Source organism: Lonsdalea quercina (assembly GCF_900107885.1).
GTDB classification, from domain to species: Bacteria; Pseudomonadota; Gammaproteobacteria; order Enterobacterales; family Enterobacteriaceae; genus Lonsdalea; species Lonsdalea quercina.
The window spans coordinates 1-57671 of record NZ_FNQS01000003.1 but is presented as its reverse complement, the minus strand read 5'-3'; the positions used below and the strand labels follow the sequence as shown (position 1 = coordinate 57671).

The following is a 57671-nucleotide window of genomic DNA, read 5'->3' as shown; positions in this document are numbered from 1 at the left end:
GCATTTTGTCCAGACCCTTTTCTCAACTTAACCCGCTAGAGTGTTCTCAGCAGGCATTAGAATGGATCATGAGCGATACCCTTAGTCAGGAAGATATGGAGACGCTAAATAAAGAAACTCTCGATTCTTTCCGCGATTACGTTAACCCGGGTTTTCTTGAGTATAGAAAATCAGTCACCTCAGACGGAGGTTACGGTGTTGTCGAATGGCGCTCCAACAGCGCCAACACTTTGCTCGACACGCAGGGGAACGAATATCTGGATTGTCTGGGTGGCTACGGTATTTTCAACGTCGGGCACCGTAACCCCACCGTACTGTCCGCAGTAGAAAAACAGCTATCAAAACAGCCGTTGCATAGTCAGGAATTGTTAGATCCGCTGCGCGGCATGCTGGCGAAAACGCTGGCCGCCATTACGCCCGGAAAATTGAAATACAGTTTTTTCAGCAATAGTGGTACGGAGTCTGTGGAGGCCGCCCTGAAGCTGGCAAAAGCCTATCAGGCTCCTCACGGTAAATTCAGCTTTATCGCTGCGAACGGGGCGTTCCACGGAAAATCGCTGGGATCGCTTTCGGCGACGGCAAAGCCGGTGTTCCGCAAACCGTTCATGCCGCTGGTGCCTGGTTTCCACCATGTTCCGTTCGGCGATATCGAAGCGATGAAACAGCAGGTCCAACAATGCCAGCAGGACGGCGAAGGCATTGCCGCGGTTATACTGGAACCTATCCAGGGCGAAGGCGGGGTGATTGTGCCGCCGGAAGAGTATCTACCGGCTGTCAGGGCGCTTTGTGATGAAATCGGGGCGTTATTGATATTGGATGAAGTGCAAACCGGGATGGGGCGTACAGGTAAAATGTTCGCTTGTCAGCACTATGGCGTACAGCCGGATATCCTGTGTTTGGCTAAGGCGCTCGGCGGCGGCGTGATGCCGATCGGCGCGACGGTCGCCACGGAAGACGTGTTCTCCGTCTTGTTTGAGAACCCGTTCCTGCACACTACGACGTTTGGCGGCAACCCGTTGGCCTGTTCGGCGGCGTTGGCGACCATCAATGTGCTGCTGCGAGACGATCTGCCGGGTCAGGCCGCCAAAGAGGGCAAGTTCCTGCTGGACGGGCTGCAAAAACTCGCGGTTAAATATCCAGACCTGATTCTGGCGGCGCGAGGAAAGGGGCTGCTGCTGGCCTTCGAGTTCCAGGAAAACGAAATTGGTTACGCCTTCGCCAGCGAATTGTTCCAGCGTCGCGTACTGGTCGCGGGGACGTTAAACAATGCGAAGTCGGTGCGCATTGAGCCGCCGTTGACGATCACGCATCAGCAATGCTGTCAGATTTTGGCGGAAGCGGAAAGCGCGCTGGAGAACGTGCGGGCGTCATGCGAAAAGGACGCTGAAACGAATTCCGCGAATAGGGAATTTGCCGTGTAATTTTCCATGTAGCACGGGTCGGCCTAGGGCTGTACCGTGACCCAAGCCAGCCTGGAAACAGGCTGGCTTTTTATATGGCAGGCCGCACTAATTTCATTGGCTTATCTATTTTACGCGTATCTTAATCAATTTTTTTAAACATGATTTTGAGACAGCCGCCACAAAAAATGGTTCTTTACACTTCTTACGCGCATTTCTTACCTCACACTTTTTTCATAAAAGTCACTTCATCATCAACATATTGATGGTTAAAGTTCGCCATTTGTAAGGATTTATTCATTTTTACATCAAGAAAATAACACTTGTGTCTTCTAATTGTTAATGATAATCGTTGTCATCCAAAATAATCACAGGAGGTGGTGACGGATGGCACAGCAGCACTTGGCGATTGACCGGCATGTTAATCAAAAAAATTCAGATTTCCTGACGCGCCAGTCGTGGATGGAATCCAACGTGCGCAGTTACCCCAGAAAGTTGCCGCTGGCCATCGCCAAAGCGCATGGCGCATGGGTGACGGACGTTGAGGGCAAAGACTACCTGGATTGTCTGGCCGGCGCGGGAACATTGGCGTTGGGCCACAATCATCCCGAGGTAGTCGCCAGTATTCAAAATTTCCTGCTCTCCGGTTTACCCATGCATACGCTTGATCTCACCACACCGCTCAAAGACGAATTCAGCCAAACGCTGTTGGCGCTGCTGCCCGGCGGCGCGGACAGCTATTGTCTGCAATTTTGCGGTCCCTCCGGGGCAGATGCCGTGGAAGCCGCGCTCAAACTGGCCAAAACCTTCACCGGACGCGGCGGCGTCATCAGCTTCTCGGGTGGCTATCACGGAATGACGCACGGCGCGCTGGCGGTCACGGGCAATACCGGCCCGAAAGATCCGCTACAGAACCTGATGCCCGGCGTGCAGTTCCTGCCTTTTCCCCACCTTTACCGCTGTCCCTTGGGGATCGGCGGGGAAGCGGGCGTCAAGGCTTTGAATCACTATCTCACTGATTTTATTGCCGACGTGGAGCGCGGAATGCCGTTGCCAGCCGCCGTAATTGTGGAAGCGGTACAGGGCGAAGGCGGCGTCAATCCTGCGCCGGACAGCTGGCTACGGACGCTCCGAGACGTGACTCGGCAGTACGGTATCGTCCTGATCGTGGATGAAGTCCAGGCTGGATTCGGGCGCACCGGCACCTTGTTCGCCTTTGAGCAGGCAGGTATCGAGCCAGACATCATCGTCATGTCCAAGGCCGTCGGCGGCGGTCTGCCCCTCGCGGTACTGGGGATCCGCCGAGCGTTCGACGCCTGGATGCCGGGCGCGCACAGCGGCACATTCCGCGGAAATCAGATGGCGATGGCGACCGGGAAAACCACGCTGGAGATCCTGATCCGCGAACGGCTTCCCGAGCAGGCCGCCGCGCGCGGTGTATGGCTGACGCAGGCGCTGACTTTTCTGAAGCAACGCTTCCCCTGCCTGGGGCAGGTCCGTGGCCGCGGTCTGATGTTAGGGATTGAAATCGTGGACGAACGCCTGCCGCCGTCCTCCGACGGCAGTTATCCCATCGATGCGCCGCTGGCGGCGGCGATCCAACATGGCTGCTTCCAACAAGGGCTGCTGCTGGAGCGGGGCGGCCGCCACGGCAATGTGGTACGGCTGCTGCCGCCTCTGACGATTTCACCGGCGGAGTGTGAAATCGCCGTTGCGCGCTTTGAGCGGGCGCTTGGCGAGGCGCTGGCGATCGCCCGCCCATAACGTTTTATACGCGGGCGGCGATGCAGGCCGACGCGACATTTCCGGCACCGTCCCCAGGTCGGGCCGTATTTCTGGGAAAACATCACGAGGTCAATTGAATGAAGGCTCGGGCATTTTATGCGTTAACGCCGTTATTGCTGTGGTCGCAGGCCAATGCGGCGGACAGCGTCGGCAACAATGACAACGAACTGGTGGTGACGGCCACGAGAACGGATACGGAAAAAAAGAACTCGCCGCAGGTCGTCACGATTATTTCGAAAGAACAGATTGAACAGCAGCGTCAGTTGACCTCCGACTCGTCGCAGATCATGAGTAATTTGTTGCCGACGATGGCGCCAAGTCGCCAGAAAATGAGCGGCAGCGGAGAAACCTTTCGCGGTCGTGCACCGCTGATTCTGGTAGATGGCATCCCCCAGTCCAACCCGTTGCGTCCCACGGGGCGTGAAATGCACACCATCGATTTTTCGATGGTCGACCGTATCGAAGTCATCCACGGCGCCAGCGCCAGCAACGGCATCGGCGCGACCGGCGGGGTCATCAATATTATCACCCGGCGCCCCGCGCCGGACTCCTTCAGCCAGCATTTCAGCGTGGAAGCCACGACGCCGACGTCGCAGCTGGAAGGCGACACCATGAACTACAAAACCACCTATGGTTTCAGTGGTCGTCAGGAGTATCTGGATTACCTGTTCTCGCTGAGCTACGAAGATCAGGGCCTGTTTCTGGACGGCGACGATCGGGCGGTGGGGGTCGACAACACGCAGGGCGACCTGATGGACTCTCGCGCCTACGACATTCTCGCCAAGGTCGGCTACTGGTTGGATAACGACCAGCGCGTGCAGCTCAGCTTCAACCGGTATCAGATCAAAGGCAAAATGAACTATCTGAGCGTGACCGGCGATCGCGACAGCGGCATAGCGACCACCTCGGAAAAAGGTCGTCCGGTCGGCGATGCGCCGCAGAACAGCGTCTGGACCACCTCCGCGACCTATGATAACTACAATCTGAGCGGCATGAAATTCAATGCGCTGGTCTATTACCAGAACTATGAATCCCTGTTTGGCGCGGACCGGTCAGCTTCCTTTCAGGATCCTGCGCTGGCTCCGCGCGGCCAGCTCTACGATCAGTCGCGCGTCGTCTCCAGCCGCTATGGCAGCAAACTGGCGCTGACCAAAGACGATCTCTGGGACGACTACCTCAAGGCCACGCTGGGCTTCGACACCCTGTTCGATCGGGGAAAACAAGACCTCTGGCTGACCCAACGCACCTATGCGCCGGAAATGCAGTACACCGATCTGTCGCCGTTCTTCCAGCTGGATATCCAGCCGATTGACTCGCTCAAGCTCACTGCCGGGGTGCGTTACGAATACGCCAAGTTGGATATCGACAGTTTCCGCACCGTCGCGGCCAACAACGGCGTCGATGTTGAAGGCGGCAAGCTGGACTTCGACAAAACGCTTTATAACGTCGGCGCCGTCTGGACCACGCCTTACACGCCGCTGAGCCTGTTCGCCAACTATTCACAAGGATTCGGTATCCCGGACGTCGGGCGTACGCTGCGCGGTATTCGCGCCGCTGGGCAGTCGGTGTCTCAGCTGCCGCTGGAGCCTATCGTCACCGACAACATCGAAGCCGGGTTTCGCGTCCAGCAAGATCCGTTCGACCTTGAGGTCAGCTACTACGAATCCTCCTCCAAACTGGGCGAACGCGTGGTGGACGTGAACGGCACCTACCAGAGCGAACGTCAGAAAACCCGCATTGACGGCATCGAAGCGACGCTGGGCTACAAGGTCAACGACGATCATCGCCTGAAAGTGGGCTATTCCCACATTCGCGGCCGTTACGACAGCGACGGCAACGGCAGTCTTGACGGAAAACTCGACGGTTTGAATGTGCCGCCGGATCGTCTGACCGCGAGCTGGGCCGCCACCTGGTCGCCGAAATGGACGTCCTTTATTCAGGCCAACTATGCGTTCGACCGCACGATGGACGACGCGGAGAAAGACTTCAACGGCTACCTGCTGGTCGATGCCGCGGTGGGCTATGCGCTGCCGCGCGGCAAGCTCAAGCTGGCCGTGGCCAACCTGTTTAACAAAGAGTACATCACCTACTACTCGCAAAGCGCGATTGTGAATTCCGATCGTTACTTTTCCGGGCGCGGGAGGACCCTCACTCTGGGGTACAGCGTCGATTTCTAACTCGCTTTTCAGGATGAAAAAACGCTCGCCACGGTAGCGGCACCCGGACGAACGCACCACTTATGGAGCAGAGATGAATAACCTCGATCACGCCGTCTTATCCAGAATGACGGGCGAAAAAGCGGCCGTACACGGACTGCTGAACTGCCTGATCAAAGAGTTCGCCATTCCGCAGGGCCACGTGCGCTATACCTGGCCCGATGATATGCGCGGCATCCCGCCCGGCGCCTACTTCGACGGCGCTGACTGGCGAGGGGTTCCCCTGACGATCCGGCTGCCGGAGGAACGGGAACTGTTCGTTATGGTTGACCGCCGGGATAGCCTCGGCAGTCAGTATTATCTCTCGGACGTTTACCTGAAAGTGCCGGGCGAATGTTGGTATTGCCCGGCGTTCGACCGCTTTGTCGCGGACTTGCTCACCGCCTGCGAAGCCTGGGCCGGCCACCGCAATCCCGAGCTTCAGGCCCAAATCGGGCAGAGCCAACGGCTGGTGCAAGCGATTGTGGCGCACAACGGTCGTCGCCCGGCGGCTTCGCCTCTCAGCCACTATCTGCTCAGTGAACAGGGCCTGTGGTTCGGCCATCCCAGCCACCCAGCGCCCAAGGCGCGCCTGTGGCCGAGCGCGTTGGGGCAAACGCCGTGGGCGCCCGAGTTTCAGGCCCGTGCGGCGCTGCACCAGTTCGAGGTGCCGAAGGACGGGTTGCACATCGGCGCTAACGGCCTTACGCCTGAGCAGGTGCTGGACGGATTCGCCGACCAGCGCCACGCGCGCGCCGACCGGGCCATCATTTGTATGCATCCGGTGCAGGCAAGGCTGTTTATGCAGGACCAACGGGTGCAGCAGCGGCTGCGCGACGGCGAAATCCGCGATCTGGGCGCCAGCAGCCGGGTCGCCAGTCCCACCGCCTCGATCCGCACCTGGTACCTTGACGATCACGACTATTTCATCAAAGGATCGCTGAACGTTCGCATCACCAATTGTGTCCGCAAAAATGCCTGGTATGAGCTGGAAAGCACGGTGCTGATTGACCGCCTGTTCGCCGATCTGCTGACGCGACAGCCAGACTCGCTGGGCGGTCTGGTGGCGGCCAGAGAGCCGGGCGTGCTGAGCTGGAGTCCCGCGACGGCCAGCGAAAGCGACCGGCACTGGTTCAGGGAGCAGACCGGCGCCATTCTGCGAGAAAATTTCTGCCGCCATACCGGCGCGAAAAACAGCCTGATGGCCGCTACGTTGTTCGCCCGTGGGACGGATCTGCGCCCGCTGCTCCCTCCCTTCCTGCACGCGCACTATGGACATCCGCTCGACGATCACAGCCTGCTGCGCTGGTTCGACGACTACCAGTCGCTGCTGTTGCGACCGGTGCTGGCGCTGTTCTTCAACCACGGCGTGGTGATGGAGCCGCACTTGCAAAATAGCGTCTTGGTGCACTGGCAGGGACGACCGCATCAGGTGTTGTTGCGGGACTTCGAGGGCGTGAAGTTAACCGACGAGTACGGCATGCGGGTGATTGGCGACGAGGTGCATCCCCGCGTTCGGGCCTCGCTGCGCTATTCGCGCCAGCAGGGCTGGAACCGTCTTCAGTACTGCCTGCTGGTGAATCATCTGTCGGAAGCGGTACTGGCGTTGAGCCACGAACGTCCTGCGCTGGCGCCGCAGATGTGGCGGCGGGTGCGTGAACAGCTGAAGGCGATCCTGAGCGAGCTTCAGGCGCCTGCGCCCGAGTTGGAAGCCTTGATTAAGGGCCATCCAATCGCTTGTAAAACCAATCTCAAGGTGCGGCTTTCTGCCGAGGCCGACCGGGCCGCGGGCTACGTGAACCTGCCCGCGCCGTGGCATGAGGAGGGGCGTCGTGACTGAGCTGCCGACCCACGTCGTCGCGGCGATCCGCCGCCTGCAACAACAGGAATCCGACCCGCTGGCGGCCTTCGTCTATGACCTGACCGCGCTATGTCGACACGTGAAGACCGTCACGGCCGCGCTGCCGCCCGGCGTCGAGCTTTATTACGCCATTAAGGCCAACAGTGAGAAGCCGATTCTGGACACCGTCGCGCCGTGGGTCGATGGGTTTGAGATCTCCTCGGGCGGCGAAATCGAGCGTGTAGCGGGTTGCACGACGCCGCGACCCTTCGTCTTTTCCGGTCCGGGCAAGCTCGATGCCGACTTCGATGCGGCGTTGCAGCGCCAGGTGGCGGCGGTGCACGTGGAGAGCCAGCACGAAATCCGCCGCCTGCAACGCTGCGCGCAGCGGCATGGGCGGACGCAACCGGTGTTCATCCGCATCAACCCCCAGCTGTCCGACGGGCTGACCACCAAGCTGGCAATGGCGGGGAAGCCGACGCCGTTCGGCATCGACGAGTCTGAACTGGCGGCGGCGGTCACGGCGGTTGACGATGCCAGCCATCTGCGGCTGCAAGGGTTCCACGTCCATGCCATGTCGCACCAGCTCCAGGCGGAGCGACACCACCAACTGCTGGACTTCTATCTCAGCCGCTGGCCGCGCTGGAAAGCGCTGTCGCGGCAGCCGGAGACGGTGACGCATCTGAACGTCGGCGGCGGTATCGGCGTGGACTACCTCAACGCGGAACAGTTTGACTGGCCGTCGCTGTGCCGTTTTCTGGCGCAGCGGTTGGCCGCGCTGGAGGATGCGCCGGTGGTGCGCTTCGAACCGGGGCGGTTCATCAGCGCCTACTGCGGCTACTACGTCGTCGAGGTGCTGGATGCGAAAGTCAGCCACGGCAAGGGATTCTTGGTCTGCCGCGGCGGCACGCACCAGTTTCGTCTGCCGGTCGCTCAGGGGCACGATCATCCGGTGATTCATCTAACGGAAGAGGAAAGGGCGCCGACGCGCTGGCAGACGTGGACGGTGGTTGGACAGCTGTGTACGCCCAAAGACGTTCTGAGCCGAGACCGTCGACTGGCCGATGTCCGCATCGGCGATCTTCTGGTGCTGCCGATGGCGGGGGCCTACGGCTACAACATCTCTCACGCCGACTTCCTGTGCCATCCGCGTCCGCCGCAGTGGTTTGTGTCCGCCCCCGAAGAGGGCGAGGAGCGTCATGAGCGCTAGCGCCCGCTCTCGTGCGCTGGTGGTGACCAACGTCTTGTTCGGCACGATCACGGTCAGCCTGAGCAACAGCGCGCTCAACCCGGCGTTGCCCGCTTTCATGAACGTGTTCGACGTCGGGCCGCTGCTGGCGACGTGGATCATCGCCGGGTTCATGGTCAGCATGACGATGACCATGCCGCTGACCGGCTATCTTGGTGCGCGCTGGGGACATAAAAGGCTCTATCTCATTGGCGTGACGCTGTTTATGGCGGGGTCGCTCGCCGGCGCGATGGCGACGTCAATGGTCGGGGTGATCGGCGCGCGCGTGACTCAGGGTATCGCCAGCGGCCTGATGATCCCGCTATCGCTGACGCTGATTTTTGCGGTGTTTCCGCGGGAGCAGCGAGGGAGCATCACGGGGATATGGAGCGCCGTGGTGATGCTGGCGCCAGCGGTGGGGCCGCTTTGCGGCGGACTGCTGCTGGAGGCGTTTAGCTGGCGCGCGTTGTTTGCCGTCAATCTGCCGTTCGGACTGTTGGCGCTGCTGATGGGGAGGCGTGTTTTACCCATGACACCTCTGAATACTAAGGCAGCGTTCGATGCCAAGGGCTACGCGCTGATCGCCGCCGGTATCGGTCTGTTGCTGCTGGCGACCAGCCGCCTGCATCCGATCTCCGCGCTGTCTGAACCGCTGAATATCACGCTGCTTACGCTGGCGGCGCTCAGCCTGACGCTGTTCACGCGCCGCGCCTGGGGGAAGGCCGAGCCGCTGCTGAATCTGCGCATGTTCCGGCTACGCGGCTATCGCCTGAGCGTGGCGATCACCGTGATTCAGTCCGTCGGCATGTTTGAGTGTTTAGTGCTGTTGCCGCTGCTGGTGCAGCTGGTGCTGGGCTACAGCGCGATCGACACCGGTCTGGCGCTGCTGTGCACCGCGCTGAGCGCCAGCCTGTTCGGGCGGATCGGCGGCGGTCTGCTGGATCGCCACGGGCCGTCGCGCGTGGTCGCGGCGGGTCTGTTGCTGACCGGTCTCGCGACCTGTGGGCTGGGCCTGCTGGGGCCGCAGAGTTCGCTCTGGGGGGTCTTCGTCCTGATGGTGCTGCGCGGCGCGGGGCTGGGCCTGTCTTATATGCCGGTGACTACCGCCGGATTGAACGTGCTGCCGGATGCGCTGGTAACGCAGGGCGCGGCGATGAACAACATCGCGCGCAGGCTGGCGGCCTCGCTGGCGATGGTGGTGGCCGCGCTCTACCTCGAATGGCGGATGACCGGCACCGGAGCGGCATTGGCGTCCTTGCGATCGTCGGCCATCGGCGAAACGTTTATGGCCACCGGCCTGTTGATTTTTCTGGCGCTGCCGTGCGCTCTGCGCTTCCCCCGCGCGGAGGCGTCGGCGGACGAGGCGGCGGCCTTGCTGGCCCCGCACAGGGCGCCGCGCTGAAGCGAAGGATTTTATTAACCGTCAACGGATAAAGGCAATACTCATGGAGACATCGTTACCCACCGGACAGCATGCGTACGCCGCCGACTGTCAATGGCTGTTGCAGATGGATAAGACGCGTTACCAGCAGGTGGTACAGCGCGTGGTCGGGCAACTGCTGCAAACGCTGTTGTATGAAGAGGTGCTGGCCTTTCGGCGGACGCCGCATGATGGCGGACAATCGCTGTTCGTGATTCAGGGCCGCGACGCGGAAAACCGGCCGGTGGAATATCGTTGCACCGGCCTGTTCAGCGACAGCTTCGACCTGATTCGACTGGACTACGCCAGCCTTCGCCGGTTCGACGGTGACGGTGGGGTCGCGATCCCGTCGCTGCATCAGCTGCTGTCCGAACTGCTGAGCGAGAGCGAAGATCCGGCCTGTCTGGCCCGCTTCGTCCAGGAGCTGGAACAGACGCAACTGAAAGATTTGCAGTCCCGCGCGCAGTCCTGCCCGCCCGTTGCGGAGCCGCATCGGCTGGATTTCGACGCGCTGGAGCGCCACTTCATGGACGCCCACAGCTACCACCCCTGCTACAAATCGCGCATCGGCTTCACGCTGAATGACAACGCGCAGTGGGGACCGGAATTCGCAGAACCGATTGCGCTGGTCTGGCTGGCGGTGGCAAAGGGGCTGGCGTCCGTCAATCATTCGTCGCGTCTGGATTTGGCTAGCTTTCTAAACGAAGAAGTTGGCGAGGCCTGCCGGCGAGTCTGGGCCGAGCGGCTGGAACAGCAGGGAAAACGGCTGGCGGATTACTGGCTGATTCCGGCGCATCCCTGGCAGTGGCGCAACGTGATCCTGCCAGCCTGTCATAGCGAGCTGGTCAGCGGCGAGTTAATTTGTCTGGGGACGACTCCAGACCGCTGGCAGGCACAGCAATCTATCCGCACGCTGGCGAATCGGTCGGTTAGCACTCGGCCTTACGTCAAGCTGTCGCTGAGTATCACCAACACCTCCAGCACCCGAATTCTGGCCCGCCACACGGTCATGAACGGGCCGATCATCACCGACTGGTTGCAGCAGCTGATCGAAAGCGATCAGACCGCGCGTGACTTGAAATTCGTCATCCTCGGAGAAATCGCCGGGGTAAGTCTGGATACCCGTCAGCACCCCGCCAGCCGCAGCGCGCAGACCTATGGCGTGCTCGGCGCGCTGTGGCGCGAAAGCATTCACTCTTATTTGCTGCCGGGGGAGCAGGCGATCCCATTCAATGGCTTAAGCCACGTCGAAAATCGCTATAGCGAAGGGGAGCCGGTTCCGTTTATCGACCCCTGGATACGGCAGTACGGGCTGGAGAACTGGACGCGGCAGATGCTGAACGTCACGGTTTTGCCGATCGTGCATATGCTGTTCGCCGAGGGGATCGGTATGGAGTCGCACGGTCAGAACATTGTGCTGATCGCCCGCGACGGCTGGCCGCAGCGCATCGCGCTCAAAGATTTTCACGACGGCGTACGCTACTCGCCGCAGCATCTGGCGCGGCCGGATCGCTGTCCGGAACTGGCGCCCTTGCCCCCCAGCCATGCCAAAATCAACCGCAATTCGTTCATTCTGACGGACGATGTCGACGCGGTGCGCGACTTCACCTGCGACGCCTTTTTCTTTATTTGTCTGGCGGAAATGGCGATCTTCCTGCGTCAGCACTATGGCCTGGAAGAGTCGCGCTTCTGGCGAATGGCCGCCGACGTCATTCTTGACTATCAGGCCGCGCATCCGCAGCACCGCTCGCGCTATGCCCTATTTGACGTGTTCGCGCCCACCTACGAGGTGGAAGCGCTCACCCAGCGCCGTCTGTTCGGCGACGGCGAGCGCCGCTTCAAAGCGGTGCCGAATCCGCTCTATCCCTTTAGGCCGTCCTCATGCTGAGAGTCAACGCGTTGAAACGCAAGCTGGCGGCGGGAACGCCAGCCTACGGGCTGTTTGCCTCTATTCCCTCGCCCGCGTCGATAGAGCTGATCGCGGAGGCAGGCTTCAACTTTGTGATTATCGACACCGAACATGTGCTGATAAACCCGCAAACGGTGGAGAACATGATCCGCACCGCGGAATCTTATGACCTGACGCCGCTGGTACGGGTCGCCGACGGCAACCCGAAAACCATTCTGCGCCTGCTGGATGGCGGCGCGCAGGGGATCGTGCTGCCGATGGTGGAGCAGGCGAGGCAGGTGCGGGAGGCCGTGGCCGCCTGCTTCTATCACCCCAGAGGCGTTCGGAGTTTGAACGCAGGCCGTCCCGGCGCGTTCGGCAAGACGAGTCTGGCGGAGTACGTTCGCCGGGCCAACCATGAGATCCTGCTGGTCGCGATGATTGAAAGCGGGCCGGGCGTGGCGCAGGCGGCGGCTATCGCCGCCGTCGAGGGGCTGGACATGATTCTGGAGGGCGCGGCGGATCTTTCTCAGTCGCTCGGGATGCCGTGGCGCATCGACGAATCGGCGGTACAGGACGCGCTGACGACGGTATGGCGGGCGGCGCAACAACAGGGCGTGCCCTATTGCGCTATTCCACGCCAGCCGGGCGACCTCGAACGCTGGCGCGCGCGCGGCGTCGGCACATTTGTTCTGGGGGATGAACGTGGCATCGCCTTCCGCGCTCTACAGGCCAGACTGGCCGCCACAATGTCTTCGGATAAAGGAGTCTAAGGAATGGAAACATCACTGTCCTTTCACCGTCTGCGCGCCGAGCAGATCGTCATGCAGGATCTGATCGACTGCCTGCTGGCGGAGCAGTTTTTCGGCGCGGAGGCGCTCACGCTATTGTCGGAAACCGCCTGGCGACAGCAATACGGTCACCCCAGTCCATTGAGCGCCTGCCTGTCTTCGTCAGAGCAGGCGCGCCTGTGGCTGTGGCGCGGCCAACCGCCGGAGGCGATGACGCTGCTGGTGGCGCTCAGGCCGGGCATCACGCAGGCATGGGAGAAAGCGCCGCTATCGGCGGTCTATGTCGGTGATCCTGAAACGGCGGAGTGGCAGGCGCTGTCGCCGGAAGACTTCATGCGCTGGGTCTTCGCCGCTCAGGGCGCATCGGAGCACAACGCGCAGGGACAGCGGCTGTTTCTTGAAGCGCTGGAAACCAGCGTGCAGCAAACGGCGCTGTCGCAGTCACACCGTATCAAGACCGATGAATTGCTGACGCGCGATAATGCGGACTTCTTTCATATCATGGAGCAGTGGGCCTCGCTGCGCGACCGGCCGTATCACCCGACCGCCAAGGCGAAGCAGGGGCTGAATTCACAGGACTATCAGCACTATGTGGCGGAGTTCGCCCGGCCAGTGACGTTGTGTTGGGTGGCCGTCGCCCGCGACTGCCTGCTGTGCGGCGAAGGGATTGAAGATCTCCCGCGACAAACCCCGGCGGACTATCTGTTGACGGCGGACGATCGCCTCCGGCTGGCCCACGAATTGGTGGATCGCGGACTGGACGAAAGTCACGTGGCGCTGCCGGTACACCCCTGGCAGGACGCGCACGTGTTGGATCAGCTCTTGGGCGATGCGTTGCACGATGGGCGCTGCCGTCGGCTGGCGTTTCGATCCGACGGAGCATTGCCGACCTCGTCGTTGCGCTCCATGACGCCCGGTTTCGCCAGCGCGGATTACCTGAAGCTGCCGATGGCGATCTATTCGCTGGGCGCGTCGCGCTATCTACCCGCCGTCAAAATGATCAATGGCAATTTGAGCGAGGCGCTGTTGCATGAGGCGCTGGCGCGTGATGAGGAGCTAAAAGCGCGGTTGTTCCTCTGCGATGAACGACGCTGGTGGGCATTCATGCCGCCGCAGGCGACGCTGTTCGACGAGGCGCCGCGCCACCTGTCCGCGATGGTGCGTCGCTATCCGCCTCAGCTGTTGCAGGATGCGGAGTGCCGACTGCTGCCGATGGCGGCGTTGGGCACGTTATTGCCCGACAGCCGTCGCCACTTCTTCGACGACTGGTTGGCATACCGCGCGCTGCCCGTCGCCGAAGAAAACGTATTGATGCTGTTCGCCGAGTTGTGCCGCTGCTTCTTCACGCTGAATTTCCGCCTGTTTCGGCTGGGGATGCTGGGGGAGATTCACGGCCAAAACGCGGTGCTGGTCTGGAAGGCGGGGCGGGCGCACGGCCTGCTGTTGCGCGACCATGACTCGTTGCGTATCCACGTCCCGACGCTAAATAAGCATGGCATGCAGGACCCGGTCTACCGTCTCAAGCCCGGCAACACCGCCAACACGCTTTATCACCAACGATTGCCGGACCTGCTGTTCTGGCTGCAAACGCTGGGAATACAGGTCAACCTGCGCGCCATCATCGACACGTTGGCCGCCGTCTACGCCATCGCTCCCGCCACGTTATGGCGCACCTTGCGCGCCGAAATCGAGCAGGCTATCGCGGAGGTGATCGTGGAAGCGGATATGCGGGAGATGCTGCACGATTCGCTGTTCGAGCGCGAAACCTGGCCGCAGAAACTGCTGATCACCCCGACCCTCGCCCGCGCCGGCGGACCGGGCAGCATGCCGTTTGGCAAAGGCGAGGTGGTGAACCCGTTTATTCAGCTAGAAAGAGGTCTCCGCTAACGTGCATCGCCGACATCTTTCTCGCCGCAGCGTACTGCGGCTGTCGTTGGGTTTGCTGCCGCTGGGGCTGAACCGGCCGCGTCTGGCGTGGGCCGACACGGCTGAACCTCGGGTAGTCACTCTGTTTCAGGGGGCGACGGACACCGCCGTGGCGCTGGGCATTACGCCCGTCGGCGTGGTGGAGTCCTGGAGTGAGAAGCCGACCTACCGCTATTTGCGTCCGGCGTTGTCGGGGGTGCCAATCGTCGGTCTGGAGACGCAGCCTAGCCTGGAAGACATCGTGATGCTGCGCCCGCAGGCGATTGTCGCATCCCGATTTCGGCACCAGCGGATCTCCGGGCTGCTGTCGCGTATCGCGCCGGTGACGATGCTGGATGAGATCTATCAGTTCAGGCAAACCGTACTGGCGATGGGGCAGGCGCTGCAACGGCAGGCGGCCGCACAGGCATTGCTGGCGGACTGGCAACGTCGGGTGGCGCAGTTGCGAGGACGACTGCAACCACAGTTTGGCCGTCGGTGGCCGCCGACCGTCGCGGTGCTGGATATTCGCGAAGATCACATCCGCAGTTATCTGCCCGCCAGCTTCCCGGGATCGGTGCTCACCGAGCTGGGGTTTGGCTGGAGCGAAGCCAGCCGCGCGCAGCCGGGCGTCTCGCTCAAACTGACCAATCTGGAAAGTCTCCCGGTCGTGGACGCCGATATCTTCTTTGTGTTTCTGCGCACGGAACGCGCTTCCGCCATGCGACATTACCAACGGGTTATCGCACACCCGCTATGGCGGCAGATGCGCGCTCCGCAGCGGGGGCAAGTGTGGCGGGTGGATGGCGTCACCTGGAGTTTGTCCGGCGGTATTCTCGGCGCGCAACGCATACTGACGGATGTTGAACGGGTCACGCAAGGCGGCGCATCATGAGGCGGGGCCACGCTCGGGAGCGTTATCGTGTTATCGCACTGGCGGGCTGTGTTCTGCTGGTCTTTCTACTGGCCCTGGTGAGTTTGACCGTGGGGCCGGTGTTTATCCCGCCTGCGCAGGTAGCGGCAGCACTGTTTCATTCCGACGCCATGAATGTGAGTCACAGCATTGTGACCTCGACGCGACTGACGCGGACGGTGGTTGCCGCGGTGGTCGGCGGCAGTCTGGCCGTCGCGGGGGCGCTGATGCAGGCCTTGACTCGAAATCCGCTGGCGTCGCCGGGACTGTTCGGCGTCAATGCCGGGGCGATGTTTTTTCTGATTGTCTGCGCGGCGCTGCTGCCGTCGGTGTCGCCGCAGTTTGGGCAGGGGGCGGCCTTTGCGGGAGCCGCGTTGGCGGGAGGGCTGGTGTGGTTAACCGGTACGCTGGGGCAGGGACGCCTCAATCCGTTGCGCATGGTGCTGGCGGGGGCGGCGATTTCGGCCATGTTCGCGGCCTTCAGTCAGGCCATTTTGGTGGTCAGTCAGGAGGGACTGGATACCATTCTGTTTTGGTTAGCCGGGTCGGTGGCGGATCGGGATCTGACGATGATTCGCCCGCTGCTGGCGGGCTGTCTGATTGCGCTGGCGGCCTCACTGCTGCTGGCGGGGCAGGTGAACGTCCTGGGCGCGGGCGAGGCGATCGCCCGTGGATTAGGGCAGCGTACCGGTCGGATTCGGCTGATGATGTGCGTACTGGTGGTGGTGCTGGCGGGCAGCGCGGTGGCGATGGCGGGCAATATTGGCTTTATTGGACTGGTCGTCCCGCATATCGCCAAGCGCCTATTTCCGATGGACCAGCGCTGGCGGCTGCCGGGATGTGCGCTGTTAGGGGCCGCGCTGCTGCTGCTGGCGGATATTCTGGCCCGTATCGTCATCCTGCCGCAAGAGGTGCCGGTCGGCGTAATGACCGCGCTGCTTGGCGCGCCTTGCTTCCTGTCTCTGCTGCGTCGCGGAGGTCGACATGGATAAGATCGTGTGCCTGCGTAGTCGAGGCTTTTCCCGACAGATCAATCTTTCAACGGTGATTCGTCTGCTGATCGCCAGTGGGGTGTTGCTGGGACTGCTGCTGCTGTCGCTGTGTCTGGGTAAGATCCCGCTGTCGCCCTGGACGGCATTACAGTCGTTGGCGGATGGGCGACAGGCGGGGATCGCTTTTATCGTGACGGAACTGAGACTGCCGCGCAGCCTGCTGGCGATGCTGGTGGGCGGGGCGCTGGCGCTTTCCGGCCTGTTATTGCAGGCGATGATCCGCAACCCGCTGGCCTCGCCCGATATTCTGGGCATCACCAGCGGGGCCAGCGCCGCCATGGTCTGCTCTCTCTCTTTCCCAACGATGGCGTTGGGGGCGGGCTATTTGCCGTTCGCCGCCATGTTGGGCGCCGCCGTCGCCGCGCTGGCGGTCTATCTGCTGGCCTGGCGGGCGGGCGTCTCGCCGCAACGACTGGTGCTCACCGGCGTGGGGATTTCGGCGCTGCTGACGGCCGTTACGACCTTCCTGTTGGTTTTCAGTCCGTTGACGACCACGCTATCGGCTTATGTCTGGTTGACCGGTAGCGTCTACGCCGCCAACTGGCAGGAAACCCGCACGCTCGCCGGTTGGCTGTTGGCGATCGTTCCGCTGTGGATGGGCGTTGCGCGGCATGTGACGGCGCAGCAGCTCGACGACGATTTGGCGCAGGGGATTGGCGTCCGTGTGCAGTGGAGCCGGCTCGGGCTGCTGGCCGTCAGCGTGGCGCTGGCCGGAGCGGCGATCGCCTGGGGCGGGGCGATGGCGTTCGTTGGACTCATCGCACCTCACATCGCCAAGCGGCTGGTGGGTCCCGCCTTCGCCGGACAGGCCGCGATGACGGCCATTTGCGGCGCGGGTCTGGTGCTGTTGGCGGACCTGTGCGGGCGTACGCTGTTCCTGCCGCTGGACTTACCGGCGGGCATTTTTGTTTCGGCGTTAGGCACGCCGTTTTTCCTGTATCTGTTGTTGAAACAACGCCATTGAGGTAACGAAGCATGACCGCTATCACCAGCCGCGATCTGACGCTCGGCTATCCGCCGCAGATCATCATCGACCGGCTCAATATCCGGCTGCCGCGCGGCAAAATATCGGTGCTCATCGGCAGCAACGGCTGCGGAAAAAGTACGCTATTGAAGTCGTTCGCCCGGCTGCTGGCGCCACAGGCCGGTGCCGTGCTGCTCAACGGCGAGGACATCCATCGCCAGTCCACGCTGGCGGTGGCCAGGCAACTGGCGATCCTGCCGCAGCGACCGGATGCGCCGGAGGGGATCACCGTCCGGCAACTGGTGAGTTTGGGGCGCTATCCCTACCAGAACTGGTTTCAGCAGTGGTCGCAAGAGGATGAGGCGCGCGTCATTCAGGCGTTGCAGCAGACCGGGATCACGGATCTGGCCGAACGGCCGGTGGACGCGCTGTCCGGCGGCCAGCGGCAGCGGGTGTGGATTGCGATGACGCTGGCGCAGGATACGGAGGTGCTGTTGCTGGATGAGCCGACGACCTATCTCGATCTGGCGCATCAGATTGAGGTGCTGGATCTGCTGCGCGATCTGAACCGTCAGGCCGGTAAAACGATTGTGATGGTGCTGCACGACCTGAATCTGGCCTGTCGCTACGCCGATCACATGGTGGCGGTGCATAACCGCACGGCGTTTGCGCAGGGACGACCCGCCGACATTCTAACGGAGACAATGGTGAAAACGGTGTTCAATCTGGACTGCCGTATTATCCCCGATCCCTTTTTCCAGACGCCGCTGTGTATTCCTTTTGGCCGCGAGCGACCCGTGTCAGAGAAGGCGAGCCGATGACTTATGACATACTGCCGCGTCAGCAGAAGGTGAGCGACGATCTACTGGCCCAGTGGCGGCAAATAGAGACCTCCACGCTGGGCCATCTGACGGATGAGGGCTATCTGCGTGGCGTGCGCCCGTTGTTTCCGGGCGTTAGTCTGGCGGGCAACGTGGTGACCGTCAGACTGCGGATGCCGGACGGCGGCGCGCTGCGCGAGGCGCTGTTGCTGAGTCAGCCGGGCGATGTGCTGGTCATCGACGCGATGGAAGACGCCGAGCGTGCCTGCTGGGGCGAACTGCGAACGTTGGCGGCGCAGGTCAAAGGCGTGGCGGGCGTGATCGTGTCAGGGGCGGTAACGGATACGCGGGCGTTGCGGGCGTTGGGATGGCCGGTGTTTTGCCGTGGTATCAGCGCTATCACCACGTGGGCACAGGGAACCGGCGGCGTGGTCAACCATCCCATCGTCGTCAGCGGGGTGACGGTTCGTCCCGGCGATATGGCTCTGGCAGATGATGACGGCGTGTTTATTTTGAGCGCGGAGCGCGCGGCTCACTGGCTTCGGGCGGTGAGTGAGAAGTCGCGCGCCGACGCCGAACGTCGGGACGATATGATGCGGCGTCGCGGCTAAAAAAGAGTCGGGCGGCCCTGCGCGGTTCGGGAACCGCGACAGGTCAGGAGGAGAACACCAGTTCGCGCTTGGTGATTCGGAACCAGATAATCCAGCCTAGCCCAATCGCCGACCAGACCAGACCCAGAATCATCGAATCCTTGTCCAGATGCGCCCACATCACGCCAATGGTGCCGATGCCCAGCAGCGGAAGGACCAGGTTGAATAACCACTCTTTGGCCGAAGATAGCCGTTTGTCTCGAATGACGTGAAGAGCGATGACCGATGCGTTGACCGCGGTGAACGCCACCAGCGCGCCGAAACTAATCAAAGACACGGCGGTATCCAGCCCGAAGAACATGGCGCTCATCGACAGTCCGCCAATAAACAGCACGCAGAACAGCGGGCTGCCAAGACGCGGGTGGACATAGCTGAACAACGAACCGGGGAAAATGCCGTCGCGCCCCATGATGTGTAGCAGGCGCGCGGCGCTGGCGTGAGAAGCCAGCGCGGAGGCGAAAGTATTGATAAGTATCGCAACCAGAAACAGCGACTGAAATAACGTACCGCCCACGTAAAGAACGATTTCCGGCATCGCCTCTGAGGGATTTTTGAACTGGGCGTTGGTCGGATAATACAGCTGAATAAACCAGGATGCGGTGAAGAAGATGGCGCCCCCGATCAGAGCGGTCAGGAAGACGGCGCGAGGGATGGTGCGCTTCGGCGAGCGTGTCTCATTGGACAAGGTCGTCACGGCATCGAATCCCAAAAAAGAGAAGCACAGCACCGCCGCGCCGCCGATGAGCGGGATCACGCTGGTGTCGCCGTTCAACAGGGGACGCAGCGTCCAGACGGCATCGGGACCGCCCTGATGGCTGACGCCCTGTATCACCAGATAGATAAACACGCCCATCAGCAATACGGGCGCCCCGACAAAGAGAAAGTTCAGGTTGGCCAGTAATTTGATATTGCGGCTGTTAATCCAGGTGACCAGCAACGTAAAGGCGACAATCCAAATCCACGGCGGTAGCTGAGGAAATAGCGATCTCAGGTAAATTCCCGCGAGCAGCGCGTTGATCATCGGCAGCAGCATGTAGTCCAGCAGTGAGGCCCAGCCGACCATAAATCCGGCCTGATTGCCGCAGGTCTTACGGGTATAGGTGTAGGCCGAGCCTGCTTCCGGAAAGGCCTTCACCATGCGGCCATAGCTGAGCGCCGTGAGCAGAACGGCCACCAGCGCCAGCAAATAAGCGAGCGGAACTCGGCCCTCGGTGAGGCCAGAGACAATCCCGAAGGTGTCGAAAACGGTCATGGGCGTCATGTATGCGACGCCCATAATCACTACCTGCCATAACCCCAGTTTTCTTTGGTTATCTGCGCTCTCTTTCGCCATAACATTATCCCGTTTCATCCAAGAATTTATGATTGCTATGCGCTAACGGCAGCAAATAATGTGCCATCGCCAGTGTGTTAAACGGAATAATCCGGCCGGGATGATACACGTTCCCGCTGTTATCGCCTATGCCGCGAGGGAAAAGACACTCTGCCGCGTGCGAAGCGGGATGAACAGGCGCAGTTCATGGTGAAGTCGTTGCACTCTTTCTCAGCACGCCACGCTATTTAGGCACCACGATGGAACAACGGTTTCATGGCTTATTATTGAAGTGGATTTTCGTCTGCGAAAAAGAGGGTAATAGGGCGATAGAATAAGTTCATAACATTAAAAATAAAACGCTAAATTGTTTTTTTATTGAAATGCGGTGATAGATTTTGGTTGTTATTAATTATTTAATTGATTCGCATTAAGATTTCATCTTATGGTTTTTCTTCGCTGGCTATAACTTAATTTCATTTATAACTGAAAATTGTTTTTTTTGTTTATATATTTTCGGTAATGATTAAAACTGACAATTTTTTAAAATTGACCTTGATCAATTTTAAATTAAGGATATAGATATAGTTTATCTAGGCATTTTACTATTTCTAATTAAGGATAAAGAAGCAATGTATTCACTTCACGGAAATGCCTTTACTAAACAGGACGTTTATTTCGCACTAAGAGATCGTCAGTTGCTAACGCTCACCATTATGTTGGAAAACATTTGTAACTTTAAATGTCCCTTCTGCTATACCCAGACCCAAAAGTTCGACAATGAACTGTCTACAGAAGAAATAAAAAAAATGGTGGACGATGGACTTGCGTTAGGCATTAAAACGGTGCTGGTTGCGGGCGCTGGGGAGCCGCTGCTAGCGCGTAACTTCTGGGAGGTGATCGACTATATTGGCGATAAGGGTTTACACTGTATCGTTTTCTCTAATATGACGGCGATTAATAGTGATACCGCACGGAAACTTTATGCTCGCGATGTTTCCATTATAGGAAAAATCAATAGTTTCAAAGACGATGTTCAGAATAAAATTGTCGGTGATATTCATAATGCTGCTTCTAAAATGCGCCGTGGGCTGAAAAATCTTATGGACGCTGGTTTTAACCGACTGGAAAAAGGGAATACTCGACTGGCGATTGAAACGTCAGTTTTGCCTGAGAATATCGATGAAATTTACGATATTTGGAATTACTGCCGCAGCCATACTATTTTTCCGCTGGTTGATACCGTGCTGTATGAAGGCAGTGCTAAACAACATCGTTATGAAGATTTTCTGGTGCCCTATACGCGTTTGGTTGAAGAGGTGGGTCGTATCCGGCAGTATGATCGGGATATGGGCTTCGAATGGCCGATTAAAATTATCAAGCGTGAAAATGATCGCGGGATCATCGTCGGTGAATTGGCTGGAGATTGCCATCGCATCGGCACGAATCTGAATGTGAATTCTGTCGGAGATGTTTACGACTGTTTCAATATGAGCCAGCCTTCATACGGCAATATTCGTGAGCGTTCGTTGATCGAAATATGGAATGCCGACCGTCCCGATGATAAAGCGTTACGTGTTCACGGCTTGTGTCATTGTCGTCATTTGGATGACAGGGATTCGATAAAGGGAGAGATGTCGTGTCTGAGCAGTGCGGTAAGTTAAGCCTACATCAGGGTGTCGGTTTTCTGGTTTCTACGTTATTGGGTTCAGGCGTATTCATCGTTCCGGCGATGGTGGCCGGACTGGTCGGAGCGTGGGCGTGGTTGGCATGGCTAGGTATGACATTGCTGGTGCTGCCTGTAGTATTCACCTTTGCGCTATTGGGGCGTCAATTCCCTCACAGTGCCGGTACCGCGCATTTTGTTGAACTGGCCTACGGACACCGCCTGCGGCAAAGCATCTCCTGGCTGTACCTGTCTGTCATCCCCATCGGGCCGCCGGTGGTGGTGATCACCGGCGCTAATTATCTGGTGTACTGCCTGGGCCTTCCTCCGGTTTACTGCGGTTATTTCGCGCTGCTCATGCTGTCGCTGATTCTCATCGTCAATACCTTCAACGTGACGCTGTCGGGCAATGTGCAATTCGGGATTACCGTGCTGACGGCGCTGGTGCTCATCAGCGTCATCGTGGTGGGATTCATAGCGGTACCGAGCGCCGCGCCTAAGATCATACCGACGGGGGGTGAGAGTCTATTACCGTTCTTCAAGGCGATGGGCATTATTTTCTGGTGCTTTGTGGGGATTGAAGCCGTCGCTCATCTCGCTCCGGAATTTGCTTCTCCCGAAAGAGATTTTCCCCGCACGATGGTTATCTCTTTGACGATTGCGCTCAGCCTGTACTGTTTGCTGAGCTACACCGTGCTGCGGTTTTCCGCCTTTGGCAACGAAGTCGACAATATCTCCTCGTTGCCCCGGCTGATCGGGCAGGCATTTGGGCGAACGGGAGCGATAGTGACGGGGCTGATGGGGTTTTTGACCTGCCTTGCCGCAGTCAATCTCTATATCATCAGTTTCACCCGATTGATTGTTTCGATGAAGGGAAAGGGCGCGCTAAGCCGTTGTCTGGCATACCGTAACCGTTTCCATGCGCCGGTCGTGGCGACATTGTTCGCGATACTGCCCGTCGCCATCACGGTTGCCCTCAAGTACGGATGGTCTATTGGTCTGGATAGCCTGATTGCCTGCGCCAACGGTGTCTTTGTGATGATCTATCTGGCGGCTTCTCTGTCGGCGTGTCGCCTGCTGCGCGGACATCAACGAGTCATGGCGTTGTTGGCGAGCCTGTTTTGTCTTGGCGTCGCCTGTGTTATCGGCGACAACATGCTGTATGCCGTTGTGATCACACTGCTGGCCTTTGCCTTGAGTTCATGGCGTCTGCGTCAGGGGATTGCGTATTCCGGCGAGTCTGAGGCCTAAAACAACAGAAAGAACGCGCCTGATACCGGGCGCGTTCTCCCTGATGGAACGGTCGATCTTCTATTTAACGAGCGCCGCGCGATGCGCCCGACAGTCAACCGGCTGGCGCATCGCGAGGCGTTTGTCCTCTTCTCGCTACTCCGGCATGACCTCCCAGGCAATTTCACATGTCATCCAACTGCCGATAGCCAACATCAGCATTGCCGGGACCTTGGAAAGGAAAAAGTCGATGTCGTTGACGGACAACCTCTTAAGCCAGGGAGACAAGTAGCAATACGCCAGATTGAAAGCGGAAGTCCCCAGGCAAAACAGCGTTCCCATTAGAATAAACATATCGCCAGAGCTGTTCGGGGTCATGAACTGGGAAAAGAAGGAGAGAGAAAAGAGGCCCGCCTGGAGGTTCTGGAGGCTGCGGGTTGTCCCCTGTAGAAAAAAGGATGACGGATGTGCCGTCGTCATCTTCGTATATTTAGACAAATAACGCGACGCCGGGGGCATGCGGTAAATGCGACTACCTTCCCAGATTAGAAACAAGGCGCCCAACAGCTTGAGGACGGTCAGCACGACGGGGGAAGCCGCCAGCGTGAAGCTGACGATCAGCCAGGATAAAATGACATAGCAAGAGTACCCCAGCGCCAGACCGACGATTCCGCTCAGCGCGGCTTTCTTGCCAAACCGATCAAAGTTACCGGTAATGCACCGCACATCTTTTCCGGGAATGGCGCAAAAGGTAAATGAGGCGATGAGAAACAGGGTCCAGTTAACGTCAGTCATGGGATCCCTCGACTGGTCTGAGAGCCAGCGTGCTCGGCAGCAGGTTGAGGTGGCTTTGAGTCCACTTTTTGAGTGCATCCGTGATCCCCCTCTCACCCTGTGGAGTCACCCCGTTGGCGGCCTGCTGCTGACGTCGACTGTACAGCAAATAGAATTCCCCGTTGGCGAAATATTTCCAGCGCCGTGACCGCATAATCAGCGGCCCACGGTGACCCGTCTTTTCCTCCCGGCGCATCGCATCTTCGTGACGAGTCCATATCTTCTTTGTCTTGAATTTTGTACGCGGTTTAATCATCGCTCGACAAAGAGGGTGAGGCGATAGTGTGAAATAAGGCTTAATCGTATCGTGTATAAAATAATTGATTTTCATAGAACTCACATCGTTAAAGTGAAAATAAAGGGGGGGAACCGGTGGTGACTTTTGCCCGAAAATAATGCCTAAGCAGAGCCTGAGGGTAAAGAGAATAAAACACTATTAATGGTAATAAAATAAACGAGAAGTAAATTGTGGAATCGTTTACAGAGAAAACGCGTTCGAAAGTATTGGCGATGAGGTAAGGGTGTTTGGTAGGCTGCTTTTGACAGTAAACTGATTCTTTGCTTTTCGGCCTTGCTGAACGCGTCTGATATCTTCGGCCTTTATCGGGTTTCCTCTGCCGCAATGGAGTTCCCTGCGCGAGAAAAAGATCACCGATTGGGATTATTTTCAAGGTTTTGTATATCATCTCAAAATAATGGGTGGATGCTACCGTTCGTTGGACCATAATATTACACTCCTTGTAGCATTAGGCTTAGATATAATCCGGTTTTGATTAGTGGTTATGTTATTAGAGACTTAATTTTTCGGCGATTCAATTCTCATAATAATATCCTTTTTTATTAGAGAGGGAAAGTTATGTCCGGTGAGATAAAATAAGGCCATAAAGATAAATCAGTTGTGAACGATGATAATAAGCAAATTATTGCTTAGTTTTTGTTGAGCTGATGGCGGGTATGCAGCGCACCTCAACATTCACCGTGCAAATTACGTTTATCCGGTAAGTATGCCGTTTTCGGCCATGACATTCCCTATTGTTGAGACATAAACGCGGTCGCAGAGCTCGGCCTTCTCGGAGGGGCGATGCAAAAATCGCCTTATGCCAGTTCAGCTATTCTTGGCAAGGCGCGAGCGGTATCTATCAACGCGCTGACCGCGGACATCGCGGCATTGCGTTTGGACGAGGCTTCGGATAGGTTCGCAAAGTGATTCATCGACGGGCGGATGCCTGGGGCAGCGTTCTCTAATCGGTTTTGACTTGGAGCGTTGTCCGAGAAACGACACCAACGCAACGTCAGCCTAATGAGAGGATAAGGGGAATGGACATTATGTTGCGGCCGATGATGCAAGCCGACGCTTCGGCCGGTTATCGGCTTACCCAGCAGCTTCACTGGCCGCATCGGGTGGAGGACTGGCAGGAAGCGTTGCGGCTCGGCGAGGGGATGGTCGCCGAGTGTGACGGGCAGGTGGTAGGCACGGCGCTGAGCTGGCGTTGGGGCGCGGAATGGGCCACCCTCGGTTTGATTGTGGTCGAGGATAAATTTCAGGGGCGGGGCATTGGCCGACTCCTGCTGGAACAGAAAATGGCAGCACTGGGCGACCGACAGCTCAGGCTGCATGCCACTGTCGCCGGACTCCCCCTGTATCAGTCGTTGGGCTTTAGGGCGATCGGTAAAACCCAGCAGTTTCAGACGCCTTGTCTACAGGCGGCCCCGCGCGTGCATAGCTCGGCCGGACAGCGTCTTCGCCTCGCCCGCGAGGAGGATCTCCCCGTATTAATTGAACAGGATAGGCAGGCCAACGGTCTGATGCGGTCGACGCTTGTATCCTATCTGTTCCATCATGCCGAACTCTGGATTTTGGAAGAGGACGATCGCATTGTCGGGTGGGGCGCCAGCCGTCGTTTCGGACGCGGCTGGACAGTCGGTCCGGTCATCGCCAGGCGCTTGCCGGATGCGCTGCGGATCGTCGCACAGCTCATGCAGGACAGAGTGCGCGATTTTGTGCGTATCGATACGGATGCGGCTCAGGGGCTGGGCGGAGAGTTATCTTGCTACGGACTGACGCAGGTGGATACGCCGGTGGTGATGGTGCGCGGCGAACCGTGGAAGAACGATGCCAAGGGGCCTCGGGCGTTCGCGCTCATGTCGCAGGCGATGGCCTGAAAAAAATACGGGACCCGGTAACGGATCCCGTCATCGATTAATGTGCCAGCGAGCACTGGGTGTCGATCAGCTCAGAGGTCGAGCCGCGGTTAAAGGCGAAGCGTGCGCCCCGGTTAGCCAGCAGCAGTTTCTCTCCATCGGGCGTGACGGTCAGCGCCAGTCCGTAGTTGTCTAGGCTATCTCCCTGACGCTGTACATAGGCGTAAAGCTCTTTGAACGGATCGTCTCGCGTCAAATCCTGCGTGGTCAGCTTCTTCGCCAGATAGCGATGTCCACGCAGTTCTTCGCCCAGTGGCTGCCAGTCGGTCGACAGGGTATTACCCTGCTCGCGCAGCGTCTGGTAGGCTTCGGGCCGCAGGCAGGAAATATGGATGTGTAGCTGTTCCTGCGTGCGCGCATAGCGTGAGTTGACGGCCAGCACGAGAATATCATCCGGCAGCGATTTGCCCGCTTCGGTGGAAAGATGCTTACGGGCCTCCCAGGCGGCAGCGAAAAAGGGGGGAGTGCTATGCGCTTGCAACGCCGGGCTTTCGATCCCGGAGATTTTCTCCGTCGGGATCAGTAGGTCGTGGTGAGGACCATTTTTGTCTTTTAGTAGCGCGGATTGAGTATGGCTATTGACCGCAAGACAAGGCGCGGGACGGCCCTGCTGCTGATTGGGAACGCACTGCTCGGTAACCGTTTTCCATAACGCATCGCTGCTGTCTCTGAACAGGAGGACCCCGATCAGCGCCAGCAACACGATGACGGCAGCTATCGTGTACCCTATCTTCTTTTTCCTCTGCATGTATTACGCCTCCTGCATAATTGAACGATGGGTTCCAGATAAAAACCAGGTTGTATCCTCTCCTCGCCGCCACGGGTGATAACGGTTACATAGTGGATAGAACTTGATTCTGCATCGAAGTTTTACACGTTGTCGGGTCCGGAACCACAGATAATATAGCGGAGATACAGAGCGAAAACATGAGGTATCCAGTGTCAGCGGAAGGATAAATCGTTTCAATCGCTCAGTGATGAACATCGTTTACAGCGTGTGCGCCTGACGAAACGCCCGACGCAGGGCGATTTGGAACGGTCAATGATGCGGCCAGCGCGCAGACAATCTCCGTCGATAAGGGTGAGAGGGCGTTGGTGGGACCTGACGGGCTTAACAATGCGGGCAGCGGAGTCGTGGGCAAAGGCCGACGCCTTAGCAAGTTTGACGTTGTTTACGGGATTTTGACGCACACGTCTTCGGTTGGTTTCGGTGTCTGTCGTCATAGGGCGGTGGCGGAGTGGCGCTCTGCCGCCACCGCCGAGGTCCAGAAGCAGGGGGCGATTTACGTTAAGCGGTGACGGCCGTCAGGTGCTCGGTCTTCCACAGCGCTTTCAGTATCGCATCGCTATCCACGGCGAAAGGCAGGAGCGTGGCGGAACGAATGCGCACATGGCGCGCAATACTTTGTACTTGCTCCGGTTTTTCCGCCAGCCCCAACTGGGTTAACGTCAACGGACTGCCGAAGCGGGACAGCAGTGCCAGCAGCGGCTGCCTCTCCTCTTCCCGCTCGGTATTGAGCAGCGCCTGAACCACCAGCCCGAAACCCACTTTCTCGCCGTGCAGCCAGTGATGCAGCTCGGGCAGGCGGGTCATGCTGTTATGAATGGCGTGTGCGACGCCGACGCGGGCCACATCGTCCTTCATGCTATTCGCTAGTCCCGCCAGCGCAATATTGGCGTCGATGACCTGCCGCAGCGCGCTCGTGACGCGCTGCGCTTCAATATCCTTCAGCGCCTGGTCGCCGTGACGGTTAAAGGTTTCCAGCGCCAGACCCGCGGCCTGCGCCTTCAACATCAGCGCCAGCGATGTGGTATCCGCCTGCAAATAAGGTTGGAACTCGTACCACTTCGCGAGCGCATCCACGATGCCGGCTTTGAGATAGCGTGCGGGACTGCGTGCTATCACCTCACTGTCCACCAGGACCCACACCGGCAGTCGTTTCAACGGCAAGGGGGCGACATGCGCGCCTCTGCCGTCATAGATCACGCTGATCGGCGACCAGGCGGCACAGGTGGCGGCAATGGTCGGGACGGCGACCACCGGCAGTTGACCGAGGAGGTCGCCGACGGCCTTCGCGCAGTCCAGCGCCCGGCCGCCGCCGACGCCCAGAATCAGCTCGGCGTTCCACGTTCTGGCCGCCGTCGCCAGTTGGTCGATAGCCTGATGAGTACACGGACCTTGCTGGAAGGCCACTTCGTACAGGATGTTGTGTTGGCGCAGGCTGGACTCTATAGCCTGAGACGTCGCCTGCCAGGCTTGAGTGCCGGTGATGATGAGAATGCGTGAGGCTAGCGGCTCGATAAAGTCGCCCAATTCGCTGATCAACCCGTCACGGTTGAGGTAGGTTTGCGGTGCCTGGATAGCCATCATGTGCAGAGTCTCGCTGGCGGTGATAGAGATAGCCCACTTATAACAACGCCGGCTCGCGAATCAAAAGCACGAATCTGGCAATGCATTACGTCAAAAAGATATAAATCGCAGGCCAGTGATTTATGGCGCTAAACGCCGTTGCGAGGACAATCAACGTGTCGATCGTCGCGGACTAAGGCGTTCTCGTATTCGGTGGTGCGTTTTTATCCGCTACGAGGACAGAGTATTAACGGCGGCTGTATTTCGTGGCGGTGGTACGCAGCGCGTCGAATCAAGGCTCGATGACGAAAGAGGGAAACGTGGCGCGTTCATAAAATGACGGTGCTTTCGATAAAACGAATGGCGTGATATCTATTGACCATTGACTCATTATAAAGAGGCGCTTGGCGAGTATGTTAACGCTACGTCAAATTCGGCACTTTATCGCGGTTGCCGAGACCGGCTCCATTTCGGCCGCCGCCCAAACGGCCTTTGTTTCACAGTCGTCCCTCACGCTGGCCATTCAGCAATTGGAAACAGAAACCGGGGTGCGGTTGTTCGAACGTCATGCCAAGGGCATGACGCTGACGCATCAGGGGCATCAGTTTTTACGTCAGTCCTACCTGATTCTGGCGACGGTGGAAAACGCCACCCGTAGCCTGAGAACCGGTACTGAAAGCGTCACCGGCTCCCTGACCGTGGGCGTGACAAGCCTGGTGGCGGGCTATTTTCTGGTCGACCTGCTCAAGCATTTCAAAGACGCCTATCCCAATGTGGTGGTGCAGGTGGTGGAGGATGAGCGCCGCTACATCGAACATCTGCTGGTGAGCGGCGAGATCGACATCGGCGTGCTCATCCTCTCCAATCTCGAAGATCGCGATGCTTTGCAGACCGAAGTGCTTTGTCATTCGCCGTACCGCCTGTGGCTGCCGCCGCTGCATCCACTGTTAGAGCGCGAGAGTATCAGCCTGGCCGATGTAGTGACGGAGCCGCTGATTCAACTCAATGTGGATGAAATGGATATCCACGCCCGGCGGATATGGCGTAAAGCCAGTCTGAAACCGGAAATCGCCATGAAGACCACTTCGACTGAAGCCGTGCGAAGCCTCGTCGCGGCCGGGATGGGGCTTTCCATCCTTCCGGACATGACTTATCGCGCCTGGTCGCTGGAAGGAAATATGATAGAAGCGTGCAAATTGACCGATCCTATCGAGCCATTAGAAATCGGTATGGCCTGGCGTCGTGGTAGTACACGGCCGAAACTGGTTTCCCCCTTTCTCAGCGTGGCCCGCGAAAACAGCGGGTTGCGCAAAAGTTCGTAATCCTTTCTGCATGAAAATCAAACAGCATTCGATTTATTCGAATGCTGCATTCAATAATTAATAGTGGTTGGCGCCCGCCGAGTTTCCTTATTGTGTTTCAAACGTCATATCTCACGCTACGATGGCGTCGGTTTTATGCGCAATTCCCTTCCGGGGCGCGGAATTAGAGACAGGGAAACGCGATGTCGGATGAGGAAATTATTGCCCGCTTTTCCAGCAGGCAACTGATTGATGGGCAGTTGATTGAGGGCGAAGGAACGATGCAGGACATCGTTAATCCCGCTAATGGGGAGATCGTCGCCAGACTGGGAGAAACGTCCGCCGCCCAGATCGATGAGGCGGTGGAGGCGGCTCAGCGAGCGTTCCCCGCATGGGCCAGGACCACACCCGCGCAGCGCGCCATTGCGCTGTTGCGAATTGCGGAAGCGATAGAGCAACAGGCCGCGTCGCTGGCGCAGCTGGAGGCCATTAACTGCGGCAAACCGTTATATCAGGCGCTCAACGATGATCTTCCCGCCGCCGTCGATGTCTTTCGCTTTTTTGCTGGCGCGGTGCGTTGCCAGCAGGGACAGTTGGCGGGAGAGTATCTGGACGGGCATACGTCCATGATTCGCCGGGATCCCGTTGGCGTCGTGGCCTCCATCGCGCCGTGGAATTATCCGCTGATGATGGCGGCCTGGAAAATCGCGCCGGCGCTGGCGGCGGGCAACACCGTCGTATTCAAGCCTTCCGAACACACGCCGCTGAGCATACTGGCGCTGGCGCCTACTTTGAATACGTTACTGCCGCCGGGGGTGCTGAATATCATCAGCGGCAGCGGCGAAAGCGCCGGCAGCGCGCTGGTCAATCATCAGAAAGTTCGGATGGTGTCCGTGACCGGTGATATTGTGACCGGTCAGCGAATTTTGAACGCCGCCGTCAGCAACGTGAAGCGCACTCACCTGGAGCTGGGGGGTAAAGCGCCGGTTATCGTCTGTGACGACGCGGATATTGATGATGCCGTCAATGCGATCGCCACCTGGGGTTATTATAACGCGGGACAGGACTGTACCTCCGCCTGTCGGGTGTACGCACAGGCGGGCATCTATAGGCAGCTGGTTGACGCGCTCGGAGCCGCGGTGTCCCGTCTGCGTCTGGCGCAGCCGCGAGATGAAGACAACCATTTGGGACCGCTGATCAGCGCCCGCCAGCGCGACCGGGTTTCCAGTTTCGTCGAACGCGCGCTGAGTCAACCGCACATAGAACGCATCACGGGCAGAGACGCGGTGGATGGCCCTGGCTTTTACTACCCGCCGACGCTGTTAGCGGGTTGCCTGCAAAGCGACGAGATTGTGCAGAGGGAGGTCTTCGGCCCGGTGGTCAGCGTCACCCGGTTTACGTCGCTCGAAGAAGCGCTGCTGTGGTCGAACGAATCGGAGTATGGGCTGGCGTCATCGGTCTGGACGCAGAATATCGATACCGCCATGCAGGTAGCCGCCAGTTTGCAATACGGGACGACATGGATTAATAGCCATTTTTCGCTTGTTAGCGAAATGCCGCACGGAGGATTAAAGCGTTCTGGATATGGCAATGATCTTTCGAGTTATTCATTACAAAGTTACACCGTGGTTCGGCATATTATGGCCAAATTTAAACGACAATTTTAATGGCGCATTCTGGCGATAGTATTTTCTTATTATAAAACGCAGGCGCAGATAATAAAAAATGGGTGGGGTTGCTGTGCCACAAATAAGCCAATCTTGACGGGGGAACAGTATGGAAAAATATTACACCGGGACGTCATTGTCCGCTATTTGTCTGAGCGTTTTATGTGCGTTGAATATAGCCCACGCGAGCGCGCCGGAATTATCCGCCCAAGGGGAAGGACGTCTCGATATTGTTGCCTGGCCTGGTTATATCGAACGGGGGCAAAGCGATAAAAACTATGATTGGGTCACGCAGTTCGAACAGGAAACCCGCTGCGAGGTCAATGTCAAAACCGCGGCGACGTCGGATGAAATGGTCAGCCTGATGGCGAAAGGGGGATACGATCTGGTGACGGCCTCCGGCGACGCCTCGCTGCGACTGATCTATGGCAAGCGTGTCCAGCCGATTGAGCCTGCCGCTATCCCCAACTGGAAAAGCCTCGACCCGCGGTTGATCAATGCGCCGTGGTACACGGTCGACGGCAAAATCTATGGCACCCCGTATCAGTGGGGGCCTAACCTGCTGATGTATAACACCAAGGTTTTCCCATCGCCGCCAGAAAGCTGGTCGGTGGTGTTTACTGCGCAGACGCTGCCCGACGGTAAAGCGAATCAGGGACGGGTGCAGGCTTACGATGGCCCTATCTATATTGCCGATGCCGCGTTGTACCTGAAACACACGCAGCCTGAGCTGGGTATTTCCGACCCTTATCAACTGACCGAGCCTCAGTATCAGGCGGCGCTGACGCTGCTACGCAGCCAACACGCGCTGATTCATCGCTATTGGCACGACACCTCCGTTCAGATGAGCGATTTCAAAAATGAGGGTGTGGCGGCATCGAGCGCCTGGCCGTATCAGGCGAATGCGCTCAAGAGCGAAGGGCAGCCGATTGGAACCGTATTGCCGAAAGAGGGCGTGACCGGGTGGGCGGACACCACCATGCTGGCGTCGGACGCCAAACATCCGGTATGCGCTTACAAATGGATGAACTGGTCGCTACAGCCTAAAGTGCAGGGCGATGTCGCCGCCTGGTTCGGCTCCGTACCGGCTGTACCGGCCGCCTGTAAAGGCAATGCGCTGCTGGGAGCCGAAGGGTGTGAAAATAACGGCGCAACGCAGTTCGATAAAATCGCATTCTGGAAAACGCCGCAGTCAGAAGGTGGAAAATACGTCCCTTACAGCCGCTGGACCCAAGATTATATTGCCATTATGGGCGGCCGTTAGATTTAACGCATGGAGAAAATAACAGGAGACTTTCGGCCGATGTAATCAAATTCATTATTTCACGGCTGAGGGGTTAATCGTTCAATTTCTTTAATTCAAATCACTTTCGTTATTGGTTTGCCGTTTTAGTTTTATTTTTGATTGGATTTTCATTCCTGCAATGAATAGCCCAATCAGCCAGGAGTTTATTATGCCCAACGCTGTGGAATTAATTAACGTATCCCGATTCTTTGGGGATGTCCGGGCCGTGGATCATGTTTCCATCGACATCAAAGAGGGCGAATTCTTTTCCATGCTCGGCCCGTCCGGTTCTGGAAAAACCACCTCTTTGAGACTGATCGCCGGCTTCGAACAGATTTCCTCAGGTTCCATCCGCATTCACGGACGTGAAGCCACCGGGCTGGCGCCCTATCAGCGTGATGTAAATACCGTATTTCAGGATTACGCGCTGTTTCCACATATGACCGTGCTGGATAACGTAGCCTACGGGCTGCGTGTGAAGGGCGTAGGTAAAAGCGAACGTCGCGCCCGATCGCAGGAGGCGCTGGAACGGGTGGCGCTCGGGTTTGTCGCGGAGCGAAAACCGGCTCAGCTGTCCGGCGGCCAGCGTCAGCGCGTGGCGCTGGCGCGCGCGTTGGTCAATCAGCCCAGCGTGCTGCTGCTCGATGAGCCGCTCGGCGCGCTGGACCTCAAACTGCGCGAGCAGATGCAGGGCGAACTCAAGACGCTCCAGCGCCAGCTCGGCATCACCTTTATTTTCGTGACGCACGATCAGAGCGAAGCCTTGTCGATGTCCGATCGGGTTGCAGTGTTTAATAACGGCCGCATCGAGCAGGTGGATACGCCGCGCGAGCTGTACATGAACCCCAGGACGCCGTTTGTGGCGGAGTTTGTCGGCACGTCCAACGTGCTGTCGGCAGAGCAGGCGCTGCGGCTGACCGGCGCGGCGGCGCGTGTCGCCGTTCGCCCGGAACACATTCGCCTGCTGGAATCCGCGCCGGACGCGGAGGATATTTGCGTCTCGGCGCAGATTAAGGATATTCACTATCAGGGGGCCGCGACCCGCTACGAGCTGATGCTGGAAACCGGCGAGCGTCTGCTGGTAAGCGAAACCAACCATCAGCGTATCTCCACTCTTCCCGCCTGGACGATCGGCCAACCGCTCATCGCCTGTTGGGCGCGTAGCGCTATGGTCGCGCTGCAGGAGGTGGGCTGAGATGACGACCGCAGACATCTTGGTTCCCGCCGTTCGTCGAGGCGCGTTGCATCGACTATTCGACTTTTTCTATCGGCGTCCGGGTTTTTATCTGGCGCTGCTGCTGGCGCCGCCGCTGCTGTGGTTCGGCGCCGTCTATCTGGGTTCGCTTCTGACGCTGCTGTGGCAGGGGTTTTATACCTTTGACGATTTCACGATGACGGTGTCGCCGACGCTGACGCTGGCGAACATCGCGGCGCTGTTCAGCCCGACGAATTACGACATTATCGCGCGCACGGTGGTAATGGCTGTGTGCGTCACGCTGTTCAGCGCCGTGATAGCGTTCCCCATTGCCTATTATATGGCGCGCTATACGCGGGGTAAGCAGAAAGCCTTTTTCTATGTCGCGGTGATGATGCCGATGTGGGCCAGTTATATCGTTAAGGCCTATGCCTGGACGCTGCTGTTGTCGCGGGATGGCGTCATTCAGTGGTTTTTGCGTCACCTCGGGCTGGAAGGGGGCTTGAATAGCCTGCTGCTACTGCCGGGCATCGGCGGTAACACGCTCTCGACCTCCGGACTGGGGCGTTTTCTGGTGTTCGTCTATATCTGGCTGCCATTTATGATCCTGCCGATCCAGGCGGCGCTGGAACGCCTGCCGGTGTCACTCATTCAGGCCTCGGAGGATTTAGGCGCTCAGCCGCAGCAGACCTTCCGCTATGTCATCCTGCCGCTGGCAGTGCCGGGCATCGCCGCCGGTTCTATCTTCACGTTTTCACTCACACTGGGTGACTTTATCGTGCCGCAGCTGGTCGGGCCACCGGGCTATTTCATCGGCAACATGGTGTATTCCCAGCAGGGCGCCATCGGCAACCTGCCTATGGCGGCCGCATTCACGCTGGTGCCGATTGTCTTAATTGCCCTTTATCTCTCTCTGGTAAAACGATTGGGGGCCTTCGATGCACTCTAAACGCGCGCCGTTACTGCTCCGGCTGGCGGCCTGGGGCGGACTGCTGTTTCTGCACGTTCCGCTGCTGATCATCGCCGTTTACGCGTTCAATACCGAAGAGGCGGCGTTCAGCTTCCCGCCTAAAGGCTTCACGCTCCGTTGGTTCCAACTCGCGGCGGAGCGGCGGGATATTGTCGAGTCCGTCAGTCTGTCGTTGCAGATCGCCGGTCTTTCCACGCTGATTGCGCTGGTGCTTGGCACGCTGGCCGCCGCCGCGCTGTATCGTCGGGATTTTTTCGGAAAGAACAGCATTACGCTGATGTTGATGCTGCCGCTGGCGTTGCCGGGCATTATCACCGGTCTGGCACTGCTGGCCGCTTTCCACGCGGCGGACATCGAGCCAGGCATGATGACGATCGTCATCGGCCACGCCACGTTTTGCATTGTGATTGTGTTCAACAATGCCATTGCCCGGTTCCGGCGCATTTCCCACTCTCTGATCGAGGCGTCGATGGATCTGGGCGCCGACGGCTGGCAGACCTTCCGATACGTCATGCTTCCCAATCTGGCGACGGCGCTGCTGGCAGGCGGGATGCTGGCCTTCGCGCTGTCCTTTGATGAAATTATCGTCACGACGTTTACCGCAGGTCATGAGCGTACCTTGCCGATTTGGCTGTTGAATCAACTTGGGCGGCCGCGCGACGTGCCGGTGACCAACGTTGTGGCGCTGTGCCTGATGGTCTTGACCATGATCCCGATTTTGGGGGCCTGGTATCTCACAAAAGAAACCACAGAGGTGTCCGGCGACGGCAAATAGCCCGCAGGCCGCTGAAAATGAACGTCACAGCGTGCGTGCTGTGACGCGAAACCATGACTGAGGACAAAATGATGCAGACAAAAATGGTGATCAACGGACGTTTAGTCGCCGGCGAAGGCAGTACGCTGCCGGTCTATAATCCGGCCACCGGAGAGGAAATCGCGCACATTGCCCAGGCTTCATCGGCGCAGGTTGCGCTGGCAGTGGAAAGCGCCGATCGGGCTTTCGCCTCCTGGGGACAGACCACGCCGAAAACGCGTGCGGACTACCTGCTGCAAATAGCGGACTGTATCGAAGAAAACGCAGAGACCTTCTCGCGTCTGGAGTCGCTCAACTGCGGCAAGCCGTATCATGCCGTACTGAACGATGAAATCCCGGCGGTCGCGGATGTCTTCCGCTTCTTCGCGGGCGCCTGTCGCTGTATGAACGGGATGGCCAGCGGGGAGTACTTGGAGGAACACACGTCGATGATCCGTCGCGATCCGCTGGGCGTCGTCGCCTCCATAGCGCCCTGGAACTATCCGCTGATGATGGCCGCCTGGAAGTTGGGGCCGGCGCTGGCGGCAGGCAACTGCGCCGTCATAAAACCTTCAGAGCAAACACCGCTGACGACGCTGAAACTGGCCGAACTGGCGGTCGGTATTCTGCCTGATGGCGTGCTGAACGTCGTGTTTGGGGACGGACCTACCGTCGGTGATGTCCTGACCGCTCATGACAAGGTGCGCATGGTATCGTTGACCGGCTCTATTCCGACCGGGCAGCACATCATTCGCCATACGTCGGCTTCGGTAAAACGCACGCATATGGAACTGGGCGGCAAAGCGCCGGTCATCGTCTTTGACGACGCGGATATCCCGGCGGCTGTCGAGGCGATCCGCAACTTCGGCTTCTACAATGCCGGACAGGACTGTACCGCCGCCTGTCGCGTCTATGCCCAGAAGGGGATTTACGATCGGCTGGTGGCGGCGTTGGGCGAGGCGATTGCATCACTCAAAGTGGGGTCTCCGGAGGATGAAACCACGGAGCTGGGGCCGTTGATCACCGCCGCGCATCGCGACCGTGTTGCCGGATTCGTCGAACGGGCGAAGGCGCTGCCGCATATTTCGGTGGTGACCGGCGGGGAAAAAGTCGCGGGCGCGGGGTATTACTTCCAGCCGACGCTGCTGGCCGGGGCGTTGCAGGAGGATGAGATCGTCCAGAAGGAGGTGTTCGGGCCGGTGGTCAGCGTGACGGCGTTCAACGATGAGTCTGAAGTGTTGGCGTGGGCCAATAACTCGACGTACGGGCTGGCTTCCTCCGTCTGGACACGGGATTTAGGCCGGGCGCATCGTCTGAGCGCGCGACTGCAATACGGCTGCACCTGGGTAAATACGCACTTCATGCTGGTCAACGAAATGCCGCACGGGGGCCAGAAACAGTCCGGTTACGGCAAAGATATGTCGATGTATGGGTTGGAGGATTATACGGTCGTACGACACATCATGATTAAACACTGACAGAAGGGCGGGCGCCCACCAGGACGCCCGCTGATGTTTGTCAGACATTATCCAGATTAATGCCGCGCGTTTTCGGCCCCCAGACGCCCACCGACAGCATCACCATCAGCATACTGAATACGATGAAGATAACGACGCTGACGCTGCCCACATGCTGCAATAACAGCCCAATCAGGATGCTGGTGAAGGCGGTCGACAGCCGGCTAAATGAGTAACAAAAGCCGACGGCCCGCGCGCGAATGCGCGTCGGGAAAATCTCGGCCTGATAGGCGTGGTAGCTAATTGTCAGCCAGGCGTTGGAGTAGGTGATGAGGAAGCCGCAGGCGATGAGCAGCAGCGGATGCGTCTGCTGGGTGAACAGCAAGCCGAACACGACGGTCATTAGACACGAACCGACAATCTGCCATTTATGCTCGAAGCGTCCTATGTACAGGCTGCACAACAGGCAGCCGATGGGATAGGCCAGCGTGATGAAAAAGGCGAAAAACAGGCTCTGGGTAACCCCCGCGCCTTGTCCGGACAACAGCGAGGGCAGCCAGTTGCCGAAGCCAAAGAACCCAATGGACTGGAAGAAATTCATGGCGACCAGCATCAGCGTGCGCTGGCGATATTCGGGCGCCCAGATATCGCGGAATTTGCCGCGCGGAGCCGGTTCCTGCGCTGTATTCTCAGCGTGTACATAATGGCCCTGCGGCGTCATGCCGCAACGTTGCTCCATATCGCATAACACCTGATGGGCTTCGTCATGTCGCCCTTGCTGCGCCAGCCAACGGGCCGACTCGGGCAGGTTTTTGCGCAGCACCCAGATCACGACCGAACAGGCGGCGCCCGCGATAACCACCCAGCGCCAGCCGCTGATCTCGAAAAAGGCGTGAGGAACCAGCCACCAGGACATCAGCGCCACCGTCGGCACCGAAAGAAATTGAATAAAGAACGCAAAGGCGAATGCCTTGCTGCGCAGAGAGGTTGGCATCCATTCGCTGAGATAGGCGTCGATGGTGACCAGTTCAATCCCTAGCCCTATGCCGACCAGAAAGCGGCACAGGATGACGCCTTCTGCGCTGCTTTGCATCGCCATCAGGAAAGATAGCGCACCGTACCAGGCCAGCGCATACATGAAGGTCATCTTGCGGCCCAGCCTGTCGGCCCACGGCGCCAGCAGGCTGGCGCCGACGAACAGCCCCAGAAACGTGGCCGATGCAAAGCTGGCCTGATCGGTAATGTGGAATAGACCCTCTTTGCCCATGTGAAAAATGTGCTCGGCCACCAGTCCGCTGCTGATGTACGCGGTTTGAAAGAGGTCATACAGTTCGAAAAATCCCCCGAGCGAAAGCAGGGCGATAAAACGCCAAAGCCCTGCGGAAGAGCGCAGTCGATTAATACGCGAGGCGAGATCGAAACCGGGTTGCGCGCCGGCGGCAGCGTCCAATGGGGTGCTGGGGGAGTGCATGTTGTGTCTTCCTTATCACGATAAATGCGTTATACGAATTGCTCCAGACGGCGACAGGTATCACCTTGAGCGTCCAACACGGCTTCGTCCGAGTGAGCGAGGCGGGAACACGTCTTGGGCAAACTGCCGGCCATCATAAGATGCCGCACCGGCGCTCGCCAGTCTGGCGTGAATATCGAGGGGGCATCCCGCGTATATTAATCAGCTTTATGCTATTTATTCGTGTCCGCAGAAAAAATTCTTGATAAGAAAACCTCTTTTTGACGTTTAGCCGGATGGCCCACAGGTGTCGACGAGCGCGAGCGGGTTCGCTGCTGTTGGCGTTGTACTCCCTGATGCTGACGCCGCGCGCCGTATCGCAAAGGGGGGCGGTACGTTGTTCAACGCGCTGGGGGGGCTGGAAGGTTTAGCTTTATCCCTGTTCAAAACGCCGCGTATGGTGGTTTTCTTCATTTTCGCCATGCTGTTGGGCGTGGCGTTGCCGGTGTCTAATACCTTCAGCAACCCATTTCTGCATGACTTGGCGCGTAATCTGCGCTATCAGTCGGGTCTATGAGCTATCCGTCGGTGCTGTTGTCGCTTTCGCAGGTATTGGAGGTGGACTCCTGTTTCAGAGCCAGCGCAGGGCCTGTTCTTGAGCAGGGTGAATGGACTCGTCGTGTATCTTGGGGCCGCGGGGATGGTGGTGTATCTGTTGACGACGGCTGGCGTGGCTTTCCGGTATCGCCACCAGTCGCCAGCCCGTTCGAGAGGCTCAGGACTGGTCGTGAGGCGACGCTGATGCTGCACGTGCCGATTGAGTTGTAAACAGGGATCGGTCCTGTCCATCCCTCGTCAATGAGGAAGGGGGGAGCAATGGCGCGACCGGGGCGTTTGCGAGAGGCGCGGATACCCCACCATCGCAGAGCGACAAGCGCAGGGTAAAATCAACCGGACGTGTGAGGAACAAAGAAATGCCGATGTAACCAAGATCGTACTGTTCCTTGGCGAACTTGTCAGAAGTGAGTAAGGAGCAGATCGATAGCCTGAACACATGAGCTTAAGTAGCAGGCGGTTAATCTCGGGGCCTAATGGTCAAGCCTGGCGCTTTAATCGCGCGTCAAAAAAAGAAACGCGCCGGCCGTTTTCGCCGGCGCGTTTTATAATGGCGACAAAATGTCGCCTTCCCTGGTATTGGCCTTTCTTCTTATGTTATCTAATCTTCTTCTGCAGAAAACTACCGACGGTTTTCATGCATTCTTCGCGCTCTTCGACATGCGGCATATGGCTTGAGTGTTCAAAAATAACCCACTCAACATCAGTGATGCCGTCTGCAAAAGGTTGGATGGTTTCTGGCGATGCTTCGTCGTAACGCCCCGAGATCAGAAGGGCGGGGACGTTGATTGCTTTAACACGATCGATGATGCTCCAGTCTTTCAAGCTGCCAATAACATGGAACTCTGTCGGCCCATTCATAGCGTGATAAACCGTAGGGTCCTCATCGATAGCATTAAAGGTGTGTGTGACCTCAGCCGGCCACGGATTTAAGCGGCAGACATGACGTTGATAAAACACCTGTGATGCTTCGCGATAGGCTTCGCTATCCACCGTTCCCGCCGTTTCATGTTCCAGCAGTGTGGCCTGGACCGCTTCTGGCAATTCGTTGCGCAGTTTCGCGGCGGCCTGCAGCCATAACGGGATAGACGCCGGCGAGTTGGCGATAACGATAGCTTTCAAACCGGTTGGACATCTTACGGCGTGTTCTGAAATCAAGATGCCGCCCCAGGACTGACCCAGCAGGGCATAGTCGTCCTGAATGTTAAGATGTTTTAACAGGTTATCCAGCTCATCAAGGAACAAAGCGATCTGCCAGAAATCGGCTGGTTTTTCCCGTAAGTGCGTTGAACGGCCATTACCTAACTGATCGTAATGAACGACAGGACGCCCTGTGTTGGCGATATCTTTAAATGAATCAACGTAGTCGTGGGTGCAGCCGGGACCGCCGTGGACAACGACCAACGGTGTCATACCATTATGTAAATCACCAGTGATTCGGTACCAGGTTTGATACTGGAGAAAAGGGGCGAAGCCTTCGCTGACAGTGTTCATAAATGACGGTCACTCTTATGTCTGTTAAGTCTGGCTTAAGAGTAAGGCGCGTCAGCGAAGGCGGAAAGCTAGTAAAATAGATAGTTTTAGCTATCGAGGAGGTGATAGTACATGGCGCGAACGACGGCCTGCACCCGATTATTCGCCCCTAGTTTCTTGGTGGCGTTGTTCAGATGCAGCGTGACGGTCGCGACCGAACGGTTCAGTTTGCGGGCGATCTCTTTCGCCGTCAGGCCTTCCGCCGACCACGCCAAGCATTCGCGTTCTCGCTTGGTCAGATGGACGTACTGACAGGTCATCAGATCTTCGCTGAACAGGGGAAATGCCGATTCCTGGAAACGGTGAGCAATAAAGGTCAGATCGGATAAGGTGCTGCTGATGTCCTGTTCTTCGTGAGAGCTGTTCAGAATGGCGGTCACGGTGGCGAAGCCTCCGCGAGGCAGGTGTAACGGTACGGTCGCGCCGCATGGCATGCCGTTTTCACGCATATAATGCGTGACGCACTGATGCTCTTCGCCGATACGAGAGCGAAGCGGCGTCCGTTCAGGACGTTGATATGACCACACAAATGGCGCACAGGTTTCCAGAGCGTGATGCTGTACGACATCCATCTGAAAGAAACCATTTTCGAACCACTGCAAGGGCATGTCTTCCGGCACGTTATTAACGCGCAGCAGGGAAGGATTGATCAATGTCCCGTCCATTGTCCGGGGAACCGGAGCGTAGTCATAAATCACTCGGTCAAATCCGAGGTGTAACGTTTGCGCGAACATGTGATCAAAAGCGTCGTCCAGTGAAGTAGCTGAACGTTTCAACGAGGTAAGCTGAGTAGTCTTATCCATGATTACCCTCCGCAAAATGTAGCCCGTTAAAAAGAGGACGATGGTCGGTACAGGTGCCAGAGCGCATGTTCGGCCTCAACCCGGTCAATAACCAAGCGTAACCTAGCATTTTTGCTAAGGCAAAACTAGCATTTTTGCTAACTATTCACTGCCGGTATGATTGGGTAGATTCCCGTCTGTCAGGGGGTTTTGTGATATTTTGTGTTTTTCTTTCATTAGAAACCCTTATGTTGAATGAAATGGGAAGACAAAAAAGGCATACTATTGAAGTGAATGGTCATTTTTGAGTATGGGTACACGTCTATTTGAAAAATGATGCTTTTCACCGACCAGACCTTCATTCTGGTAAGTCGTTATTGAATAAAAACGACCTGGTAGGCTCCCTGACAAATCGCGCTTAATGCGGCCGGTTTTTTTATTGCCGGTCACGCCGCGCGTTGCTTGATTTCTGGCTCAACCCGTTTGTGCCAAGCCGTTCTTAGCGGTGTCATTAATAGATACGCCAGCATAAACACAGGGAATTAGTATGCATCGTTATCGGTTTATATTATTTAGGCCACTGCAACTGCTGCCGGTGCTTTTCGGCATCAGCGTCATCACCTTCGCCTTGGTGCGCGCGATCCCCGGCGACCCGGCCCGAATTCTTCTCGGCGTGCGGGCCACGCCAGGCGCGCTGGCCCGGGTGCGCGAACAGTACGGGCTAGACCAGCCGGTGTGGTTACAGTACTTCTATTTTCTTCGTAATCTGTTTCACGGCGAGCTGGGCAAATCCATCGTTTATAAAGTCGATACGCTGAAAGTCATCAGTTCGCGTATTGAACCGACGATTTGGCTGATTGCGGGTAGCGTAGTTTTAGCGCTGCTGCTCACCATTCCGCTGGCGTCCTGGGCGGCGCGGCGGCGCGGCAAATTGGCCGATCAGGTGATTCGACTTTTCTCCACCGCCGGTCTGGGATTCCCCGCTTTTTGGCTCGGCATCATGATGATCCTGTTGTTCAGCATCGAACTGGGCTGGTTCCCTGTTTCCGGTTATGGCCGCGATCTGCTGGATCGCCTGCATCACATGGTGTTGCCATGTCTGACGGTTGCGTTGGCGCTGTCTGCGGTGTTAACCCGCAACTTGCGCGCCAGCCTGCTGATGGAAATGAAAAGCGACTATGTGACGGCCGCGCGCGCGCGCGGGCAACCGGAGTCGCGTATTTTCTGGCGGCATATTTTGCCGAATTCGCTGGTGCCGACCATCAATCTGCTGGCGGTTAATATCGGCTGGCTGATAGGCAGCACCGTGGTGATTGAAAGCGTATTCGCTATTCCCGGCATGGGACAGCTGTTAATCAAGGCAATTTTCAGCCGGGACTACATGGTGGTGCAGGGCGTCGTGCTGGTGTTTGCGCTGGGAACCGTCACGGTTAACCTGGTCGCCGATTTGCTCACGGTCGCGCTGGACCCGAGGATCAAACTATGAGTCAGACACCTGTGATGCGGCGGATGTCGTGGCTAGCGTTCCCCCGCCGTCTGGCATTGCGCGGCGGTCTGACGATCGTCGGGCTTTGGACGCTGTTAGCCGTGTTCGCGCCGTGGGTCGCGCCGTTCGACCCGATTGCGCAGGACCCTACCGCCAGCTTGCTGTCACCGGGCCTTAGCCATCTGTTCGGCACCGATAACTTCGGCCGCGATATTTTCTCTCGCGTGATATGGGGGGCGCGCGTGGACCTGCAGATCTGTCTGCTGGGCGTGATATTTCCGTTTTTGATCGGTACCTCGATTGGCGCGCTCTCCGGCTACGTCGGCGGCGTGGTGGATACGCTACTGATGCGGTGTATCGATATCATACTGGCGTTTCCGTTTTTGGTGCTGATGCTGTCGATTATTGCGGTCTTGGGGCCAGGATTAGCCAGCTTCTATATTGCGATGGCGATGGTGGGCTGGGTGACTTACGCCAGACTGGTGCGAGCTCAGGTGCTGTCGTTAAAGCACCGCGATTTTATGCTGGCGGTGCGCAGTCTGGGATTTAGCCATCCGCGTATTCTCTTCGTCCATCTGTTGCCCAACGCGCTAACTGGCTCTGTCGTCTTCGCCATGTCCGACTGCGTGCTGGTGCTGCTCAACGGCGCGGCGATCAGCTACCTGGGACTGGGCGTACAGCCGCCTACGGCGGAATGGGGCGTAATGGTGGCCGAAGGGCAAAGTTTTATTACCACCGCCTGGTGGATCACCACGTTTCCCGGGCTGGCGATTGTGCTGTTGGCGATGGGCTTCAGCCTGCTGGCGGACGGTCTGGGCGATCTATTGGGAGAACGGCCATGACATTACTGGCGTTATCACATCTGACAGTCGTCAACCGTCAGGGCATTGCGCTGGTGGATGATGTTTCACTCCAGCTGCGCGAGGGCGAGATCCTCGGGCTGGTGGGAGAGAGCGGCTCCGGCAAGACAGTAACCTGCCGCGCGATGATGCGGCTGCTCCCTGGAGAGGCGCTGCGCGTGGTCTCCGGCGAAATTAATCTCAACGGGCGCGATATACTCTCGTTGCCGGATCGAGAGCTGTCTACCGTGCGTGGTCGAGAGATTGGCATGATTTTTCAGAATCCGACCAGCCACCTGAATCCGGTCATGACCGTTGGCGCGCAAATTGCCGAAAGCCGGCGTCTGCACTTCGGCGCCAGCCGCCGCGAGGCGAAGGCGCATGCCGTAGCGCTGTTGCGGCAAGTGGGGATCCCCGACCCCGAACGGCGGATACACAACTATCCCCATGAATTTTCCGGTGGGATGCGTCAGCGGGCGATGATCGCCGTGGCGCTCGCATCCGAGCCAAAAATCCTGATTGCCGATGAGCCGACGACGGCGTTGGACGTGACGGTGCAGATGCAAATACTGCGGTTGCTGAGCGATTTGCGCGACCGGCTCGGCGTAGCGATTATTCTAATTACGCACGACCTCGGCGTCGTGGCGCAGACCTGCGACCGTATCGCCGTGATGTATGCCGGGCGGCTGTGTGAGCTGGGCGGCAAACGCGAGGTGCTGGGCGATGCCCTACATCCCTACACGCAGGGACTGATCGACTGCCAGCCGGCCAGCGCCGGCGGAAGCGGACAGATGGCAACCATCAAAGGACAACCGCCGGTCGCGGAACATTTTCCCGGCGGTTGTCGATTCCATCCTCGTTGTCGTTACGCCACCGAGATTTGCAAAGCGGTACGACCCGATATGTACAGTGAAATGCAAAATCACGCGCACGGCGCCGCCTGCCACCACCCGTTCGCCACGCTGAACCACGAGGAGAGTCTATAGTGAGTCCGGTTGAATCCACGGCGCCGCTGCTGGCAGCGGACGATCTGAAGGTCAGTTTCCCGGTCGGCGGCTTTCTCTTTAATAAACGGAGTCTGCACGCGGTCAACGGCGTCAGCTTACACATTCAGGCCGGGGAAGTACTCGGTCTGGTCGGCGAGTCCGGCAGCGGCAAAAGCACCTTGGGGCGAGCCCTGCTCCAGCTGGAGCCGACCGTCGGCGGCCGCGTGTACTTCGACGGAGAGCCGATTACGCAGGGCAGCAAACAGGAGATCGCCCGGTTGCGGCAGCAAACGGCGATGATCTTTCAAGACCCGTTCTCCTCCTTGAATCCGCGTCAGACCATCGGCGACAGCATCGCCGAGGTGCTGCGCGTGCATCATAAGGTGCCGAAATCCGCGATCCAGGAACGCGTGAGAGAACTGCTGATTTTGGTGGGACTGAACCCAGAGCATGGCCTGCGTCGGCCCGACGCCCTAAGCGGCGGACAGTGTCAGCGCGCCGGCATTGCCCGGGCGCTGGCATTGGAGCCGCGGCTGATCGTCGCCGATGAGTGCGTGGCGGCGCTGGATGTCTCCATTCAAGGGCAGATCATCAACCTGCTGATGGATCTGCGGGACAAAATGGGCCTCGCCATCCTGTTTATCGCCCACGATTTGGCGATAGTGCGACGCCTATGCGACCGCGTCGCCGTTATGTATTTGGGCCGTATCGTGGAGTCGGGTCCGGTCGAGGCGGTGTTTACTCATCCGCGCCATCCTTACACCGCGGCGTTGATTACGGCTATTCCGGAAATCGATCCCGACCGGCCGCTGCCCGCCCATCCTCTTTCGGGCGAACCGCCCAGCCCGCTGGCTTTGCCGGAAGGCTGCGCGTTTCACCCGCGCTGTCCTTATGCGTTGTCGCGCTGCCAACATGGCGCGCCGCCAGAGACCCGACACATTGTCGGTCATACCTTCGCCTGCGTGTTGGACGACAAAGGCGAACAAGCCATTAATCCGTTAAATGAGGGAATGTTTGATGAAGCGTAAATACTTAAAGGTTGCGGCCGCCGGGCTTTTGCTGGCGGCTTGTGTGGCAAGTGAAATGGCGCAAGCGGCAGGCGTGCTGACGATTGGACGACGCGAGGACAGCACCAGTTTTGACCCGATTAGAACCACGCAGAATGAGGACAACTGGGTGTTTTCCAACGTGCTTGACCGCCTGATCTGGGTAGACAAGACCGGCACCAAACTGGAGCCTGCGCTGGCTGAAAGCTGGACGATTTCTCCGGACGGCAAAGTCTACACGCTGAAAATCCGCGACACGGTATTCTCTGACGGTACGCCAGTGACGGCCAGCGACGCCGCATTTAGCCTGCTGCGCCTGCGCGACAATGAAAACTCGCTGTGGCGCGACCCGTTCATGGTGATGGATAAAGTGGAAGCGCCGGACCCGCGTACGCTGGTGATCACCTTGAAAGCACCGTCCGTTCCTTTCCTGTCTCAGCTGGCTTTGCCGAATGCGTCCATCATCTCTGAAAAAGCGATGAAGGCGATGGGCGAAGAAGCGTTTGCGGAAAAACCAGTCGGCTCCGGCGCATTCAGTATCAAAGAGTGGTTGCGTGGCGACCGCGTGGTGCTGGTCAAAAACCCGCATTACTGGCGTGCGGACACTGTTTCTCTGGATGGCGTTGAGTGGCAGACCATCCCGGATGACAACACGCGTATGCTGAAAGTGCAGGCGGGCGAACTGGATGCGGCGATCAACGTTCCGTTTTCGCGCATCGTCTCCCTGCAAAAAGATCCGAACCTGGCCATCCATCTGGACCCGTCAACGCGTGAAGATCATCTGCTGATCAACCACGAACACGGCCTGCTGTCGAAAGTGGAAGTGCGTCAGGCGCTGGACTACGCCATCGACAAAGATGCCATCGTGAAAACAGTGACCTTCGGCTACGGCCAGGTGGCGAATTCCTACATTCCGGCCGGCGCGGTTTACCACTATGCCAACAACCTGAAGCGTCCTTATGACGTGGAAAAAGCCAAGAAAATGCTGGCAGAGGCGGGCGCGTCCAATCTGAAGCTCAACTACGTGGTGAACGCGGGCGATGAAGTGGACGAACAAATCGCTATCCTGCTGCAGCAACAGCTGGCTAAAGCCGGTGTGACCGTCACGTTGCAGAAAGTGGACCCGAGCCAGAGCTGGGGCATGCTGGTATCCGGCGACTATGATATTTCCGTCATGTACTGGACCAACGATGTGCTCGACCCGGATCAGAAAACCACTTTCGTGCTGGGTCACGACGCGAACATGAACTACATGACGCGTTACCACAACGAGAAAGTGAAAGCGCTGGTCGCGGCGGCACGTCTGGAAGTCGATCCTAAAAAACGTGAGCAGATGTACATCGATCTACAGAAAATCGCAAAAGCCGACGTAAACTGGATCGATCTGTATTACAGCCCGTACCGCAACGTCAGCCGTAAAAACATCAAGGGCTTCTATCAGAACCCGCTGGGCCGCTTCTTCCTCGAAGATACGGTGAAAGAGTAATTTTCCCCCTGACGGCCGGTATCCTGCCGGCCGTCATCTCCAGAGCCGCACGGTGTTTCCACGCCCGCAGTAGCGGGTCGATTTTCTTCGCTCGGTTCCCGCGCAATATCCCGCTGACTATTCTGCCCGGTGATCGGCTGCCACATCCTTTTTCCCCAGAAATGATGCCCTGCACTGAACGCGGAGCGGTCAATGTGTCGAGCGATTGACGTCGTTAAGCGCAAGGTTGTCGAGAACGCCAACATCCTTGTCGTTGCGCTGTCGTGCTCGCCGGGATTCGTGCTGCCGCGTATGACGCAAGCAGCCATAGAATGTGCTTAAAACCTCAGCGGAACCGTCAATATCGTGAGGGATGACCTATCTTTAGTGAAGTGGGGAATGGGGATGCTGGATGGGGTATCTCTCCCCATCGCCAGCGCATCATGCGGCCGCCAGCCAGTCGATGACAACCCTAACCGCGCTTGCCAAACCCAGGATGGGGTGTGTCGGACGTTCATTTGTTGTGCGGTCTCCGTTCAGCTTGGGAAACTCGCTTATTTAACTGGGCAATCTTTTACAGGGGCAACACAATGCAAAAAAGCGCGGGGACTGCTCGTGTCCTACTTCTCCTGACGGTGCTATTCGCCGTAGTGAGCGGTTTTTATCTGTTGTTCGGCGGTATCTGGCTGGTTCGCCTTAATGGCTCCTGGTACTACCTCATCGCGGGGGCGGTGATGCTGGCGACGGCGTGGCTGTTGTACCGACGTCGGGCGGCGGCGGTCCTGTTGCATGGGCTGTTTTTACTGGGGACAACGCTATGGGCGGTATGGGAAGTCGGCACGGATTTTTGGGCGCTGACGCCGCGTCTGGACGTCGTCTTTTTCTTCGGGCTATGGCTGGTATTGCCGTTTATCTATAACCAGCTAACCTTTCGCACCAAGCTGCCGTGGGTGGCGCAGATCCTGTCACTGGCGGTTGCCGTCGGGGTGTTAGGCTACGCTATTTTCAACGATCCACAAGAAATCAACGGGACGCTGCGCGCTGCGGGAACACCCGCTGCGCCGCGGCCTGCGAGCGCGGTACCGGACGCTGACTGGCCCGCCTATGGCCGAACTCAGGCAGGGACGCGTTACTCCCCCCTCAACCAAATTACCGATCAAAACGTCGGCAGCCTAAAGGAAGTCTGGCGCTTTCGCACCGGGGATTTGAAAGGGCCGAACGATCCGGTGGAAGTCACCAACGAAGTCACGCCGATCAAAATCCGCGATACGCTCTACCTCTGTACCCCGCATCAGCAGCTGTTCGCACTGGATGCGGTGACAGGCAAGGAGAAGTGGCGGTTCGATCCGCATCTTAAAACGAACCCCACGTTTCAGCATGTCACCTGCCGAGGGGTGTCATACCATGAAACGTCGATCGAGGCACAGTCCGCAACCCAGAGCACTCCGCCAGGCTTATGCGCGCGCCGCATATTGCTCCCGGTGAACGACGGTTCGCTGTACGCGTTGGATGCCGATAGCGGTCAGCTGTGCCCGAATTTCGCCGATCGCGGCAAGCTGAATCTGCAAAGCAATATGCCGTATTCGCTGGCGGGGGCGTATGAGCCGACGTCGCCGCCTGTCGTCACCGACAAGACCATCGTGATGGCCGGCGCGGTGACTGATAACGCCTCGACGCGGGAACCGTCAGGGGTGATCCGGGGTTTCGACGTCAACACCGGCAAACTGCTGTGGGCATTCGATACCGGCAGCAAAGACCCGAACAAGATACCCGAGGGCAAGCAGTTCTATACCCCGAACTCGCCTAACTCCTGGGCGCCTGCCGCTTATGATGCAAAGCTGGACATCGTGTATCTGCCGACCGGCGTCGCCACGCCGGATATTTGGGGCGGCCATCGCACGCCGGAGATGGAACGGTTCGCCAGTGGCTTGCTGGCGCTGAACGCGACCACCGGCAAGCGGGTCTGGTTCTATCAGACGGTGCATCACGACCTCTGGGACATGGATGTGCCTGCCCAGCCGACGCTGGCGGACATCACTAATCAGGATGGCAAAACGGTGCCGGTAGTTTACGTGCCGGCGAAAACCGGCAATATCTTCGTGCTGGATCGTCGCGACGGAAAAACCGTCGTGCCTGCGCCGGAAACGCCGGTGCCGCAAGGCGCGGCGAAGGGCGATCGCGTTTCGCTGACGCAGCCTTTTTCGCAGCTGAGCTTCCGCCCGCGTGAGAATCTGGCCGGCAAGGATATGTGGGGCGCGACGATGTACGACCAGCTGGTCTGCCGCGTTATGTTTCATCAGCTCCGCTATGAAGGCCCGTTTACGCCCCCGTCCGAGCAGGGCACGCTGGTCTTCCCCGGCAATCTCGGCATGTTTGAGTGGGGGGGCATTTCCGTCGATACGGATCGTCAAATTGCGATTGCCAATCCGATGGCGCTGCCGTTCGTCTCAAGGCTGATCCCACGCGGTCCTCACAATCCGATGGAGCCGAACCCGGCGGCTAAAGAGGGATCCGGAACGGAATCCGGCGTACAGCCGCAGTACGGGGTTCCTTACGGCGTGACGCTGAATGCGTTTTTATCGCCGCTGGGTATTCCGTGCAAGCAGCCGTCGTGGGGCTTTGTCTCCGCCGTTGATCTGAAAACCAACGTCATTGTCTGGAAAAAACGTATTGGGACCGTGCGTGATAGCTCGCCGTTACCGCTGCCGTTTAAAGTCGGTATGCCGATGTTGGGCGCGCCGATCTCCACCGCGGGGAATGTGCTGTTTATCGCCGCGACGGCGGACAACTATCTGCGGGCGTTCAACATCAGCAACGGCGAGCTGCTGTGGGAAGCGCGTCTGCCTGCCGGCGGACAAGCGACACCGATGACCTATGCCGTCAACGGCAAGCAGTATGTGGTGATTGCCGCCGGTGGGCATGGCTCATTCGGCACCAAACTGGGCGATTACATTATTGCGTATGCGCTGCCGGAGGTTGACTGAACATATTCCGAGGATGACGTTGCCGCCCCGGATATCCAGGGCGGAAAAACGGAAGATTAGCGGTCGGAGTTGCTGGTACGAACGGCTTTTTCGGGCTGGGTGACGACGCCTAACCGATGTGCCAGATGTGTCAAATTGGCCGAGTCGATACCTAGCTCCCGGGCTGCCGACGAAATATCGCCATGATGGTTATAGAGAGTGCGTTCGATGAGCTGTTTTTGAAACTCGTTGACCGCCGCGCGCAGATCCTGCTGAGGGGCGTCGAGCGTGGAGAACCGCTGCGGTTCATTGGCCGCAACGTCATGCTGTAGCTTCTCGTGCATATCCAACCCAAGATCTTTGTCGCTGATAGTGACTGAGATCGCGCGTTTAGCCGGATACGACGTGAGTCGTCCGGTCGCCCGCAGCGTGGCGCGGCTGATGGTTTGTTCTAACTCGCGCACGTTGCCCGGCCACTCGTAGCGTGACAGCGCCGTTTGCGCCGTGGGTGCCAGGCGTAGCCCTTTCAGTCCCATGCGGTTGCGGTTTTGTGCGACAAATGTGTTCGCTAACAGCTGAATGTCCTGCTGACGTTCTCGCAGCGCCGGAACATGAATGGGGAACGCGCACAGTCGATGATACAGATCGGCGCGAAATTCGCCGGACTGAACTTCCGCGAACAGGTTGCGATTAGTGGCGGCGATGAGTCGGATATTTACGTTATGTGGGTTGGAGGAGCCAATGCGCTGCGATTTTCCGTCCTGCAATACGCTAAGCAGTTTGGCCTGTGTTTCCTGCGAAAGCTCGCCGATTTCGTCGAGAAACAGTGTGCCGCCGTTGGCGAGTTGAAACTTGCCGCGGCGGTCTGACGAGTCTCCCGAAAACGCGCCGCGCACGTGGCCGAAAAGGATGCTCTCCAGCAGAGGGGCGGGCAGGGCGGCGCAGTTGATGACGATGAACGGCGCATTGGCGCGACGAGATCGCGCATGCAGTCGACGAGCGACCAAATCTTTACCCACCCCGGTTTCGCCGGTGATGAGCACCGTCATATCGCTGGAGGCGACCAATTCAATATCATCCATCAGCAGCTCAAAGGGTTCGCTGTTGCCGATGAGTTCGTCGTGTCCATTTACCGCCGTCAGGCGAAAGGCTTCGGCGCGCAAGTTTTCGCTTTGCAGCGTAGATTTGAGCCGATCGACCTGGGTACTGGCCGACAAGGTCGCAGAGGCAATCTCACCGAATATCTCCAGGGTTTTAAGCGCCTCGGCGGGGAATTCATGGCCGTTAAACGTATGCAGCGTCAGCAATCCCCAGATGTGCTGATCCAGACGCAAAACACAGCTGAGAACGTCGGTCTTGCCCGCGTCAGTCCGTTCGGTTTCGAACAGGCCGACGAAGGGATCGGGCACCCCGGTATCCGGCGGAAAGTGCATCACGTTGGCGGTGGCGAGCATGGCGGCGAAGCACGGGTGTTCGTCTAAAATGAAGCGACGTTTTAATGCGTCCTGATTCAGACCGTGGATCGCCACCGGGGATAACTCTTCGCCTTCCAATTGCAACAGCACCGTCGCGTCCGACGGGATTAGGATGTTTAGCGAATCGAGTAAGCGTTGATAACGCACTTCGCTCGGCATCTCCCGCGAGAGATCCGCGACCTGCGGCACCAATGCATTCAACAATTTCAAAGTTTGAGTCAAAAGTTCTCTCTTCGATAAAAATGGTGTCTTTTCAACATTTAAGTTTAGACACGATTCAGCCGTGTGCCATTGAGATCACTGCTTTCTGCGCTTCGTATTCGAATGATCACCAGCAGGTGTTGATGTTGAACGCGGCAAGGCCGTCTGAATGCGCACTCGCTCTCCGCTAATGGAAGCAGAAAATGGTGTGCGTGGAGGAGGAATACGACCTAACTAATCTATTTAAACTGACGCCGTGCGGATGATGAGTTTTCGGTGGAGTTATTTTTATCTCGAATTTTTTTCCCTTTGTTACCACGTCTTGCTCCCTGGCTGGTTATTAAAAGGTGCTTCAATGAATGCTAAACGGAATGCTTGTTTCGTATTTATCTGCTTTATTATTCGTCAATATCAGCCCCCAGTAATAATGAATGTGTTAGATAAAATACATTATTGGATAACTAGCAAGTTTCGGTTAAAACTTATATTTCATATATTAGCGGGCTAAATTTATAAATGCATCAATGTAAACATGGGGGGTGTTTTTAACCACCTGATAATTGGTGTTTTTCATGTTGTTCACCCCGAATATTTGGCGTCATTAGAATTAGATTATGTAAAGATTTATGCAGGAATTGAAAATTTTCCTATCACTTTTCTTTTTATTTATTTTATGATGTTCCCGACGTACTTAATTGCACTGGTATAGGTTATTTTATTAATCGCCAATTAACTCCGTGAGCAATAATAGAAACGCGAAATGAGTCATGAACATCCTCACGGCCCTGGAATCCTGAGGGCCATGGTCTCTTATTCGTTGTTTTTATCAAGTAGCAATAATAATACCATTTTTTTGAATGGTTACCTCGAAAAATGGTTATCCAAAATATGGTTTGATTTGTGAGGATTAATCCTTTCCTGTGTCAGGGAGGATTATCTCATCGGTGATGCCGGTTGCGGCAGTGCTATGTCGTAGATCATCACACGAACCGTCGGTTGTCGGCCGCCGGCAGCGTTTTTTTTGTCGGCGTTTTTTTATTCTTTGAACGCGTGTAGCTGTCCGGCTGCGCGCGTTTTTTTTGCCCGATGCGAGCGGTGCCTTGGTCACTTCCTGTAAGAATGACGCGCCTTCACCCTATACTGTCGCTGGACATCAGCGTGACATGCAGATGAGGAATCTTTGCTGCCGCGCCCAGTCGTCGGGCGGTGAACCGCCGAGGCAATCGATGACTGTCGCATGTTATCCTCTATACCATGAAGCCGCAGACGGTATCATGTTCGCCCCTTGCGCTATCCTGTCACTTGCCTGATCACGTCACCCCTTCGCCATAAGGGTGGGCGCGAAACTCCGTTCTCAGCTCGTTTATTTCAACGTGGTTATCTTTGACTGTCGCTATCTACAAACATCCCTATCCTTGAACCGACAAACGTGCCAGCTCTTGTCTTCCTCCTGCTTTATGCTGCGTTAATCATAAAGTCACTATGCTGGAGGACAATGAGGGTCCGAAATAGAGTGACCAGAGGAAATATTGCGATGAGTAAAGAAAGACAAACTACGGGTAAAATTTCCCTTGCCCTGTTAATGCGAACATCGAATTTATGACCTCGTCGGAGATTTCGTCGTATTACTCTCTTGGCGTCATGCTGTGAATATGAAGGAGTGGGGGGGGGGGGGGCATCATTATTTTTCCGACAGGAATGATCGAAATCTGGTATTAAGCTGGGTCAAATAAGGCGATTTTTGGGTAAGAAAATACGATGAGGATGAATCGGTGAGTTGATTTTTATCAATAGAGAAAATAACAAGCGTATGTCCGGGAGACATAGATGATGTCAATCACACTGTTATTAGATATACGATGATGTGGCTTCAGTTAGCCAAGGTATCTATTTTATTTGCTGGGTTGGTCTTGCTGTTTTTTTGTGATGGAATAATGCCAGATAGCAATAAAGATAAAGAACTCATCGAGTATTGATGGAATCCCCTTGAGGTTATTTCTCACATGACGGTTTTCGGTTTCGATAGCTATTTATTCTCTGCGGGTGTTTTTTGCACTAATGCCTCCCTAAGCTTCATTCCTGAACAAAAATCCGGATAGGATGATGCCTTGTAGTGTTGATACGTATATAATACCAGGCCGGTCGTATTATCATAGAGGATAGGTGTTGCCGTATTGTTGTTTTCGTATTTAGCAACAAAATATATAAATGAGAATGCTTTGAAAGCGATAACAATGAAGGGCCAGCCCATTATACTCATAAGGCTTAATATTTTATTTTTAATATTATCGTATAACTTCATTTATATTTTTACGCATAATGGGGCGGTTCTCCCGCGAATGATTCTCTCTGTTTGGCTGTAAATCAAACAGTTAACATAGTGAATGCGCTACTACAAAGAGAATGAACAATAATTTAACACCGAGTTTCATTTGAATATCAGAATATTGGTTTTTCCTCTTTCGAGCTTATTATGGTCGCTATTTTATAACTAGACTGTCTGGTTGTTGACGTTATCTGTGTATATTTTTTCACGCTATTATGATTTTTTATGTTTACTGGAGGAATGCGAGCTTTGGGAGGGGGTGAACATTGTTAATTTTATTGTTTTTGGTTTGAACCTTAGGGAGGGCGATTAAAAGCATTTAAAACCACACGTTTTACGTGGTCAGCCATAAAGATAATAGAGCAAAGTCAGTCTCTGAGGGGGATATTCTGATGCTCAGGCATATTAAGAAAATACGTAATTTCCTGGTCGTTTTTTCTCCTGTTATCAAAAGTTAAATATCATGCCGTCGAATACCGTGTTCGGCTGCAGTGGTATTTTTGTTTTATTTTTAAAGGTTATTTGAATGATTAGTCTGCTGCAATCTATATCTCGTTTGACAAAAATACTTTCACCCCATCGGAAACTTGCCCAACCGACCGAGGTCGTTAAAGGGAAAAGGAGATATCATTTCCATGTTGCAGAGACTCGACTGATTTATTTTATCGAAGAAGGTGAATTTCTTATGAAAAGCGCCAAAGACAACCGGGTGCTCTGTGTGCTTTTAGCCCCCTGTATTATTGGTTGGTCTACGGCGATTTATGGCGCCAACGAAGTTTATATTGAAAGAATCGATTATGGAAAAATTTACTGCGTGTCATTCGATACCGCATTACGCGTGGTGACGGCATATCAACGATTCGATGATGTCTTAAATATTGTTAATTACCATTTTACTTCGCTGCTTAATTATTGCGTCGATAGCGGCGGTGACTCCGTTTCCATCGTCACAAAAATGTTGGCATCGCTAAAACGCCTGCCACCAGAAGTGAGAAAACGTTTCACCGTGCTTTCTTTTATTAGTCAGCGTACATCCCTGTCCAAGAGTACGATCCTGCGCGTGCTCAAGAAGCTACAAGAAGACGGCTCACTGACCATGTCGCATGGAAGGCTGAATACCTTTTCCTTGCCGGAACCGTTGCGATGCCCCTTGCCCAGCGCAACGGTTGCCCGTGACAACGCTACTGATAATTCAGAGTAAAGGTGGCGTCGGCATCCGCTTCACTGGTGGCGACGCTAGCCAGCTTAGATTTATAGCGCGCGTTGAAGTACAGCGTGTTGGTGCCGCTCAGCAGCGTTTGCGCGGTTGAGAAAGTGCGGCAGTACCACGCCTTTGCTACTGGAGACTTCAATACCTACGCCAGAGGCTACGCCTGCACAGCCGCCGCTGATGTTGCTGACGGAAAGCAGCGTGTTGTCATTGGCGTCTGCGTTGCCAGTAAACGCAACGGCGGCGGTCGTGGAGACGGAGGCATCGCCGTCTTCAAGGCTGATGGTGTAAGACACTTTTCCTGATGAGGTGCCGACCGAAGCGAAGTTCGCATTACGGTACTGACCCAAATTCACCGTTTGATTAGTGGAGCTTGTACTTACTGCGTAGGCGGCGTTGATGATCTACCCTACGAAGTGAACGGTCCTGCCCGAAACAGAAACCGTCGTGGTTGCTGTGAATGCCGAGAAGCCGGTAGACAGCAGAGAGGCCCCAATGAGGGCGCCGAGTCATGTTTTACGCCTAAGTTACGATTGCTTATTATTTATAGGCCACGCTAATTGGTCATTAACGAAATCGGTATTACCGCTACAAATATTTCTCTTCTGCCAGTTCTCTGCGGATTGGCAATAAAACCGTAACAGCTTTATTGCCTAAATCAGGTCAGAGTGACGGAGAAAGAATGGCTGAGACAGCACTTCCTTCTGCGCCACTTCAGTATTTTCAAGAATGACTTTTGCGGGGGGTGAATGCAGCCTAAAGGCAAAAAACAGGATAAACAACTGTCTGAGATGGGATCTTACGCCATAAATAAAAGTTAAATATAATACGATGCACTTATATTAATATATTGTTTTGCTGTAATAATAAACAATGTGAAAATTGAACGGGTAAAGGATAAATAAATGAAGGCATTTGTAAGGTGTGTTTTTAATATGTTAAATAATGATAAATGACACTGATTTCAATTAAGTGAAGAGAATTAATTAGGCGATTTGGCTTATTTTTATCGTGATATCACTTCAGCATAAATATCTGATTCGATACCTATCATTTGGGGAATTAATAATTGCATGATGTATGGACGCCAGATAATCTGATCGCAAACAGCGTAAAATCAGGCCGGTGAGCCGCGGGCAATGAGGTCTGCAACGACGGCGGAACGTCTCACAAAGCCCCCCTGTGGATGGAAATTGCGGACGATGCCAAATCCGTCACGAGAATCAATATAAGCGATGGCATCGGCTGTGGATGAATGTGAAAGTTAAAGCGTGTTAAGGAAAAAATATGGCTGTGTTTAAGTTGGTGCTATTGCGGCATGGTGAAAGCGAATGGAATGATCAGAATCGATTCACCGGGTGGGTCGATGTGCCGCTGACCGACAAGGGACGAGAAGAAGCGCGGCTGGCGGCGCAATCGCTCAGACAGGCAGGGTTTACGTTTGACGCCGCCTGTACTTCGGTACTGAAGCGCACCGTGCATTCGCTGCAAATTGCGCTTGATGAGCTGGGTTTGCAGTGGCTGCCGGTGGAAAAAAACTGGCGTTTAAACGAGCGCCACTACGGCGCGCTGCAAGGTCTGAACAAGGCAGAAACGGCCGAACGGCTCGGCAAAGCGCGGGTGCATCAGTGGCGAAAAAGTTATGACGTTCCGCCGCCGCCGCTCACCTCGATTCACGATCGCTTTTCCGGCTACGATCGCCGCTATGCGCATCTGGCGCCGGGAGAGTTTCCGTTAGGGGAGAGCCTGCGCATGACCGGTGATCGGGTGATGCACTACTGGCAGACTTCGCTGGTTCCCCGAGTCCTTGCGGGCGAACGCCTGCTAGTGATCGCTCATCGCAATTCAATACGGGCGCTGGTCAAGCAACTGAACCACCTCTCAGACGAGGAGATCATCCGTGCGCAAATCCCCACTGGCATCCCCTTGGTTTATGAATTTGATGAAAATATGCGGGTGCAGCGCGCCTACTTTCTCGGCACCAACATCCCCCTGATCGAGCGGTAAATGCGCTCTGCAAGACATCACGGCGACCGCAGTCATCGCGCGCCGCCGTTGTGATGGGCGACAAGCGTTCGATATTCTGCCCGAAGCCCGAAGCCCGAAGCCCGAAGCCCGAAGCCCGAAGCCCGAAGCCCGAAGCCCGAAGCCCGAAGCCCGAAGCCCGAAGCCCGAAGCCC

General features: G+C 56.9%; 43 protein-coding genes and 1 pseudogene. 34 read left to right on the top strand and 10 right to left on the bottom strand.

Going from position 1 to position 57671, the window contains the following annotated elements:
• The first annotated feature begins 5 nt into the window (after positions 1-5).
• The 14 genes from ygjG to BLU64_RS05495 all read left to right on the top strand — a co-directional run bounded on the left by ygjG (position 6) and on the right by BLU64_RS05495 (position 18813).
• Positions 6-1421 (top strand): putrescine aminotransferase, encoded by a 1416-nt coding sequence (ygjG, locus tag BLU64_RS05560; RefSeq protein ID WP_026741547.1) that lies wholly within the window; start codon positions 6-8, stop codon positions 1419-1421.
• A gap of 366 nt (positions 1422-1787) precedes the next feature.
• Positions 1788-3164: a diaminobutyrate--2-oxoglutarate transaminase gene (locus tag BLU64_RS05555; protein WP_074728085.1), complete on the top strand. Its 1377-nt coding sequence runs from the start codon at positions 1788-1790 to the stop codon at positions 3162-3164.
• 98 nt (positions 3165-3262) lie between these two features.
• A complete protein-coding gene (locus BLU64_RS05550; protein WP_026741549.1) occupies positions 3263-5362 on the top strand; it encodes a TonB-dependent receptor in 2100 nt (699 codons plus the stop codon).
• A gap of 73 nt (positions 5363-5435) precedes the next feature.
• The gene (locus BLU64_RS05545) at positions 5436-7220 is read left to right on the top strand and encodes an IucA/IucC family protein (RefSeq protein ID WP_074728083.1); all 1785 of its coding nucleotides are present in this window, start codon (positions 5436-5438) and stop codon (positions 7218-7220) included.
• The gene (locus BLU64_RS05540; RefSeq protein WP_074728081.1) at positions 7213-8430 is read left to right on the top strand and encodes a type III PLP-dependent enzyme; all 1218 of its coding nucleotides are present in this window, start codon (positions 7213-7215) and stop codon (positions 8428-8430) included. Before BLU64_RS05545 ends, BLU64_RS05540 begins: the two co-directional genes overlap by 8 nt.
• Complete coding sequence (locus tag BLU64_RS05535) at positions 8420-9850, top strand: DHA2 family efflux MFS transporter permease subunit (RefSeq protein WP_074728079.1); 1431 nt, start codon at positions 8420-8422, stop codon at positions 9848-9850. The genes BLU64_RS05540 and BLU64_RS05535 overlap by 11 nt, the downstream gene beginning before the upstream one ends.
• 43 nt (positions 9851-9893) lie before the next feature.
• A complete protein-coding gene (locus tag BLU64_RS05530; protein WP_074728078.1) occupies positions 9894-11756 on the top strand; it encodes an IucA/IucC family protein in 1863 nt (620 codons plus the stop codon).
• Positions 11750-12529: an HpcH/HpaI aldolase family protein gene (locus BLU64_RS05525; RefSeq protein WP_026741553.1), complete on the top strand. Its 780-nt coding sequence runs from the start codon at positions 11750-11752 to the stop codon at positions 12527-12529. Before BLU64_RS05530 ends, BLU64_RS05525 begins: the two co-directional genes overlap by 7 nt.
• Positions 12530-12532: 3 nt before the next feature.
• Entirely contained in the window at positions 12533-14434 is a 1902-nt protein-coding gene (locus BLU64_RS05520) for an IucA/IucC family protein (RefSeq protein ID WP_217630043.1), read from the top strand.
• A gap of 1 nt (position 14435) precedes the next feature.
• A complete protein-coding gene (locus BLU64_RS05515) occupies positions 14436-15347 on the top strand; it encodes an ABC transporter substrate-binding protein (protein WP_074728076.1) in 912 nt (303 codons plus the stop codon).
• Positions 15344-16357: a FecCD family ABC transporter permease gene (locus tag BLU64_RS05510; protein WP_051625422.1), complete on the top strand. Its 1014-nt coding sequence runs from the start codon at positions 15344-15346 to the stop codon at positions 16355-16357. Before BLU64_RS05515 ends, BLU64_RS05510 begins: the two co-directional genes overlap by 4 nt.
• A complete protein-coding gene (locus BLU64_RS05505; RefSeq protein WP_026741557.1) occupies positions 16350-17381 on the top strand; it encodes a FecCD family ABC transporter permease in 1032 nt (343 codons plus the stop codon). Before BLU64_RS05510 ends, BLU64_RS05505 begins: the two co-directional genes overlap by 8 nt.
• An 11-nt stretch (positions 17382-17392) precedes the next feature.
• Positions 17393-18202 (top strand): ABC transporter ATP-binding protein, encoded by an 810-nt coding sequence (locus tag BLU64_RS05500; protein ID WP_074728074.1) that lies wholly within the window; start codon positions 17393-17395, stop codon positions 18200-18202.
• On the top strand, positions 18199-18813 hold the full coding sequence (locus BLU64_RS05495; RefSeq protein ID WP_026741559.1) for an RraA family protein: 615 nt from the start codon (positions 18199-18201) through the stop codon (positions 18811-18813). Before BLU64_RS05500 ends, BLU64_RS05495 begins: the two co-directional genes overlap by 4 nt.
• Positions 18814-18856: 43 nt before the next feature.
• Here BLU64_RS05495 and BLU64_RS05490 read toward each other — a convergent pair whose 3' ends face one another.
• Positions 18857-20203 (bottom strand): APC family permease, encoded by a 1347-nt coding sequence (locus tag BLU64_RS05490; protein WP_074728072.1) that lies wholly within the window; start codon positions 20201-20203, stop codon positions 18857-18859.
• Positions 20204-20796: 593 nt separating this feature from the next.
• On the opposite strand from BLU64_RS05490, the gene BLU64_RS05485 reads away from it, so the two are divergent.
• The gene (locus BLU64_RS05485) at positions 20797-21828 is read left to right on the top strand and encodes a radical SAM protein (RefSeq protein WP_026741561.1); all 1032 of its coding nucleotides are present in this window, start codon (positions 20797-20799) and stop codon (positions 21826-21828) included.
• Positions 21804-23081, top strand: a complete 1278-nt coding sequence (gene yjeH, locus BLU64_RS05480) for an L-methionine/branched-chain amino acid transporter (protein WP_074728071.1) — start codon at positions 21804-21806, stop codon at positions 23079-23081. Before BLU64_RS05485 ends, yjeH begins: the two co-directional genes overlap by 25 nt.
• A 135-nt stretch (positions 23082-23216) precedes the next feature.
• Here the strand turns inward: yjeH and BLU64_RS05475 are convergent, their stop codons facing one another.
• Together BLU64_RS05475 and BLU64_RS17390 are read right to left on the bottom strand one after the other, a co-directional pair.
• On the bottom strand, positions 23217-23855 hold the full coding sequence (locus BLU64_RS05475; protein ID WP_026741563.1) for a LysE family translocator: 639 nt from the start codon (positions 23853-23855) through the stop codon (positions 23217-23219).
• Positions 23848-24225: a hypothetical protein gene (locus tag BLU64_RS17390; RefSeq protein WP_026741564.1), complete on the bottom strand. Its 378-nt coding sequence runs from the start codon at positions 24223-24225 to the stop codon at positions 23848-23850. Before BLU64_RS17390 ends, BLU64_RS05475 begins: the two co-directional genes overlap by 8 nt.
• A gap of 986 nt (positions 24226-25211) precedes the next feature.
• Between BLU64_RS17390 and BLU64_RS05465 the strand changes: the two genes are divergently transcribed.
• Positions 25212-26057 (top strand): GNAT family N-acetyltransferase, encoded by an 846-nt coding sequence (locus BLU64_RS05465; RefSeq protein ID WP_026741566.1) that lies wholly within the window; start codon positions 25212-25214, stop codon positions 26055-26057.
• Between the two features lie 37 nt (positions 26058-26094).
• Here BLU64_RS05465 and BLU64_RS05460 read toward each other — a convergent pair whose 3' ends face one another.
• A complete protein-coding gene (locus BLU64_RS05460; protein WP_074728069.1) occupies positions 26095-26844 on the bottom strand; it encodes a CDP-diacylglycerol diphosphatase in 750 nt (249 codons plus the stop codon).
• Between the two features lie 540 nt (positions 26845-27384).
• Positions 27385-28467, bottom strand: coding sequence for an iron-containing alcohol dehydrogenase family protein (locus BLU64_RS05455; protein ID WP_026741568.1), 1083 nt, complete (start codon positions 28465-28467; stop codon positions 27385-27387).
• Between the two features lie 392 nt (positions 28468-28859).
• Between BLU64_RS05455 and BLU64_RS05450 the strand changes: the two genes are divergently transcribed.
• The 7 genes from BLU64_RS05450 to patD all read left to right on the top strand — a co-directional run bounded on the left by BLU64_RS05450 (position 28860) and on the right by patD (position 37135).
• A complete protein-coding gene (locus BLU64_RS05450) occupies positions 28860-29768 on the top strand; it encodes a LysR substrate-binding domain-containing protein (RefSeq protein WP_026741569.1) in 909 nt (302 codons plus the stop codon).
• 182 nt (positions 29769-29950) lie between these two features.
• Entirely contained in the window at positions 29951-31414 is a 1464-nt protein-coding gene (locus BLU64_RS05445; RefSeq protein ID WP_026741570.1) for a gamma-aminobutyraldehyde dehydrogenase, read from the top strand.
• Positions 31415-31523: 109 nt separating this feature from the next.
• Positions 31524-32678: a putative ABC transporter substrate-binding protein YdcS gene (ydcS, locus tag BLU64_RS05440; RefSeq protein ID WP_026741571.1), complete on the top strand. Its 1155-nt coding sequence runs from the start codon at positions 31524-31526 to the stop codon at positions 32676-32678.
• A 190-nt stretch (positions 32679-32868) separates the two neighbouring features.
• The gene (locus tag BLU64_RS05435) at positions 32869-33894 is read left to right on the top strand and encodes an ABC transporter ATP-binding protein (protein ID WP_026741572.1); all 1026 of its coding nucleotides are present in this window, start codon (positions 32869-32871) and stop codon (positions 33892-33894) included.
• Position 33895: 1 nt separating this feature from the next.
• Positions 33896-34843, top strand: a complete 948-nt coding sequence (locus BLU64_RS05430; RefSeq protein ID WP_074728067.1) for an ABC transporter permease — start codon at positions 33896-33898, stop codon at positions 34841-34843.
• On the top strand, positions 34833-35639 hold the full coding sequence (locus BLU64_RS05425; protein ID WP_026741574.1) for an ABC transporter permease: 807 nt from the start codon (positions 34833-34835) through the stop codon (positions 35637-35639). The genes BLU64_RS05430 and BLU64_RS05425 overlap by 11 nt, the downstream gene beginning before the upstream one ends.
• 71 nt (positions 35640-35710) lie before the next feature.
• Positions 35711-37135 carry an aminobutyraldehyde dehydrogenase gene (gene patD / locus BLU64_RS05420; protein ID WP_074728205.1) on the top strand — a complete coding sequence of 475 codons (1425 nt, stop codon included), beginning with the start codon at positions 35711-35713 and terminating at the stop codon, positions 37133-37135.
• A gap of 40 nt (positions 37136-37175) precedes the next feature.
• Here the strand turns inward: patD and BLU64_RS05415 are convergent, their stop codons facing one another.
• Positions 37176-38585 (bottom strand): MFS transporter, encoded by a 1410-nt coding sequence (locus BLU64_RS05415; RefSeq protein ID WP_026741576.1) that lies wholly within the window; start codon positions 38583-38585, stop codon positions 37176-37178.
• Between the two features lie 286 nt (positions 38586-38871).
• On the opposite strand from BLU64_RS05415, the gene BLU64_RS17580 reads away from it, so the two are divergent.
• A complete protein-coding gene (locus tag BLU64_RS17580) occupies positions 38872-39141 on the top strand; it encodes a hypothetical protein (protein ID WP_026741577.1) in 270 nt (89 codons plus the stop codon).
• Positions 39142-39776: 635 nt separating this feature from the next.
• Here the strand turns inward: BLU64_RS17580 and BLU64_RS05405 are convergent.
• Both BLU64_RS05405 and BLU64_RS05400 read right to left on the bottom strand, forming a co-directional pair.
• A complete protein-coding gene (locus BLU64_RS05405) occupies positions 39777-40673 on the bottom strand; it encodes a proline iminopeptidase-family hydrolase (protein ID WP_026741578.1) in 897 nt (298 codons plus the stop codon).
• Positions 40674-40759: 86 nt separating this feature from the next.
• On the bottom strand, positions 40760-41515 hold the full coding sequence (locus tag BLU64_RS05400; protein WP_051625423.1) for a LuxR family transcriptional regulator: 756 nt from the start codon (positions 41513-41515) through the stop codon (positions 40760-40762).
• Positions 41516-42041: 526 nt separating this feature from the next.
• Here BLU64_RS05400 and BLU64_RS05395 point away from each other — a divergent pair.
• From BLU64_RS05395 to BLU64_RS05370, 7 genes are all read left to right on the top strand, one after another.
• Positions 42042-42980 carry an ABC transporter permease gene (locus BLU64_RS05395; protein ID WP_036152274.1) on the top strand — a complete coding sequence of 313 codons (939 nt, stop codon included), beginning with the start codon at positions 42042-42044 and terminating at the stop codon, positions 42978-42980.
• Positions 42977-43822, top strand: coding sequence for an ABC transporter permease (locus BLU64_RS05390; protein WP_036152277.1), 846 nt, complete (start codon positions 42977-42979; stop codon positions 43820-43822). Before BLU64_RS05395 ends, BLU64_RS05390 begins: the two co-directional genes overlap by 4 nt.
• A complete protein-coding gene (locus tag BLU64_RS05385; RefSeq protein WP_026741582.1) occupies positions 43819-44805 on the top strand; it encodes an ABC transporter ATP-binding protein in 987 nt (328 codons plus the stop codon). Before BLU64_RS05390 ends, BLU64_RS05385 begins: the two co-directional genes overlap by 4 nt.
• Positions 44805-45833 (top strand): ABC transporter ATP-binding protein, encoded by a 1029-nt coding sequence (locus BLU64_RS05380; protein WP_036152279.1) that lies wholly within the window; start codon positions 44805-44807, stop codon positions 45831-45833. The genes BLU64_RS05385 and BLU64_RS05380 overlap by 1 nt, the downstream gene beginning before the upstream one ends.
• On the top strand, positions 45823-47337 hold the full coding sequence (locus BLU64_RS05375; protein WP_074728065.1) for an ABC transporter substrate-binding protein: 1515 nt from the start codon (positions 45823-45825) through the stop codon (positions 47335-47337). The genes BLU64_RS05380 and BLU64_RS05375 overlap by 11 nt, the downstream gene beginning before the upstream one ends.
• A gap of 192 nt (positions 47338-47529) precedes the next feature.
• Positions 47530-47658: a hypothetical protein gene (locus BLU64_RS17775; protein ID WP_268748606.1), complete on the top strand. Its 129-nt coding sequence runs from the start codon at positions 47530-47532 to the stop codon at positions 47656-47658.
• A gap of 248 nt (positions 47659-47906) precedes the next feature.
• Positions 47907-50300 (top strand): glucose/quinate/shikimate family membrane-bound PQQ-dependent dehydrogenase, encoded by a 2394-nt coding sequence (locus tag BLU64_RS05370; RefSeq protein WP_074728064.1) that lies wholly within the window; start codon positions 47907-47909, stop codon positions 50298-50300.
• A 56-nt stretch (positions 50301-50356) separates the two neighbouring features.
• Here BLU64_RS05370 and norR read toward each other — a convergent pair whose 3' ends face one another.
• Complete coding sequence (gene norR / locus BLU64_RS05365; protein ID WP_026741586.1) at positions 50357-51976, bottom strand: nitric oxide reductase transcriptional regulator NorR; 1620 nt, start codon at positions 51974-51976, stop codon at positions 50357-50359.
• Between the two features lie 2831 nt (positions 51977-54807).
• Between norR and BLU64_RS05355 the strand changes: the two genes are divergently transcribed.
• Positions 54808-55482, top strand: a complete 675-nt coding sequence (locus BLU64_RS05355; protein ID WP_081825673.1) for a helix-turn-helix domain-containing protein — start codon at positions 54808-54810, stop codon at positions 55480-55482.
• On the opposite strand, the pseudogene fimA reads toward BLU64_RS05355, so the two are convergent.
• A pseudogene (fimA, locus tag BLU64_RS17850) lies at positions 55463-55988 on the bottom strand (type 1 fimbrial major subunit FimA). The gene BLU64_RS05355 and the pseudogene fimA sit on opposite strands and share 20 nt — an antisense overlap.
• A gap of 790 nt (positions 55989-56778) precedes the next feature.
• On the opposite strand from fimA, the gene gpmA reads away from it, so the two are divergent.
• On the top strand, positions 56779-57498 hold the full coding sequence (gene gpmA, locus BLU64_RS05345) for a 2,3-diphosphoglycerate-dependent phosphoglycerate mutase (RefSeq protein WP_026741589.1): 720 nt from the start codon (positions 56779-56781) through the stop codon (positions 57496-57498).
• Positions 57499-57671 lie beyond the last annotated feature (173 nt).

What these genes read in the sequence shown, in the direction of transcription:
- BLU64_RS05445 (WP_026741570.1), top strand. Translation starts at nt 29,951, where the DNA reads ATGTCGGATGAGGAAATTATTGCCCGCTTTTCCAGCAGGCAACTGATT.
- BLU64_RS05430 (WP_074728067.1), top strand. Translation starts at nt 33,896, where the DNA reads ATGACGACCGCAGACATCTTGGTTCCCGCCGTTCGTCGAGGCGCGTTG.
- ydcS (WP_026741571.1), top strand. Translation starts at nt 31,524, where the DNA reads ATGGAAAAATATTACACCGGGACGTCATTGTCCGCTATTTGTCTGAGC.
- BLU64_RS05400 (WP_051625423.1), bottom strand. Translation starts at nt 41,515, where the DNA reads ATGGATAAGACTACTCAGCTTACCTCGTTGAAACGTTCAGCTACTTCA.
- BLU64_RS05520 (WP_217630043.1), top strand. Translation starts at nt 12,533, where the DNA reads ATGGAAACATCACTGTCCTTTCACCGTCTGCGCGCCGAGCAGATCGTC.
- BLU64_RS05485 (WP_026741561.1), top strand. Translation starts at nt 20,797, where the DNA reads ATGTATTCACTTCACGGAAATGCCTTTACTAAACAGGACGTTTATTTC.
- BLU64_RS17390 (WP_026741564.1), bottom strand. Translation starts at nt 24,225, where the DNA reads ATGAAAATCAATTATTTTATACACGATACGATTAAGCCTTATTTCACA.
- BLU64_RS05405 (WP_026741578.1), bottom strand. Translation starts at nt 40,673, where the DNA reads ATGAACACTGTCAGCGAAGGCTTCGCCCCTTTTCTCCAGTATCAAACC.
- BLU64_RS05425 (WP_026741574.1), top strand. Translation starts at nt 34,833, where the DNA reads ATGCACTCTAAACGCGCGCCGTTACTGCTCCGGCTGGCGGCCTGGGGC.
- BLU64_RS05465 (WP_026741566.1), top strand. Translation starts at nt 25,212, where the DNA reads ATGGACATTATGTTGCGGCCGATGATGCAAGCCGACGCTTCGGCCGGT.
- BLU64_RS05370 (WP_074728064.1), top strand. Translation starts at nt 47,907, where the DNA reads ATGCAAAAAAGCGCGGGGACTGCTCGTGTCCTACTTCTCCTGACGGTG.
- BLU64_RS05555 (WP_074728085.1), top strand. Translation starts at nt 1,788, where the DNA reads ATGGCACAGCAGCACTTGGCGATTGACCGGCATGTTAATCAAAAAAAT.
- BLU64_RS05530 (WP_074728078.1), top strand. Translation starts at nt 9,894, where the DNA reads ATGGAGACATCGTTACCCACCGGACAGCATGCGTACGCCGCCGACTGT.
- patD (WP_074728205.1), top strand. Translation starts at nt 35,711, where the DNA reads ATGCAGACAAAAATGGTGATCAACGGACGTTTAGTCGCCGGCGAAGGC.
- BLU64_RS05415 (WP_026741576.1), bottom strand. Translation starts at nt 38,585, where the DNA reads ATGCACTCCCCCAGCACCCCATTGGACGCTGCCGCCGGCGCGCAACCC.
- BLU64_RS05550 (WP_026741549.1), top strand. Translation starts at nt 3,263, where the DNA reads ATGAAGGCTCGGGCATTTTATGCGTTAACGCCGTTATTGCTGTGGTCG.
- BLU64_RS05495 (WP_026741559.1), top strand. Translation starts at nt 18,199, where the DNA reads ATGACTTATGACATACTGCCGCGTCAGCAGAAGGTGAGCGACGATCTA.
- BLU64_RS05460 (WP_074728069.1), bottom strand. Translation starts at nt 26,844, where the DNA reads ATGCAGAGGAAAAAGAAGATAGGGTACACGATAGCTGCCGTCATCGTG.
- BLU64_RS05450 (WP_026741569.1), top strand. Translation starts at nt 28,860, where the DNA reads ATGTTAACGCTACGTCAAATTCGGCACTTTATCGCGGTTGCCGAGACC.
- BLU64_RS17775 (WP_268748606.1), top strand. Translation starts at nt 47,530, where the DNA reads ATGTGTCGAGCGATTGACGTCGTTAAGCGCAAGGTTGTCGAGAACGCC.
- BLU64_RS05435 (WP_026741572.1), top strand. Translation starts at nt 32,869, where the DNA reads ATGCCCAACGCTGTGGAATTAATTAACGTATCCCGATTCTTTGGGGAT.
- BLU64_RS05500 (WP_074728074.1), top strand. Translation starts at nt 17,393, where the DNA reads ATGACCGCTATCACCAGCCGCGATCTGACGCTCGGCTATCCGCCGCAG.
- BLU64_RS05395 (WP_036152274.1), top strand. Translation starts at nt 42,042, where the DNA reads ATGCATCGTTATCGGTTTATATTATTTAGGCCACTGCAACTGCTGCCG.
- BLU64_RS05475 (WP_026741563.1), bottom strand. Translation starts at nt 23,855, where the DNA reads ATGACTGACGTTAACTGGACCCTGTTTCTCATCGCCTCATTTACCTTT.
- BLU64_RS05505 (WP_026741557.1), top strand. Translation starts at nt 16,350, where the DNA reads ATGGATAAGATCGTGTGCCTGCGTAGTCGAGGCTTTTCCCGACAGATC.
- BLU64_RS05455 (WP_026741568.1), bottom strand. Translation starts at nt 28,467, where the DNA reads ATGATGGCTATCCAGGCACCGCAAACCTACCTCAACCGTGACGGGTTG.
- BLU64_RS05525 (WP_026741553.1), top strand. Translation starts at nt 11,750, where the DNA reads ATGCTGAGAGTCAACGCGTTGAAACGCAAGCTGGCGGCGGGAACGCCA.
- BLU64_RS05390 (WP_036152277.1), top strand. Translation starts at nt 42,977, where the DNA reads ATGAGTCAGACACCTGTGATGCGGCGGATGTCGTGGCTAGCGTTCCCC.
- BLU64_RS05375 (WP_074728065.1), top strand. Translation starts at nt 45,823, where the DNA reads ATGAAGCGTAAATACTTAAAGGTTGCGGCCGCCGGGCTTTTGCTGGCG.
- BLU64_RS05545 (WP_074728083.1), top strand. Translation starts at nt 5,436, where the DNA reads ATGAATAACCTCGATCACGCCGTCTTATCCAGAATGACGGGCGAAAAA.
- gpmA (WP_026741589.1), top strand. Translation starts at nt 56,779, where the DNA reads ATGGCTGTGTTTAAGTTGGTGCTATTGCGGCATGGTGAAAGCGAATGG.
- BLU64_RS05490 (WP_074728072.1), bottom strand. Translation starts at nt 20,203, where the DNA reads ATGAAACGGGATAATGTTATGGCGAAAGAGAGCGCAGATAACCAAAGA.
- BLU64_RS05535 (WP_074728079.1), top strand. Translation starts at nt 8,420, where the DNA reads ATGAGCGCTAGCGCCCGCTCTCGTGCGCTGGTGGTGACCAACGTCTTG.
- BLU64_RS05510 (WP_051625422.1), top strand. Translation starts at nt 15,344, where the DNA reads ATGAGGCGGGGCCACGCTCGGGAGCGTTATCGTGTTATCGCACTGGCG.
- BLU64_RS05355 (WP_081825673.1), top strand. Translation starts at nt 54,808, where the DNA reads ATGATTAGTCTGCTGCAATCTATATCTCGTTTGACAAAAATACTTTCA.
- BLU64_RS05385 (WP_026741582.1), top strand. Translation starts at nt 43,819, where the DNA reads ATGACATTACTGGCGTTATCACATCTGACAGTCGTCAACCGTCAGGGC.